At 53.1% G+C, this 57,084-nt stretch carries 53 protein-coding genes (2 of these 53 running past the window's edge); 17 read left to right on the forward strand and 36 right to left on the reverse strand.

Annotation, left to right across the window (positions count from 1 at the left end):
• Positions 1-223: the start of a DUF2238 domain-containing protein gene (locus C8N40_RS17730; RefSeq protein ID WP_108213146.1), read on the reverse strand. The gene continues 422 nt to the left of window position 1, outside the view; only the first 223 of its 645 coding nucleotides appear in the window; it begins with the start codon at positions 221-223; the stop codon falls past the left edge of the window.
• Positions 224-315: 92 nt separating this feature from the next.
• Complete coding sequence (locus C8N40_RS17735; protein ID WP_108213147.1) at positions 316-1,008, reverse strand: MBL fold metallo-hydrolase; 693 nt, start codon at positions 1,006-1,008, stop codon at positions 316-318.
• A 209-nt stretch (positions 1,009-1,217) separates the two neighbouring features.
• Here C8N40_RS17735 and C8N40_RS17740 point away from each other — a divergent pair, with 209 nt between their 5' ends.
• Positions 1,218-1,925 carry an endonuclease III domain-containing protein gene (locus C8N40_RS17740; protein ID WP_108213148.1) on the forward strand — a complete coding sequence of 236 codons (708 nt, stop codon included), beginning with the start codon at positions 1,218-1,220 and terminating at the stop codon, positions 1,923-1,925.
• Positions 1,926-1,962: 37 nt separating this feature from the next.
• On the opposite strand, the gene C8N40_RS17745 is transcribed toward C8N40_RS17740, so the two are convergent.
• From C8N40_RS17745 to C8N40_RS17755, 3 genes are all read right to left on the reverse strand, one after another.
• Positions 1,963-2,418 carry a GNAT family N-acetyltransferase gene (locus C8N40_RS17745; RefSeq protein ID WP_108213261.1) on the reverse strand — a complete coding sequence of 152 codons (456 nt, stop codon included), beginning with the start codon at positions 2,416-2,418 and terminating at the stop codon, positions 1,963-1,965.
• Between the two features lie 480 nt (positions 2,419-2,898).
• Positions 2,899-3,669 (reverse strand): arylamine N-acetyltransferase family protein, encoded by a 771-nt coding sequence (locus tag C8N40_RS17750; protein WP_108213149.1) that lies wholly within the window; start codon positions 3,667-3,669, stop codon positions 2,899-2,901.
• Positions 3,670-3,782: 113 nt separating this feature from the next.
• Positions 3,783-4,673: a S66 peptidase family protein gene (locus tag C8N40_RS17755; RefSeq protein ID WP_108213150.1), complete on the reverse strand. Its 891-nt coding sequence runs from the start codon at positions 4,671-4,673 to the stop codon at positions 3,783-3,785.
• A gap of 153 nt (positions 4,674-4,826) precedes the next feature.
• Between C8N40_RS17755 and C8N40_RS17760 the strand changes: the two genes are divergently transcribed.
• Positions 4,827-6,353 (forward strand): AbgT family transporter, encoded by a 1,527-nt coding sequence (locus C8N40_RS17760; protein ID WP_108213151.1) that lies wholly within the window; start codon positions 4,827-4,829, stop codon positions 6,351-6,353.
• A gap of 115 nt (positions 6,354-6,468) precedes the next feature.
• On the opposite strand, the gene C8N40_RS17765 is transcribed toward C8N40_RS17760, so the two are convergent.
• The gene (locus C8N40_RS17765) at positions 6,469-7,077 is read right to left on the reverse strand and encodes a porin family protein (protein WP_108213152.1); all 609 of its coding nucleotides are present in this window, start codon (positions 7,075-7,077) and stop codon (positions 6,469-6,471) included.
• A gap of 521 nt (positions 7,078-7,598) precedes the next feature.
• Here C8N40_RS17765 and C8N40_RS17770 point away from each other — a divergent pair.
• Complete coding sequence (locus C8N40_RS17770; protein ID WP_108213153.1) at positions 7,599-8,576, forward strand: radical SAM protein; 978 nt, start codon at positions 7,599-7,601, stop codon at positions 8,574-8,576.
• An 84-nt stretch (positions 8,577-8,660) separates the two neighbouring features.
• Positions 8,661-9,179 carry a gamma carbonic anhydrase family protein gene (locus C8N40_RS17775; RefSeq protein ID WP_108213154.1) on the forward strand — a complete coding sequence of 173 codons (519 nt, stop codon included), beginning with the start codon at positions 8,661-8,663 and terminating at the stop codon, positions 9,177-9,179.
• A gap of 796 nt (positions 9,180-9,975) precedes the next feature.
• Here the strand turns inward: C8N40_RS17775 and C8N40_RS17780 are convergent.
• Positions 9,976-10,434 carry a hemerythrin domain-containing protein gene (locus C8N40_RS17780; RefSeq protein ID WP_108213155.1) on the reverse strand — a complete coding sequence of 153 codons (459 nt, stop codon included), beginning with the start codon at positions 10,432-10,434 and terminating at the stop codon, positions 9,976-9,978.
• Positions 10,435-10,437: 3 nt separating this feature from the next.
• Entirely contained in the window at positions 10,438-11,754 is a 1,317-nt protein-coding gene (locus C8N40_RS17785) for a hemolysin family protein (protein ID WP_108213156.1), read from the reverse strand.
• A 426-nt stretch (positions 11,755-12,180) separates the two neighbouring features.
• Here C8N40_RS17785 and C8N40_RS17790 point away from each other — a divergent pair, with 426 nt between their 5' ends.
• Positions 12,181-14,382, forward strand: a complete 2,202-nt coding sequence (locus tag C8N40_RS17790; RefSeq protein WP_170114146.1) for a protein-disulfide reductase DsbD family protein — start codon at positions 12,181-12,183, stop codon at positions 14,380-14,382.
• Between the two features lie 242 nt (positions 14,383-14,624).
• Here C8N40_RS17790 and C8N40_RS17795 read toward each other — a convergent pair whose 3' ends face one another.
• A complete protein-coding gene (locus tag C8N40_RS17795; protein WP_108213157.1) occupies positions 14,625-15,233 on the reverse strand; it encodes a superoxide dismutase in 609 nt (202 codons plus the stop codon).
• Between the two features lie 78 nt (positions 15,234-15,311).
• On the reverse strand, positions 15,312-15,767 hold the full coding sequence (locus C8N40_RS17800) for a nucleoside deaminase (protein WP_245905177.1): 456 nt from the start codon (positions 15,765-15,767) through the stop codon (positions 15,312-15,314).
• A gap of 192 nt (positions 15,768-15,959) precedes the next feature.
• On the opposite strand from C8N40_RS17800, the gene C8N40_RS17805 reads away from it, so the two are divergent.
• Positions 15,960-16,622, forward strand: a complete 663-nt coding sequence (locus C8N40_RS17805; RefSeq protein ID WP_108213158.1) for a porin family protein — start codon at positions 15,960-15,962, stop codon at positions 16,620-16,622.
• 72 nt (positions 16,623-16,694) lie between these two features.
• On the opposite strand, the gene C8N40_RS17810 is transcribed toward C8N40_RS17805, so the two are convergent.
• Complete coding sequence (locus C8N40_RS17810; protein ID WP_245905178.1) at positions 16,695-17,243, reverse strand: hypothetical protein; 549 nt, start codon at positions 17,241-17,243, stop codon at positions 16,695-16,697.
• A 266-nt stretch (positions 17,244-17,509) separates the two neighbouring features.
• On the opposite strand from C8N40_RS17810, the gene C8N40_RS17815 reads away from it, so the two are divergent.
• Together C8N40_RS17815 and C8N40_RS17820 are read left to right on the forward strand one after the other, a co-directional pair.
• On the forward strand, positions 17,510-17,932 hold the full coding sequence (locus C8N40_RS17815; protein ID WP_108213160.1) for a hypothetical protein: 423 nt from the start codon (positions 17,510-17,512) through the stop codon (positions 17,930-17,932).
• 123 nt (positions 17,933-18,055) lie between these two features.
• Positions 18,056-18,451 carry a GtrA family protein gene (locus tag C8N40_RS17820; protein ID WP_108213161.1) on the forward strand — a complete coding sequence of 132 codons (396 nt, stop codon included), beginning with the start codon at positions 18,056-18,058 and terminating at the stop codon, positions 18,449-18,451.
• 630 nt (positions 18,452-19,081) lie between these two features.
• Here the strand turns inward: C8N40_RS17820 and C8N40_RS17825 are convergent.
• The gene (locus tag C8N40_RS17825; protein ID WP_108213162.1) at positions 19,082-20,713 is read right to left on the reverse strand and encodes a glycosyltransferase family 39 protein; all 1,632 of its coding nucleotides are present in this window, start codon (positions 20,711-20,713) and stop codon (positions 19,082-19,084) included.
• A gap of 102 nt (positions 20,714-20,815) precedes the next feature.
• Here C8N40_RS17825 and C8N40_RS17830 point away from each other — a divergent pair, with 102 nt between their 5' ends.
• Positions 20,816-21,679: a glycerophosphodiester phosphodiesterase gene (locus tag C8N40_RS17830; protein ID WP_108213163.1), complete on the forward strand. Its 864-nt coding sequence runs from the start codon at positions 20,816-20,818 to the stop codon at positions 21,677-21,679.
• 73 nt (positions 21,680-21,752) lie between these two features.
• Positions 21,753-23,513, forward strand: coding sequence for an aspartate--tRNA ligase (gene aspS, locus C8N40_RS17835; RefSeq protein WP_108213164.1), 1,761 nt, complete (start codon positions 21,753-21,755; stop codon positions 23,511-23,513).
• Positions 23,514-23,776: 263 nt separating this feature from the next.
• Here the strand turns inward: aspS and C8N40_RS17840 are convergent, their stop codons facing one another.
• The 5 genes from C8N40_RS17840 to nuoK form a co-directional block, all read right to left on the reverse strand.
• Entirely contained in the window at positions 23,777-24,301 is a 525-nt protein-coding gene (locus C8N40_RS17840) for a dioxygenase family protein (protein WP_170114142.1), read from the reverse strand.
• A gap of 284 nt (positions 24,302-24,585) precedes the next feature.
• On the reverse strand, positions 24,586-25,974 hold the full coding sequence (locus C8N40_RS17845) for an NADH-quinone oxidoreductase subunit N (protein WP_108213166.1): 1,389 nt from the start codon (positions 25,972-25,974) through the stop codon (positions 24,586-24,588).
• Positions 25,975-26,014: 40 nt separating this feature from the next.
• Positions 26,015-27,466, reverse strand: a complete 1,452-nt coding sequence (locus C8N40_RS17850; protein WP_108213167.1) for a complex I subunit 4 family protein — start codon at positions 27,464-27,466, stop codon at positions 26,015-26,017.
• Between the two features lie 12 nt (positions 27,467-27,478).
• Positions 27,479-29,443, reverse strand: a complete 1,965-nt coding sequence (nuoL, locus tag C8N40_RS17855; protein ID WP_108213168.1) for an NADH-quinone oxidoreductase subunit L — start codon at positions 29,441-29,443, stop codon at positions 27,479-27,481.
• Between the two features lie 42 nt (positions 29,444-29,485).
• Positions 29,486-29,815 (reverse strand): NADH-quinone oxidoreductase subunit NuoK, encoded by a 330-nt coding sequence (gene nuoK, locus C8N40_RS17860; protein WP_092100150.1) that lies wholly within the window; start codon positions 29,813-29,815, stop codon positions 29,486-29,488.
• Positions 29,816-30,218: 403 nt separating this feature from the next.
• Between nuoK and C8N40_RS17865 the strand changes: the two genes are divergently transcribed.
• Complete coding sequence (locus C8N40_RS17865; RefSeq protein ID WP_146173592.1) at positions 30,219-31,106, forward strand: DUF6929 family protein; 888 nt, start codon at positions 30,219-30,221, stop codon at positions 31,104-31,106.
• Between the two features lie 88 nt (positions 31,107-31,194).
• Here C8N40_RS17865 and C8N40_RS17870 read toward each other — a convergent pair whose 3' ends face one another.
• The 11 genes from C8N40_RS17870 to pruA all read right to left on the reverse strand — a co-directional run bounded on the left by C8N40_RS17870 (position 31,195) and on the right by pruA (position 41,242).
• Positions 31,195-31,707: an NADH-quinone oxidoreductase subunit J family protein gene (locus C8N40_RS17870; RefSeq protein ID WP_108213170.1), complete on the reverse strand. Its 513-nt coding sequence runs from the start codon at positions 31,705-31,707 to the stop codon at positions 31,195-31,197.
• Between the two features lie 5 nt (positions 31,708-31,712).
• Positions 31,713-32,222: a NuoI/complex I 23 kDa subunit family protein gene (locus C8N40_RS17875; RefSeq protein ID WP_170114143.1), complete on the reverse strand. Its 510-nt coding sequence runs from the start codon at positions 32,220-32,222 to the stop codon at positions 31,713-31,715.
• 84 nt (positions 32,223-32,306) lie between these two features.
• The gene (gene nuoH, locus C8N40_RS17880; RefSeq protein WP_108213171.1) at positions 32,307-33,362 is read right to left on the reverse strand and encodes an NADH-quinone oxidoreductase subunit NuoH; all 1,056 of its coding nucleotides are present in this window, start codon (positions 33,360-33,362) and stop codon (positions 32,307-32,309) included.
• A gap of 3 nt (positions 33,363-33,365) precedes the next feature.
• Entirely contained in the window at positions 33,366-34,346 is a 981-nt protein-coding gene (locus tag C8N40_RS17885) for an NADH-quinone oxidoreductase subunit G (protein WP_108213172.1), read from the reverse strand.
• Positions 34,347-34,463: 117 nt separating this feature from the next.
• Positions 34,464-35,810, reverse strand: coding sequence for an NADH-quinone oxidoreductase subunit NuoF (gene nuoF / locus C8N40_RS17890; RefSeq protein WP_108213173.1), 1,347 nt, complete (start codon positions 35,808-35,810; stop codon positions 34,464-34,466).
• A gap of 163 nt (positions 35,811-35,973) precedes the next feature.
• A complete protein-coding gene (gene nuoE / locus C8N40_RS17895; RefSeq protein ID WP_108213265.1) occupies positions 35,974-36,507 on the reverse strand; it encodes an NADH-quinone oxidoreductase subunit NuoE in 534 nt (177 codons plus the stop codon).
• A gap of 68 nt (positions 36,508-36,575) precedes the next feature.
• On the reverse strand, positions 36,576-37,820 hold the full coding sequence (nuoD, locus tag C8N40_RS17900; protein WP_108213174.1) for an NADH dehydrogenase (quinone) subunit D: 1,245 nt from the start codon (positions 37,818-37,820) through the stop codon (positions 36,576-36,578).
• Positions 37,821-37,871: 51 nt separating this feature from the next.
• Positions 37,872-38,378: an NADH-quinone oxidoreductase subunit C gene (locus C8N40_RS17905; RefSeq protein ID WP_108213175.1), complete on the reverse strand. Its 507-nt coding sequence runs from the start codon at positions 38,376-38,378 to the stop codon at positions 37,872-37,874.
• Positions 38,379-38,383: 5 nt separating this feature from the next.
• Positions 38,384-38,941: an NADH-quinone oxidoreductase subunit B gene (locus tag C8N40_RS17910; RefSeq protein ID WP_092100134.1), complete on the reverse strand. Its 558-nt coding sequence runs from the start codon at positions 38,939-38,941 to the stop codon at positions 38,384-38,386.
• Between the two features lie 86 nt (positions 38,942-39,027).
• Complete coding sequence (locus C8N40_RS17915; RefSeq protein WP_108213176.1) at positions 39,028-39,402, reverse strand: NADH-quinone oxidoreductase subunit A; 375 nt, start codon at positions 39,400-39,402, stop codon at positions 39,028-39,030.
• A 205-nt stretch (positions 39,403-39,607) separates the two neighbouring features.
• The gene (gene pruA, locus C8N40_RS17920) at positions 39,608-41,242 is read right to left on the reverse strand and encodes an L-glutamate gamma-semialdehyde dehydrogenase (protein WP_108213177.1); all 1,635 of its coding nucleotides are present in this window, start codon (positions 41,240-41,242) and stop codon (positions 39,608-39,610) included.
• Between the two features lie 309 nt (positions 41,243-41,551).
• Here pruA and C8N40_RS17925 point away from each other — a divergent pair, with 309 nt between their 5' ends.
• Complete coding sequence (locus C8N40_RS17925; protein WP_108213178.1) at positions 41,552-44,125, forward strand: family 20 glycosylhydrolase; 2,574 nt, start codon at positions 41,552-41,554, stop codon at positions 44,123-44,125.
• A 457-nt stretch (positions 44,126-44,582) separates the two neighbouring features.
• Positions 44,583-44,993: a hypothetical protein gene (locus C8N40_RS17930; RefSeq protein WP_108213179.1), complete on the forward strand. Its 411-nt coding sequence runs from the start codon at positions 44,583-44,585 to the stop codon at positions 44,991-44,993.
• A 58-nt stretch (positions 44,994-45,051) separates the two neighbouring features.
• On the opposite strand, the gene C8N40_RS17935 is transcribed toward C8N40_RS17930, so the two are convergent.
• Both C8N40_RS17935 and C8N40_RS17940 read right to left on the reverse strand, forming a co-directional pair.
• The gene (locus C8N40_RS17935; RefSeq protein ID WP_108213180.1) at positions 45,052-45,753 is read right to left on the reverse strand and encodes a YjjG family noncanonical pyrimidine nucleotidase; all 702 of its coding nucleotides are present in this window, start codon (positions 45,751-45,753) and stop codon (positions 45,052-45,054) included.
• A 137-nt stretch (positions 45,754-45,890) separates the two neighbouring features.
• Positions 45,891-46,277 carry an ArsR/SmtB family transcription factor gene (locus tag C8N40_RS17940; RefSeq protein ID WP_108213266.1) on the reverse strand — a complete coding sequence of 129 codons (387 nt, stop codon included), beginning with the start codon at positions 46,275-46,277 and terminating at the stop codon, positions 45,891-45,893.
• Between the two features lie 87 nt (positions 46,278-46,364).
• Here C8N40_RS17940 and C8N40_RS17945 point away from each other — a divergent pair, with 87 nt between their 5' ends.
• The 4 genes from C8N40_RS17945 (at position 46,365) to C8N40_RS17960 (ending at position 50,452) form a co-directional block, all read left to right on the forward strand.
• The gene (locus tag C8N40_RS17945; RefSeq protein WP_245905179.1) at positions 46,365-47,015 is read left to right on the forward strand and encodes a carboxypeptidase-like regulatory domain-containing protein; all 651 of its coding nucleotides are present in this window, start codon (positions 46,365-46,367) and stop codon (positions 47,013-47,015) included.
• A 180-nt stretch (positions 47,016-47,195) separates the two neighbouring features.
• On the forward strand, positions 47,196-48,542 hold the full coding sequence (locus tag C8N40_RS17950; RefSeq protein ID WP_108213182.1) for an NAD(P)/FAD-dependent oxidoreductase: 1,347 nt from the start codon (positions 47,196-47,198) through the stop codon (positions 48,540-48,542).
• An 89-nt stretch (positions 48,543-48,631) separates the two neighbouring features.
• Entirely contained in the window at positions 48,632-49,834 is a 1,203-nt protein-coding gene (locus C8N40_RS17955) for a lactonase family protein (RefSeq protein ID WP_108213183.1), read from the forward strand.
• A gap of 252 nt (positions 49,835-50,086) precedes the next feature.
• Positions 50,087-50,452: a SpoIIAA family protein gene (locus C8N40_RS17960; protein WP_108213184.1), complete on the forward strand. Its 366-nt coding sequence runs from the start codon at positions 50,087-50,089 to the stop codon at positions 50,450-50,452.
• 58 nt (positions 50,453-50,510) lie between these two features.
• Here the strand turns inward: C8N40_RS17960 and C8N40_RS17965 are convergent, their stop codons facing one another.
• The 6 genes from C8N40_RS17965 to C8N40_RS17990 form a co-directional block, all read right to left on the reverse strand.
• On the reverse strand, positions 50,511-51,359 hold the full coding sequence (locus C8N40_RS17965; RefSeq protein WP_108213185.1) for an alpha/beta hydrolase: 849 nt from the start codon (positions 51,357-51,359) through the stop codon (positions 50,511-50,513).
• 129 nt (positions 51,360-51,488) lie between these two features.
• Positions 51,489-52,037 carry an REP-associated tyrosine transposase gene (locus tag C8N40_RS17970; protein ID WP_108213186.1) on the reverse strand — a complete coding sequence of 183 codons (549 nt, stop codon included), beginning with the start codon at positions 52,035-52,037 and terminating at the stop codon, positions 51,489-51,491.
• A gap of 241 nt (positions 52,038-52,278) precedes the next feature.
• Entirely contained in the window at positions 52,279-53,004 is a 726-nt protein-coding gene (locus C8N40_RS17975) for a DUF4142 domain-containing protein (protein WP_108213187.1), read from the reverse strand.
• Positions 53,005-53,260: 256 nt separating this feature from the next.
• Positions 53,261-55,879 (reverse strand): ATP-dependent chaperone ClpB, encoded by a 2,619-nt coding sequence (gene clpB / locus C8N40_RS17980; protein ID WP_108213188.1) that lies wholly within the window; start codon positions 55,877-55,879, stop codon positions 53,261-53,263.
• A 235-nt stretch (positions 55,880-56,114) separates the two neighbouring features.
• Positions 56,115-56,678 (reverse strand): hypothetical protein, encoded by a 564-nt coding sequence (locus C8N40_RS17985; protein WP_146173593.1) that lies wholly within the window; start codon positions 56,676-56,678, stop codon positions 56,115-56,117.
• Between the two features lie 12 nt (positions 56,679-56,690).
• On the reverse strand, positions 56,691-57,084 hold the end of the coding sequence (locus tag C8N40_RS17990; protein WP_108213190.1) for a hypothetical protein. Its footprint extends 962 nt past the window's final position; 394 of the gene's 1,356 nt are visible here — the last part of the coding sequence; its start codon lies beyond the right edge, outside the window; its stop codon occupies positions 56,691-56,693.

Genomic DNA, 57,084 nt, shown 5'->3' on the forward strand with positions numbered 1-57,084 from the left:
AAAGGAAAATCAACGTATAGCTGGTGTCGGAAAAGCGGAAGATGTTGTAGAAGGCTATCAGAAAAATAAGAAGCGACAACGTGAGCGTGTTCTCCAGCAGCCAGTTCTCGAGGTCAGGGGTGGTGAGGCCGGTGTATGCCCAGAATATCAGAAACAGCACGCTGTAAAGTATGTGCAGCGGTTGTTGGCGGTAGGTTAGATGAGGCGAAGTAGTGGCTGGCATCAGGTTAAGTATAGTTCCGGTTCCGAGAACTGCTCATCTGCCATTTAACTGCATCGCCTATACTTTGTTTCGGCGCGGGTTCTGAAGGTTTGCTAGGCCATCATTTCTTGCTGGAAGAACACCAGCCGGATGGGGTTGTCAATCGGGCTTTGGGTGGGGTCGCAGTGGTAGCCGAACATATCCACGCCGTTGAGGTAGGGCAACAGCTTTTTATAGTACGTATGGCCGGTGTTCTCTGGGTTAAAGGTGATGTCATGGAAGACGCAGGTGCGCTTCTGGGCCATGCGCTCCAGCCGGTCAAAGAGGGCTTCGGGCTTGCCCAGGTCGCCGGAGTATACAAAACGCTCGTCGCCCTCCTCAAAAATGTACGCATACGTTTGCAGGCCCTCCGAATGTTTGCCGTAGGTATCCACGCAGGCAATGCCCTCGAAGTTCTCCAGCGGCACGAACTCCGCATACTTGTCCGGGTCCTTCACCTGTATTTCCAGAAACAAGTATAACTGCTGCTTAAACTGCTCCGAAGGGTAGAAAATAACCGGCTTGGGCGCCTTCTCCACGATGCTTTTGTAGAGGAGCAGGTTGGCCAGGCTGCCGCAGTGGTCGTTGTGCAGGTGGGTGATAATGATGTGGCTGACCTTCTGCACGAGATTTTTCTGCACCAGCGCCGGAAACACGGTAAAGCCGCAGTCTATCAGCAAGTGGATCCCCCGGAAGTTTAGTACAGCTGCAGAATTGAGGTATTCGGTGTCGAAGGCACCGCCCGTTCCTAAAAACTTAATATCCATATAAGTGCAGTGGCCGCAGGGGCATATACAGGTGAACAAGAAATATAGCGGCCGGAAGCAAAAATAGTTGTAAGAAAAGTGGGGCTATTTTCTCAGGCGCTATACAAGATACTACAGGGCAGGGAAATTATACTATGACACCCGGAAAAAACTTACCAACAGAACCGGTGTTGCGCCGTAAAAAAGAGCCGTAACCAGTGCAGCTGCCCATGGATGCTCATCAACTACCCCCAAACGAGAAAGCCCTGCTTACCCACGAACTGCTGAACCAGGAGTACAGGCACCGTATACTGGAGCCGCGCCGCAGCCACATGCACGAGCTAATCTCCACCATGCTCTCGCACCGCACCAACCACAAAGACGAGGAGAAAGCCTTTTATACCATGCTGGAGCGCTTCGGCGACTGGGAAGGTGTGATGAACGCGGATGTAGACGAGCTGGCCGATGCCATCCAGACGACCCGCTACCCGGGGCAGAAGGCGCCCCAGATACAGCAGACCCTGCAAATTATAAAGCAGGAGCGCGGGGAGTTCAACATCGATTTCCTGGAGGAGATGCCGGTGGAGGAGGCCATGGCCTGGCTGACCAAACTACCGGGCGTGGGGGTGAAGACAGCCACCTTGCTTTTGCTCTTCAACTTCAAAAAGCCGGTGATGCCCGTGGATACGCACGTGTTCCGGATAAGCCAGCGTGTGGGGCTGATTGGGGCCAAGGTAACAGCCAACAAGGCCCATACCATACTTCTGGAGATGCTGCCCCCGGAGCCGGAGGTACTCTACAACTTTCACATCCACATGCTGCGCCACGGCCAGCGCATCTGCACCTTCTTCAGCCCCAAATGCGAGCAGTGCGTGCTAAACGGCATCTGCAACTATTACCAGGACGTGCGGCAGAAGGGGATTGATAAGGCGGCGTGAAATGAGGGTAAGATAAGTATAGCTTTATACTTTGCGCTTACTTGCCAGGAACTGCAGTACTTGTTTTCAGCCAGTCTGCTTTGCTCATCTCGAGCCTTATCTCGTCACCGTGCAGGCCGGTTTCTGTCCAGCCCATTCTTCTGTAAAAACCCGCTGCCCTGGTGCCGGGAGAGGTGCCTAGCCATACGTTGTCTTTTCCGGTAGCGAAGTACCAATCGAGCATGAGCTTGTGCAGGTGCCGCCCTATTCCCTGTCCTTCAAATTCCGGCCTCAGAAACAGCGCCCAGATGCTATCATCCTCCAGGTCAGCAATCGCGAATCCTACTATCAGGCCAGCTACCTCGCACACCCAGCCTTTACCTCTTTTGGTCAGATACTCCTGGCAGTCATTGTCTGTCACACGGCTGGGGTCGGACAAGATATTCTCCTTTACCGAGTGCCGCACGGCTTGTATCTGGGCTATGTCATCAATCGTGGCTTCCCGGTATTTCATGGTTTTAAAGTTACTCATGCAGCTGAAGTCCAAAGTATAGCGAGAGATATGGCTGAACTTTGTAAGCCGAAGTTGTTCTTTTTTTATAAGAGTTAATGTAAATGAATCTAAAAAGAAGCTTCTATTCTCAATATTAGCCACACAACTGCAAGCGTGAAGGCCATACCTATGATTTTATTTCCAACATCATAAGCTAAACTATCGGCAGTTATACCACTATACTTGTTTTTTATAGCCTTAAAAGATTTTGGTTGTCTTCCCTTTGCAGTATCAACTACAAAAAGAGTCACCCATCGAACCCAAAGGCCAATGTACTCGAAGAAAAGTCCGCCAAAAATTGCTTGGAACGTACTTATGCGATTTCTATAATGGGCCGATTTTACTTTTCATACTTTACAAATTTGTTAAAATTGCCTGTGCAGCCGACGGGTGGTGCGTAGGTGGGGATAAAGGCTGAATTTTACAGAGCGATTGCTATGCTTAGTTATTCCTACCAGTCGGCTTTACCCCAAAATATTCCCACAAATAGGCTTCGTACTCAGTTGCGTCTTTCAGTGGTATTTCCTTAATAAGATCTCCTTCCTTTATCTTGAGCTTGTTCTCTGTGAGCGTGATCCGGCCTTGTTCGGTGGGAAGCGTGATCATGCTTCGCTGCCTGAAGTGGGAGCTAGGATCAGTCTGGTGGAAGTGGCACATGCCGCCGAATTCATCGAACGCCCTGGCTGTTTTCCGGAAGATGTATTCGGGCCGGAGCTCGCCGTTTTCCATGCGGCTCACCCGGTAATAGCGCTCATCATACTTATCGAAGACGTAATTGCCCCGCGCATCAGCCTGTACCTGGTTCAGTTCTATCTTCAGTGGCGCAAAACTGAATTCCCCGAACCCAACATCTGTCAGATATTCTTCTCCCTTGATAGTTACAAGCAGCGCCAGGTGGTCGTACTCCGGCGAGTAGGTTCCTTTGCTGGCCGAGTATACTTTGGCAGAAATCCGTTTTACATCAAAGCCAAAAGCAGAGAGTAGCTCAAAGTATAAACCGTTCAGCTCGTAGCAGAACCCGCCCCGCTTTTGAAGCACCACCTTGTCGAAGATCTTTTCCACGTCCAGTTCGACCGGGATGCCGTTGTGAATATCAAGATTTTCGAAGGGTATGGTTAACAGGTGACGTTTCTGTAGTTGCTGCAGCACTTCCAGGGTCGGCTGTCGTTCCCCGGAATAACCAATGCGGGCCAGGTAGGCTTCGTAATTCATGTGCTTGGATGTTATGCTTTTACAACTGGGGTGAATTGAGTACCCATCAATATAATACGTACTGCCATACCCTTATACTTGCCCTGCCTCATTTTTAAGTATAAGCAACCGAACTATACATATTCCAACGAAACACCTCGCTCACTAACCTCCAGCCTAGCCTCGCGGCCGCACACCAGCGCCAGGTTGTCTGGCTCATGGCCGGTCGGGAAGCCATAGCAGACAGGGTAATCATACTTGGCTGTGTGCTCGGCTATAATCTCGTAGGCGGTTTTGCCGAAAGGATCGGCGTTGTCTTTCATGTCGCTGAAATGACCTATGATCAGACCGGAAAGGTCACGCAACTTACCGGCGCGGTCCAGGTGCACCATCATGCGGTCGATGCTGTAGAGGTACTCGTCCACGTCCTCCAGGAACAGGATTTTGCCTTGCGTGCCGAAGTCGGAGGGGGTGCCGGAAACGTTGTGCAGCAGCGCCAGGTTGCCGCCAATCAGCTGGCCCTGGCCGGTGCCGGAGCGGTTAAACGGATGCGGCGCCACCTCGTAGGCTAACTCCTCGCCAAAGAGCACCCGCCGCAGGCTGTCCAGCGCGGCCTCGGTACCGGTAGGGAAGAGCAGGGGCATAATGCCATGTATACTTTCGATGCCCAGGCTATGGATGTGGCAGAGCAGCGAGGTGATGTCGCTGAAGCCCACCACCCACTTCGGTTGCTCCTGAAACCGGCTGAAGTCTGCCTGATCGAGGATGCGGGTGGTGCCGTAGCCGCCACGGGCGCAGATAATGGCTTTAATATCAGGACGGTCCAGGGCCTGTTGCAGGTCCTGCAGGCGCAGGGCATCGTCGCCGGCAAACACGCCATACGTGGCGCCCACGGTGGGGCCAACCTCCACCTCCAGCCCCCACGCCTGCAGCACCTGGATGGCCTGCTCTACGGCTTTGCGGTCTATTTTTCGGGCAGTGGCAATGATGGCAACCTTATCGCCGGGCTGAAGAGGAGTAATCATATTTTATACTTTGTTTGGCTTAGGGCTAAGTTATAGGTTTTAAGCAAGATTTGCGAACAAGGCATTTTTTAACCATCTTCGAAAACTTTTTTTTACAGCCGAACACCTCACGCAGCCAGCCTGTGCGAGAAACTAATCAACCTCAACCCTTATATGACACAAGTACAGAAGAAAAAATCAGGCGTGGACAAGTTCCTGTCGGTAGTGGAGCGCATTGGCAATGCCCTGCCGCACCCGGCCACGCTCTTTGCAGGCTTTGCGCTGCTGGTGGTGATTCTGTCGTGGGTGGCGAGCCAGTTTGACATGGCCGTGGTGCACCCCGGCACAGGCCAGACGGTAACACCTGTTAACCTGCTCTCCGCAGAGGGGCTCCATATGATCCTGACCCGCATGGTGACCAACTTCACCGATTTTGCCCCACTGGGTACGGTACTGGTGTCGTTGCTGGGTATTGGTATTGCCGAGGGAACGGGCCTGATTGGCACGGTGCTGCGGCTGGTGGTGCTGTCGTCGCCGAAGCGCCTGCTTACGTTTGTAATTGTTTTCTCGGGCGTGATTTCTAACACAGCCTCCGAGGTGGGTTATGTGCTGCTGGTGCCGCTGGCGGCCGTTATCTTTTTGGCTGCCGGGCGTCATCCACTGGCTGGTTTGGCGGCGGCTTTTGCCGGTGTATCAGGGGGGTATAGTGCCAACCTGCTGCTGGGTACCATCGATCCGCTGTTGGCAGGACTTTCCACGGAGGCTGCCCGTATCATCGACCCGAACTATATGGTGAACCCTGCCGCCAACTATTACTTCATGTTCGTATCCACGTTTGTGGTGGCGGGACTTGGTACCTGGGTGACGGAGAAAATCGTGATACCGAGGCTTGGCGAGTATGACGGCGATGAGAAGCCGGAAAGTATAGACCGCCTGAACACACAGGAGAAGCGCGGCCTGCTTTATGCCACCATCTCCATCCTACTGATGATCGCTTTTATACTTGGCGGCCTGATTCCGGAGAACGGTTACCTGCGCAACCCGGAAACCGGTGACATTCTTAACTCGCCGTTTATGTCGGGTATTGTGGCCTTTATCTTTATACTTTCCGGGGTGGCTGGTATTGCCTACGGCATCGGGGCCAAAACTATCAAAAACGACAGCGACGTGATGCGTGGCATGTCCAAGTCGATGGAAACGCTGGGCTCTTACATTGTGCTGGTGTTCTTCGCTGCGCAGTTCGTAGCCTATTTCAACTGGACCAACCTGGGCCTTATCCTGGCTATTAATGGCGCCGACACGCTGAAAACAATGGGATTGAGCGGCATTCCGCTGATGATCATGTTTATACTTGTGGCGGCCTCTATTAACATGGTTATGGGATCGGCCTCGGCCAAGTGGGCTATTATGGCGCCTGTGTTCATCCCGATGTTTATGCTGCTGGGCTACACGCCGGAGTTTACGCAGGTGGCTTACCGCATCGGCGATAGCGTGACCAACATCATCTCCCCGATGATGTCGTACTTCGCCCTGATTGTGGCCTTTATCCAGCGCTACGATAAGAAAGCCGGTATCGGCACGGTTATTTCCACCATGCTGCCATACTCTATTGTGTTCCTGATTGGCTGGGTTATCCTGTTCATCATCTGGATTTTGCTGGATCTGCCTATCGGTCCGGGCGCGAACCTGTACATGCCTTAGTTTTAGACAAAGGACTTTTTGACAAAAGACAAAGGAGTTCTTTCAAAGTATAAAAATTGAAACAGCCGCAGGAACTGATGCTCCTGCGGCTGTTTTGCTTTCAGTGTGCTGGTTTCTACTTTACCAGTTTCAGGCCTAAACTCACCAGAAACTGCTCGTTGCGTACTTTGCCGTCGGTTAGCTGGCTGGTGTTGGTAAAGTCGCGGTTGATGCGCTCGTAACGCGCGTCCAGGGTGATGGAACCGATGTCAACGCCCAAACCAACCTGGTAGCCCCAGTCGGAGTTGTCGTAGTAATCTTTAATGGAGCGGCCTTCCTGCCTGGCCGTCAGGAGCATGGAGGCCACGGGGCCAGCCTGCACGCGCGCCACCCGCAGAAAGTTAAAGCCCACCAGCAGCGGCACATCCAGCCGGTCGAATTTAAACTTCTCCACCCGCACCAGGGTGCTGTTGGGGTCGTCCTTTACCTCTACCTTACCGCCCGAGGTGGCAAGTATGGCTTCGGGCTGCAGCAGCAGGCCCAGCAGCTGCAGCCGCACAAAGGCCCCGGCGTGGTAGCCGGTAATGTTATCGGCCGTAGCGTATTGCTGCGGAGAGTTCTGCACATCGCTTAGCTTTACCTTGGAGGAGCTTACCCCGCCTTTTACACCTGCCTGAAAGAGCTGTGCCTGGGCCGTTATACTTATCGCCAGCACAGCTATCATCGTCAAAATAGTCTTTCTCATAGCTTTCAAAATTTATTGGTCGGAAGGCTGACGTTGTTCTAACGAACTAAAGTATACGATAATACATAAAAAAAGCCGCCCCCGGGGAGGGGGCGGCTGTATGCCAAATTCCTTTTTAGGTAGTAGAAAACAGGAATGGGATTCTTTTTATTTACATCTCACCTTAAACAAAACTTCCCCTTTTGGCTTATGCCACAAAGATAGCCTTTTAAATTTACACGCAGCTGCGGATTTATACGAACAGCCTGTTTTATGGCTTTACTTTCAGCTTTTCTTAGACAAACATCCTGATTCGGCCTACAAAAAACATTTAGGAGTTAAAGAGTTAGAAAGTTAAAGAGTTAGGGAGTTAGAAAGTTGGGGGTGACAGATTTGCTATGCACTACTCCTAAAGAGATTTTCTACTAATCCAGGCGCAGCCATTTGGCAGGAGCTAAAACAGGGCTGGCAGATTCATTTAGGCGTTGATGCCGTATACTTCAAGCATAATTTATACTTTTGAGCCCACCATACTTCCAAACATGCGCCTGAGATCGAAGCCGGTACTTTGCAATTACTACGTTACCTACCGCTGTAACGCAAAGTGCTCGTTTTGTGATATCTGGGAGCGGCCCTCTCCTTACATCACGCTGGAGGATGTGGCGCAGAACCTGCGCGACCTGAAGCGGCTGGGGGTGCAGGTGATCGATTTTACCGGCGGCGAGCCTTTGCTGCACCGCCAGATAGACCAGATGCTGGGCATGGCACACGAGATGGGCTTTATCACCACGCTCACCACCAACGCCATGCTCTACCCCAAGCTGGCCCAGCGCCTGAAGGGCAAGGTAGACATGCTGCACTTCTCCCTCGACTCAGCCGACAAGGAAGAGCATGACCGTGGGCGCGGCGTGGCCTGCTACGATTTTGTGATGGAGTCGATTAAGGTGGCGCGGGAGCTGGGCGAGCGGCCGGATATTCTGTTCACCGTGTTCCGCCACAACCTGCACCAACTGGAGGAGGTGTACCAGAAGATTATACTTCCGAACAAGCTGGTGCTGATACTTAACCCGGCCTTTGAGTACAACCAGGTGGAGACCGGCGAGCAGCTGACACCCGAAGAACTCCACTACCTGAGCGAGTTTGGCAAGCGCAGGCAAGTATACCTGAACGAGGGCTTTGTGCAGCTGCGCCTGGACGGGGGCAACAAAACAGCCAAGCCCGTGTGCCGGGCCGCCAGCACCACGCTGGTGATTTCTCCGGAGAACGAACTTATACTTCCCTGCTACCACCTGGGCACCCAGAGCTTCCCCATTAGCGGCAACCTCTACGCTTTATACTTAAGCCAGGAGGTGGAGGCGCTGAAGCGGCAGGAGGGAAGGCTGCCGGCCTGCGAGGGCTGCACCATCAACTGCTACATGCAGCCCAGCTTCGCCACAGAACTGAGCACCTACTTCTGGAAAGCCCTCCCCAGCACCCTGAAGTATAACTACCTCAAAGGTACCTGGAAGAGGCTGATTTGATATTTAACTCTTACTTTTGCTGTATCAGGAGCTTAGTGGCTTCACTTTCTAACTCCTAAACTCTCTAACTTTTTAACTTAAACTATGCCAGTTATACTTCCGGTTAAGGGTGTGCGGCCGCAGATGGGCGAAGGCTGCTGGATTGCCGAAAACGCAACCATTGTGGGCGATGTGGTGATGGGCGATGAGTGCTCTGTGTGGTTCAACGCCGTTATCCGCGGCGACGTGAACAGCATCCGGATCGGCAACAAGACCAACATTCAGGATGGGGCCGTGATCCACTGCACCTACGAGCGGGCTGCGACCACCATCGGCAATAATGTTTCCATTGGCCACAACGCCATCGTGCATGGCTGTACGGTGCATGACAACGCGCTGGTGGGCATGGGCTCAATTGTGATGGATAACGCCGTGGTGGAGCAGAACTGCATTGTAGCGGCAGGTGCCATCGTGCTGGAAAACACCGTCTGCGAGTCAGGGTGGATTTATGCAGGCATACCAGCCCGCAAGGTAAAGCAGCTGAGCCAGGAGCAAATCGAAGGCCTCGCCAGAACAGCGAATAATTATGTAATGTACAGCAGCTGGTTCAGCGGGAAGGGGTGATTCTCTTTTAAGAACTAGAGAAAGGTTTTGTAGTGCCGGGTCCAACCACCCCTAGCCCCTCCTTAGCCAAGGAGGGGAGCCTGTAGTTACTCTGGCTGAAGTATAAGTTTTATAGCGACAGTTCTCGCGCGGACAGGTCGCGACCTGTCCCTACAAAGTATGGGACTCAGCAAATGATTACACCCCTATTGAGCTTTGCTCGCAAGTTTCGAACTCCCGTTCTCACTTGTCCTCAAGGGGACAGTTTATACTTGCTACTCTCTCTGTCATCTCGAGCAGGGCGAGAGATCTATCTGGAATTCTGTATAGATCTCTCCCAAAGGTCGAGATGACAGCAGTAGCAGTGGCTATCGAACCTGTTCCCAGCCTTTGGGTTGAGCGCCTCGAGAGGTTCCGGTGCCTGAAAGGCAGCCCGAGGTACGAGGGCAGGAAGCGAAAGCAGCGCGATGCCCTTATCGAGGGCCCCTTCCCCCAAGGCGAGCCCCCTCGGGCTTGAGAGTTCCAAAGCCAGAGGTGCAACGTTAGGTTTATGTGAACTAGAGGATGAACGGTGGCTAGAGAGGATAGCTTGTGTCCAATTACAGGAAGCGACGGCTATGGAAGTATAAACTGACAAGTATAAAAGTATAGCCAAAGTATAAAGTATGGACAAAGTACAGAGTATGGCTTTTCAAGCCAGTCAAGTTGCAAACTTGACACCATAGTAGGACACAAGTCTGAAGACTTGCGCCAGAAGGAGGGAAAGGCACAAGCGGACGCTTGCGCCAGAAAAGAATGACAGAAGATAAAGTATAAATCAACCCTCCAAATGCTGCAGCACCCGCTGTTGCAGCAGCGCCAGCTTCTCATCCGGCAGCTGCTCTTGCACAATCTCGAAGAAAACGCGCTCTTCCTGGCGGATGTGCTGCTCCAGCAGTTCCCCTACCTCATGCAACTTATCGGGCAGTTCACCTTCGGCCACACCGGGCAGGGCAAGTATAAGCCGCTCCAGTTGGCGATGCTCCGACTGCAGCGCCTCCGCCTGCTCTTTTAGTGCTTGCGAGTAGTCCGCGGCAAGTATAAATACTGTGTCCTCCTCCAGCTTGAAATGCGGCAACAGGTGCTCCTGCAGGAAGGTAAGCACATAAGCACGCTTTGTAGTGGGAGTGGTGGGCATTCCTTTGTAGGCAGGCGCGCCATGCTGCAGCAACCTGGCCGTTAGCAGGCCCGCGTGGTGCTGGCGCGAGATCGGTATAAGGCTCTCGTGGCGTTTCATTCGTTAACCGCGTATTTCCTCCCGATCCTCCTCACGCACCGTCAGCAGCACCCACTCCACGCGGCGGTCCGATTTCTCCAGGATGCGCACCAGGTACTGGTTAAAGGTGGTGGTCTCGTTCAGGTTCTCCGGAATCTGCCCGTAAATCACGTTCAGCAGGCCGCCAATCGTTTCATAATCCTCGCCCTCCGGCAAGGGGTAAGGCAAGTAATCGTTGGCGTCGGACACGGCAGCCGAGCCATTTACCTTATACTCAAAGTCGCTCAGGCGCTCTACAATCGGAGCTTCCTCATCGTACTCATCCTGAATCTCGCCCACCAGTTCCTCGATAATATCCTCAATGGTGACGATACCCGACACCCCGCCAAACTCATCGGTGGCAATGGCCATGTGCAGGTGGCGGCGCTGGAACTGCTTCAGCAGGCGGTTGATTTTCTTGGTTTCCGGCACAAAGTAGGCAGGGCGCATCAGATCCTCTATTACAATAGCCTTGCCTTGGCGTGAAATGCTCAGGATGTCCTTCACGTAAAGTATACCTACAATATTATCGATGTTGCCGCTGTACACGGGCAGGCGGGAGTAGCCTTCGTTAAAGATAATCTCCATCAACTCCTGCTCCGGAATGTTTACATCCACGGCCACCATGCGGGTGCGGGGCACCATGATCTGCTTCACCATACGCTCACTGAACAGGAACACGTTCTCGATGAGCTCGTGGTGGGAGTCCTGTATGGCGCCGCCCTCCACGCTCTGCTCAAAGAGCAGGCGCAGCTCCTCAGCAGTATGCACCTCAGACCCGTGCATGGGTTGTATGCCCATGGCCCGAAGCACCATGTTGGCCAGTCCGTTCAGGAGCCAGATAAACGGGCTGAAAAGGATGTAGAAGAAACGCAGCGGATACGCAATGGCCAGGGTGGTAGGCTCAGAGCGCTGTATGGCCAGGGATTTTGGGGCCAGCTCGCCAAACACAATGTGCAGCACGGTGATAATGGCAAAGGAAATGGGCAGCGCGATGGTGTGCGCCAGCGCCTCGCTCCCCTGAAAGCCAAAGGTGTGCATCACGTTGATCACGAGCTTCGCCACCACGCTCTCGCCAATCCAGCCCAGGCCCAGCGAGGCCAAAGTAATACCCAACTGCGTGGCCGAAAGGTAAGCGTCAAGGTGGGTGAGCATGTGCTGCGCTAGCTTGGCCGCGGCGCTTCCGGTTTGCGCCCGGAGCTCTATCTGCGAGGCGCGCACCTTTACAATGGCAAACTCTGCCGCCACGAAAAAGCCGTTGAGCAGTACAAGAAATATCGTCAGGAGTATATCGAAGACCATGTTGTATGTTTTTCGCCGTGTTGTATCAGCAAAGCCGTAAAATTAGTAAAATACGTGCTCGTTTTACATGTGTATATGCTGAGGGTACTATATTTTACGACCAACGGCACCAGCAGGGCTGTAAGAGGCGCTTCTCTACTCATTAAATTTTAAGGGAGTACCGGTGCAAAACCTGCGGCCCGGCCAGGTGTTTATACTTCGCGGGGACAGAAAACCGGTTTAAAGTGTTACGCTCATAGCGCAGCCGAATTATGGCCGGTTATTTGTGGCAGAAGAGCCAACGTTAGGGCCGCCAAAGCGGTTGTTTAGCAAACATCTCCCGGGTGCGATAGAGCCGCAAGTATAAATTGCATACTTTTGTATTGCCAAATTAAGCTCAAGACAGCAAAGCAGGCGGCTATGGTTGCCCTGTAAAGTATACATATGATGACTAGACGTATCACCCCGAAGCAGCTGCTGACCACGTGGCTGTTTTTTATGATGGCCTTTGTGGTGCAGGCGCAGGTACTCAAACCTGCTACCTGGAGCTATGACGTTTCTAAAAAGGAAATGGCCGTGGGCGAAGAGGTGGAACTGATCTTTAATGTGAAAATCGACAAAGACTGGTACCTCTACTCCTCTGACTTTGACCCGGACCTGGGCCCGATGGTCACGACGTTCTCTTTCGCCAAGCACCCTTCTTACGAGTTGGTGGGCAAGATAAAGCCCGTTAACCCCAAGAAGAAGTATGATGAGCTGTGGGAGGGGGAGTATACCTACTTTGTGGGCACTGCCCAGTTCCGCCAGAAAATCAGGGTGCTGCAGCCCGATCTGCAGGTAAAAGGCGAATATGAGTACCAGGTTTGTACCGACCTTACCGGCCAGTGCATCCCGTTTGACGATACGTTCACGTTCTCCAATAGCCAGATAAAGGTAAGCGGCACGGCCGCAAAACCAACCACGCAGCCTGAGGCAAAAGCTGCTACCCAACAACCACAGGAGCCTACTAAACAGCAGGATGCTGCACCTGCGCAAGTGCCGGACCTGGCCACTGCCGCCGCCGCTTCTGCCGATACCGATACGGCTGCAGCTCCGGCAATTGCAGCGACTACAAATGATAACGATACACCCGAGACCATTTCGGCCATACCCGATGCAGCTGAAGGCACCGCTGACGAAGGCCTGTGGGCATTTTTGCTGATTGCCTTTGGATCAGGGCTGCTAGCGTTGCTGACGCCCTGCGTGTTCCCGATGGTACCCATGACGGTGAGCTTTTTTACCAACAGCAGCGGCAGCCGGGCGCAGGGAATTCTGAAAGCGCTGGTGTACGGCCTGTCTATCATCGCCATTTACACGTTGGTGGGTACCATTGTGGCCCGGCTTTTCGGTGCCGACGGAGCCAATTTCCTGAGCACACACTGGCTACCCAACGTGCTGTTCTTCCTCATTTTCATAGTGTTTGCCATGTCGTTTTTCGGCATGTTCGAGATTACGCTGCCTAGCTCGTGGCTGACTAAAATCGACGCCAAGGCAGATCAGGGCGGTTGGATTGGCGTGTTCTTCATGGCTTTCACGTTGGTGCTGGTTTCCTTCTCCTGCACCGGCCCGATTGTGGGAAGTATACTGGTGGCCTCTGCCGGCGGCGAGACCATCCGCCCGATTGTGGGCATGTTCGGCTTCTCGCTGGCCTTTGCCCTGCCTTTCTCCCTGTTTGCCGTGTTCCCGTCGTGGCTGAGCAGCCTGCCGAAATCCGGTGGGTGGCTGAATTCGGTGAAGGTGGTGCTGGGCTTTATAGAGCTGGCCCTGGCGCTCAAGTTCCTGAGCGTGGCCGACCAGGTATACCACTGGGGGCTGCTGGACCGCGAAGTATACCTGGCCCTTTGGATTGTGATTTTCACGCTGATGGGCTTCTACCTGCTGGGCAAACTCAAGTTCTCCCACGACTCGGAGGTGAAGTATATCAGCGTACCGCGCCTGTTCTTCGCCATCATCACCTTTGGTTTTGTAGTGTACCTGATCCCGGGCCTGTTTGGTGCCCCGCTGAAGGCGCTCTCCGGCTACCTGCCGCCACAAACCACGCAGGATTTCGATATCAACAAGATTGTAAGGCAGAACGCAGGAGGCAGTACAGCTGTGGTTGCCGCCAGCAACGAACTCTGCGAGACGCCAAAGTATGGCGATTTCCTGCAGCTGCCCCACGGGCTACAGGGCTACTTCGACCTGGAGCAGGCCAAAAAATGCGCTGCCGAGCAAGGCAAACCCATCTTTATCGACTTTACCGGCCACGGCTGCGTGAACTGCCGCGAGATGGAGCAGAACGTATGGTCAGACCCGGCCGTGCTGAAGCGCCTGCGGGAGAACTACGTAATTGCCGCCCTGTATGTAGATGACCGCACCGAACTGCCTGAAAGCGAGCAGTATGTGAGCCCGTACGATGGCAAGTTGAAGAAAACGATAGGCCGGAAGTATGCCGATTATCAGATCACCAAGTTTAACGTAAACGCCCAGCCATACTATGTACTGATGGACGAGAACGAGAACGTGCTGGTAAAGCCCACTGCCTATGATCTGAATGTCAATAACTTCGTGAAGTTCCTCGACGCCGGCGTGGAGGCTTACAATAACAAGCACCAGATGGCCGGAAAGTAGATAGAAAGTATAAAGTATAAAGTATAAATCCCTGTTGCAGCACATGGCTGCAACAGGGATTTATACTTTAAGGACTAACTCGGTGAAGGCAAATGAGCCTCGGTAGGGTTAGCTATACTTTGCCAGACGCTTGCGGGAACTGCGCACTCCGCGAGGTCTAAAAACAAAAATCCTGACCAGTTCTGGTCAGGATTTTTGCATATAGTCTTGATACTTGATACGAGTATCGGGATACGCCGAAATTACTTCGCTTCGTTGTAACGGCGGGTTACTTCCTCCCAGTTCACCACGTTCCAGAAAGCGTTGATGTAATCCGGACGGCGGTTCTGGTAGTTCAGGTAGTAAGCGTGCTCCCATACGTCCAGGCCCAGGATAGGCTGGCCACCGCATCCTTCTGCAAACGGCATCAGGGTGTTGTCCTGGTTAGGGGTTGAGCATATTTCCAGCTTGCCATCTTTTACGCACAGCCAGGCCCAGCCAGAGCCAAAACGGGTAGCCGCAGCCGCGTTGAATTTTTCCTTAAACTGGTCGAAAGAACCAAAAGCCGAGTTGATAGCCTCTGCCAGTTCGCCGGATGGCTGGCCGCCACCGTTCGGAGAAAGGATGGTCCAGAACAGGTTGTGGTTGTAGTAACCGCCACCGTTGTTGCGAACCGCTTTGTTATCGGCATCAATGCTCGTCATGATTTCCTCGATAGACTTACCTTCCAGCTCCGTTCCGGCAATTGCCTTGTTCAGGTTATCGGTGTATGCCTGGTGGTGTTTTGTATGGTGGATTTCCATTGTGCGCGCATCGATGTGCGGCTCCAGTGCATCGTAAGCATAAGGTAGTTTCGGAAGTTCGAAAGCCATAGTTTTATATAATTTTATGGTTAAAAAATTTGATTGACATACATGCAAATGAGATGTACGGCGTCCCTTCAAAGTTAGTTAATTTCTTTTAGCCGCAAAGAAGGAGGCCATCAGGTCGGCGCACTCCTGCGCCATAATGCCGCTTACCATCTCTGTTTTAGGGTGCAGTAGATTCCCTACTCTTCTATAACCGCGTTTGGGCTCAGATGTTCCGAACACCACCCGTTTTAGCTGTGCCCAGTAACTCGCGCCGGCGCACATCACGCAGGGCTCCACGGTTACGTAAAGCGTGCAGTCGTGCAGGTACTTGTTGCCCAGGTACTCGGCGGCGGACGTCAGGGCCAGCATCTCGGCGTGGGCCGTCACGTCGTTGAGCTTCTCGGTTTGGTTATAGGCTTTGGCAATAATGCGGTTGTTGGCCACCACCACAGCCCCAATCGGAATCTCGCCCTCCTCGTAGGCATACTGTGCCTGGCGGTATGCCTGCTGCATGTAATACTCATCGCTGTGGATGGATAAAAAATCTGTTGCCATAGGGTAAAGATGAGCACATCAGGTATAAAATACAAGTATACTATACTAGCCTACGGAGTTGCTACGCGCAGGACTTGTAGGATTTAAGGCTTTTTATGAGAGCTTTAGGCATAAATTATTATTTTGCCTGAAGGGATTGTGTTTTTACCAGTGCGTGTGTGCCGATTGAGTAACCTGAAACAAGCTTAAAGTATGAAAAAGGCGATAGTTATACTTTTACTGACAGTGGCTGCCTTTCCTGCCTATGCACAGAAAGACTTCACACCAGAACTGAGTGTAGGGATCAAAGGCGGTGTTTCCTATTCGCGCTTCAACTTCGAACCCGCCAAAGACCAGGAGTTCCTGCAGGGATATACCGGTGGAATCATTATAAAGCATGTCGCCCAGCGCAGGGTAGGCGTTCAGATGGAGGTGAATTACGTGCAGAAAGGGTGGACCGAAAGGTTGAGGCCTGGAGTTTCCTACTCCCGCTCCTTGGATTATGTGGAGGTGCCCCTCCTGACGCACGTAACCATCGGCAACAGAAACACGCGCTTGATTGTAAACCTTGGCCCTTATGCCGCTTATCTTATTTCGGGCGAAAAGGCCAGCGGCAAACCCGAGGTAGTGGAAGGGGAGGAGGAACCGGATACCGGGTATCAGTTCCGGAGCGTTGACAACTCCTTCGAGTATGGGTTGGCAGTGGGGCTGGGCATGGTGCAGAAGACATCGTTTGGCAGTTTTCAGCTGGAGGCCAGGGGGCAACACAGCCTGCACGACATCTTTAGCAGAGCATCAGATGCTTTGTCCTCTAAAAACCAGAACGCCAGCCTCACGCTTGGCTACCTGATAGACTTTGACCTGAAGGAAAAATAATTAAGCTCTTGATGCATAAAAAAGCCCTTCCTGTTTGAGGAAGGGCTTTGTGTTATACTTTGGTCAGTAGCCCTATTTTATGGTGATGGAGTTCATCATTTCGCGCGCTGTAGGCTGCCAGCTGTTCTTCTGGCTGAACGGCACATGCAGGGTAAAGATGTAGAGTTGGTCGTTTTTGATGGTGTACTGGATGATGCTATACTTCTGCACGGGTGCCAGGTTAGACGCCCCGCGCTCATCGGCCAGGGTGCTCACAAACTCAAAAACCAGAAAGTCGTTCCCCTTCACATTCGTTACGTCCTCCCGGATAAAATCCACCTTGGTGAAGCGCTCCAGCAGGTTTGCCTTGTAAAACTCGCGCAGCATGTTCAGGTCCCCGGCCTTAAACTGCGAAGGCCTTTGCGTCACGCTGAAGTCTATCTGACCATTAGGGCTGGTATAAACGGCAAGCGGACGCGTGGTGGCAGGGTATTTACGGGCAATGCCATCGTCGGGCATCGGCATAAAGTCCTGGGGCAGCAGCACACTTACCTCTTTGCTGATCTGGGTTTTCTTCAGTTTGGTTTGGGCAAAGGTAGCACCGGCTATCAGAATAATGGCTAAAAAGGCTAGGTAACGCATGTTCATTGGTATATACAGAGCAAAGCTATCAAATATTAAGGAAAAGGGATGTATACTTTCAGGTGCAATAACTTTGCCAATTCGGCCGCTTTTATACTTTAAATATGGCTGCAGCTGCAAACATCTTTATCCGGTCGTTGCCGTTATACTTTTAAGATACATCCCGGTGCTATAGCTGCATGACTAACAGCAGTTTCCGCAGGATAGTTTGGGAGGGGCGTATCTTTAAAGTATAATTCTGTTTAGCAGCGATAAAGTATAAAACGATGATTGAAAACCTGATTAACAACCTGAAAGGCCAGCTTACCGGAGAGCTGCAAAGCAAGTTTAACTTGGAGCCTGAAAAGGCGAACCAGTCCGCTGACCTGGCTAAGGAAAGCGTGGTGAATGAGCTGAAGCAACGTGCCGGAAGTGGGGACACAGGAGGCCTGCTGGACGTGCTGAAAGGCAACAAGGCTCCCGCCGACAGCAGCGCCACCAACAACATCATCAACAAGTATGTGGGTGATCTGACCTCGAAATTGGGTATTCCTCAGAACATTGCCAACCAGATTGCCCCCTTCGCCATTAACTTTATCATGCAAAAGGTAGCAGGCCAGGCCGGTGCCGGTAACCTGAAGGACAGCGACCTGCTGGGCGGCTTGATGGGCGGCGGCCTGAAAGATAAGCTGGGCGGTCTGTTCAAGTAAGCGGCTATGCTGACGAAGCGGTAAAGGCCCGGCTTTGGATTTAAGGGTTGGTAGCTTGCCCTAAGTCTGTTACTTTTGCAATTCCGCCCTGTAGCCGGTGCGGAGTTGCAAAGTATAAACCGCATGTCAGACAGTATACAGAGCCTCTTTTTCAAGTTCCTTAAATTTGGCCTGGTTGGCTTCTCTGGCCTGCTGCTGGACTTCGGGGTAACCTATCTGGCAAAGGAGAAGCTGCGCTGGAACAAGTATGTGGCCAACAGCCTGGGTTTCTTGCTGGCTACCTGCAGCAACTATTACCTCAACCGCATCTGGACCTTCCACAGCCACGACCCTGAGATCGGCTGGCAATACTCCAAGTTCCTGGCCGCTGCCGTGGTGGGCCTGCTGCTCAACAACTTCATCATTTACCTGCTCACTGAGCGCGCCCGGCTCAATTTCTACGTTTCTAAATTTATCGCCATCGTACTCGTCTTCTTCTGGAATTTCTTTATTAATTACCTGTATACTTTTACCAGGTAGGTAGTTGTGTCTGTATTCAGGATTGAGAAGAAGTGGTAATGGTTACCGGGTCCAACCACCCCTAGCCCCTCCTTATCTAAGGCGGGGAATTCAGTAGCTTCTTTGGCTGAAGTATAGATTTTGTAGCCTCATCTCGCGCGGACAGGTCGCGTCTGTCCCTACAAGTATAAACCCAGCAGGCGATTACACCCCTAAAGTCCCCTCGAGGGGACAGTCAGTACTTGTTGCATAGCAAGGGCTGTGGCTATTGGAAACTGATTCCCAGTTTTTCTGGGAGGCGCCTATGCGAGTTTTTCCGGTGCCGAGCGATAGCGAGGCAGCCCGAGGCACGAGGGCAGGAAAAGCTCCCAGCGCCGAGCGGGAAAACGAGGCCTCCCGGCCTAGGAGGGCAGAAAGGAGGAGATGAAACGTTAGGTTGGTGGGAACTAGAGGATGAACGGCATCTAGTAAGGATAGCTTGGTTCACGCTGCAGAAAGCAGGGGCGATGGAAGTATAAACTAGCAAGTATGGAAGTATAATCTACGCGGACTAGCAAGTCCGCAGCAGCATTCGTTCCGGACAAGGATGTCCGGAACAGCTATTCATTTAAAAGTATAACCCAAGTATAAGTATGGCTTTTCATACTACCACTACCTCACCTGATAAATCTGCACATGCTCATCCTTATGCACCCGTGGGTTCAGCAGGTGCAGCAGCCGGTCGTAGAGGGATGGGTTGATGGTGTGCTCCAGTTCCAGGCTCGGGAAAACCTGGTGGAGGCGGGCCATGCGCTCTTCCATATCTTTGGTACCTACTACCACTACATAATCCGGCTTATAGGGCGAGGCATTGATTTCCTTCTGCAACTCCTCTGGCGTCTTGTCCTTGTTCAGCGTATAGGCCATCACGAAGTCCTCCGGCATTGTTTTCTGCCCTTGCAGATACTCCTCCCACACGTAGTCATCATCAATGATGTACTTGTCGTAGACGGCACTGGTGCGGCCCAGGTAGAAGAGTGGCGGCTTCTTGACGCTGTGGTTGCCAAACTCCAGCACCACGCCGTCCATATCCTGCTTTTCAGAAAGGTATACCAGGGGCGCCACGCGGCTCTTCTTGGTGTAGGTGAAAGCCATGCCGATGCCAGCCAACAGGTTGAGTACCCAAAAAAAGATCCAGGCGGAGGCCAGTAATTTGCGGCGGTTTTGCCAGAACGTAGATTGCCGTACATACTCCTGCCAGCCAATCACGCCCAAAATCATAATAAGCGGCAGCAGCGGAAGTATAAAGCGTTCCTGCTTGTTGGGGAACAGCGAGTGGGCTACAAAAAAAATCAGGCCGCCCCAGAACAGTGCCGGCGCCAGCTTTGCCGTGCGGGCGTACCCCACTACCAGAAACGCACTTACCGGCGGTACCAAAAAGCCAAGTATGGTCAGGGCAAAGCGGTATACCGGGCCGGAGCTAAAGTCATGGGCATGCGCGGAGTTATACTGGTAGTAAGCCACAATGGAGTGGAACGGATAATCAAAAAAGATAATATCGATGACGCCCTGCACGAGGAAAGCCGCCACCAGAAAGCCGAGCAAGACGGCAATGGCTTCGCGCCACTTGCGCTGGTAGAGCAGCACCAGGCCGGCCCCTGCCCCGAAGAGCACCGTGTGGTAGCGGAATACAAAGGCTAAGGCAAACAACACACCCGCCCAGAAGTAGGGCATAGTGCGCTTGCGGTCCTCCTGCCCGGCTTTCACCATCAGGTAAAAGGCCGCCAGGTAAGGCGGAATACAGACCATCTCCACCAGGTTGCGCACGCTCATGAAAGGCATAAACCACACCAGCGCCAGCATCAGGCCCACCATGCGCGCATTGGCTTTGTTAGAAAGGCGCTCCGTTAGCTTGTAGCCAAAGTATACCACCAGCAGCGAGTACAGCGCATGCACCAGGCGCACCACCGTCATCTTCACCTCCGGGCTAAAAACACCCAGTGCCTCTAAAATATAAAAAATGCCGTAGTGGATGAGCACGTAAAACATGCTGTGGCGCGGCGGCATCGGCTCGTTCAGCCATAGCGGGAAACCGTCCAGCCAGCCCTGCGCAATTGTGATCACGTCGAAATGGTCGTCGCTGAAAGCAAAGCCCTTTGAGAAGAAAGCAGCCACCAGCCGGATTCCCAATGCGATAATCAGGATAGTCGAAAGCGGGATAAGGTAGCGCTCTTGTGGCTGGCCCAGTGTCTCCGCGTCAGCAGTAAAGGCCTTGGCAACAGTTGTTTTGGTGGTACTCTGCATGTAGCTAGCTTTATGGGCCTGCAAATTTAGCGGTATTTCTTACGAATCTGTAGTACCTTCGCTTTATAATCTGAGAATTAAGGGTGAGCCTGCACATAGCCTATGTTAAAGCGTAAAATCTGGCTGTTTATACTTGCGTTTGTGCTGCTGGCACTGGGCATCACCTTCTGGCTCATGCGCCGCCACGACGAGGTAAAGTATAAGGAGGTGCTGGTGCTGGGGCACGCAGGCTCCGGCTTCCTTTCTCCGCTTAATCCCTTCAACCCCTTGCCCTCTAACAGTATGGCCTCCCTTGTGAAGGCGATGGAGGAAAACGGTGCCGACGGCGTGGAGGTGGACGTGCAGATGAGCCAGGACGGCGTGCTTATACTTTATCACGATGTGTCGCTGGAAAGTATGACCAAAGCCCAGGGCATTATCGATAACCTGCAGGCAGCGGAAGTGGTGGGCCTGAAGTATACAGGCGGTTTCTTCTACGACCTTTTCCACGAGGAGGAGATTATTACCCTGGAGGCCATGCTGCAGCGCTTCGCCACCTACCCGGAGCTGCCTTACCTGCACATCGATTTACGCAACCACGTGGCCAGCCGCCATTTATACTATGCTCAGACGCTCCTGGATATGCTGCGTAAGTATAACTATCCCCTCGAAAAACTGGTATTTATCTCTCCGAACGTACAGTTCCTGCTGGCCTTCCGGGAGGTGGAGCCCGCGGCCCAACTTATGATAGATACGGCCGGCGACTACGAGCAGGCGCTGGTGGAGGCGAAGAACAACGCGCTGCAGGGCATTTGCGCCAACGGCCGGGATGTGTCGGCAGCGCAGGTGCAGCGGGCAAAGGAGCAGGGGCTGCAGGTAGCCTTGTTCGGAGGCAAGTCGCGTTCCCGCATCGCCCGCATGATCAACATGCAGCCCGACGCCATACAGGTGGATAACGTGGCCGCCGCGCGCCAGATGCTGGAGTAACATTTGCGACAGATAAAGCAAACCACAGCTAAGATTATTACATTTGCAGAAAAGTATACAAGCTAACCATACTATGTTTCGAACTCATACTTGCGGCGAGCTTCGCCTGGATAACGTTGGAGAAGAGGTAATTTTAACAGGTTGGGTGCAGCGCCTCCGCGATAAGGGCGGCATGCTGTGGGTTGACCTGCGCGACCGCTACGGCATCACACAGCTCACCATGGAGGAAGGCATAACGCCTGCCAGCATCATGGAGCAGGCCCGCGCCCTGGGCCGCGAGTATGTGGTGAAGGTGATTGGCAAGGTAGTGGAGCGCTACTCCAAGAACGAGAAAATCCCGACCGGCGATATTGAGATCCATGTGGACAAGATTGTGGTGCTGAACCCGTCCAAGCTGCCGCCTTTCCTCATTGAGGACGAAACCGACGGAGGCGACGACCTGCGCATGAAGTATCGCTACCTGGATTTGCGCCGCACGCCTGTCCGCCGTAACCTGGAGCTGCGCCACCGCATGATGCGCGCCACCCGCGACTACCTGAACGGTATTGACTTTATCGAGGTGGAAACCCCTGTACTGATTAAGTCCACACCGGAAGGGGCCCGCGACTTTGTGGTGCCGAGCCGCATGAACCCGGGCGAGTTTTACGCCCTGCCGCAGTCGCCGCAGACGTTTAAGCAGCTGCTGATGGTGTCCGGCTTCGACAAGTATTTCCAGATCGTGAAGTGTTTCCGCGACGAGGATTTACGCGCCGACCGCCAGCCGGAGTTCACCCAGATCGACTGTGAAATGTCCTTTGTGAGCCAGGAGGATATCCTCAACACCTTCGAGGGCTTCATCAAATACATGTTTGAGAAGGTGAAGGGGGTGAAGATCGGAAAGCTGCCGCGCATGACTTATGCCGACGCCATGAAGTACTATGGCTCCGATAAGCCGGACATCCGTTTCGACATGCGCTTTGTGGAGTTGAACCCGCTGGTGAAGAACAAAGGCTTTAAAGTGTTTGACGATGCCGAGCTGGTGGTGGGTATCTGCGCCTCCGGTGCCGCCAGCTACACCCGCAAGCAACTCGACGAGCTGACCGACTTTGTGAAGCGCCCGCAGATTGGCGCTACCGGCCTGGTATACGCCCGCGTGAACGAGGATGGCAGCGTGAAATCATCGGTGGATAAATTCTACGCTCCGGAAGACCTGCAGGCCTGGGCCGCCGCCTTCCACGCCAAGCCCGGTGATTTGATACTTGTACTTGCCGGCGAGCAAGACAAGACCCGTAAGGCCCTGAACGAGCTGCGTCTGGAGATGGGTACCCGCCTCGGCCTGCGCGACAAGAACGTGTTCGCACCGCTGTGGGTGGTGGATTTCCCGCTGCTGGAGTGGGACGAGGATACGAAGCGCTACCACGCCATGCACCACCCGTTCACCTCGCCTAAGCTGGAGGACGTGGAGCTGATCGACGACCGTCCGGGTGATATCCGCGCCAACGCCTACGACATGGTGATTAACGGGGTAGAAGTAGGAGGAGGCTCTATCCGTATCCACGACCGCCGCTTGCAGGAGCAAATGTTCCGATTGCTGGGTTTCACTAAAGCTGAGGCTGAGGCGCAGTTTGGCTTCCTGATGAGCGCCTTCGAGTATGGCGCGCCGCCGCACGGGGGCATTGCCTTCGGCTTCGACCGCCTGTGCTCGCTCTTCGGTGGCTCCGACTCTATCCGCGACTACATCGCCTTCCCGAAGAACAACTCCGGCCGCGATGTGATGATCGATGCCCCGGCTCCGATTGCGGATGTCCAGCTCGACGAGTTACACATATACATGAAACCGGTGCAGAACAAGTAACAGCGGTTTATCAACAACAAAGATAGGCCTGCCCCTGGAAATCAGCGGCAGGCCTTTTGTTTTATCCCCATTTTATACTTTTAGCGGTGGGCAATGTGGATAACTGTGTGGATTGAAGCATAAAGTCGGCCTTTATCCACGATCTAAAGTATAAATTGCTATAGGAGTGTGGATATGTGGATAAGCGCTGTTGATGGATGCGTGTGTATCCGCAGGGGGTGGGTGTACATGTTTTATACTTTTGGTGTGTAGCTACTGGGTAGTTATTCCGATGTTGGGTAATCAGGAATGTTCAGCCCAAGTATAATGTTCCGCTCTGCTACCTGCACTCCGTTCTCCAGCTTCGTCTGCACAATACCGCTGCCACCTCTGTTTTCAAGGTTACGCCGCCAATCACTTGTCAGGCGCGGGTCTCCTTCAAAAAGAATGTCGTCTATGTAATATTCGTTCGGGAGGTTTGGTTCTTTCACCAGGATATGGATGTGCTGCGGATCTTTTCTGCCAGGATAAGCGCCTGGGCGGGTTGTATAAATATTGAATTCTCCTTCCTCGCCTGACTTTACCCAGCCCCGGATATGACCGTGTGGTTCTATTTTCTGATCCAACTCGTCGCTGGTTTTGTAAACTCCCTCACTGTTGGTTTGCCAATAGTAAAGTATAACACCTGAGGCAGGTGTTATGCCATCAGGCATGTATACAGTGCCACTTATCAGCAGTTTTTGTCCTGGCTCCTTCCAGGCAGCGCTGGTATCTGTGGCGTTGATGCTCTCTGGAATACCGATATACATAAGTTCACAGGTGTCGCAGTTACCGCCTACCCTGGAGGAGCCTTGCGGTGTGGCAGAAGCTGCCTCTTTTCCTAGATTCCCATTGACTTGCCCGTTGCAACCAGCGCCCAGTAAAAGTATAAGCAGCGCTGGTAGGCATCTGTTAGGATGTATAAGCATAGTTGGAAGTGGTTAATATATACCACTTTATACTTTGTACAGCCATACTTGTTTAGAGTCATTTACTTTAAAACAAGAAAGGCTGCCCTTTTTAGGCAGCCTTTCTTATAAAGTATAAACCTTAACTAGAGCAGCTCGCTTACCAGTGCCGGCGCGATACCCAGCAGGATAGTCAGCACTGTCAGAACAATCAGCGTGAAGCTGGAAAAGCTATTCACACGGATAGTATCGTAGTTTGCGGCCGGCTGCATGTACATGGCAATTACCACGCGCAGGTAGTAGTAGATACCCACAGCGGCAAGTACCACCGCCAGCACCACCAGCCACAGCATGTCCGGGTTAGCCAGCACTGCAGAGAAAACGAAGAACTTACCGAAGAAACCTGCTGTAAGCGGAATACCGCCCAGCGACAACATCGAAACCGTCATGGTGAAGGCAAGCAGCGGGTTAGTTTTACCCAAGCCGTTGAAGGCTTCATACAGATGGCTTCTGCGCTGATCCTGCACCAGCTTCAGTACGCCAAATGCCGCGATGCTGGCAGAAGAGTAGGCAGCGGAATAAAACAGGATGGCAGTGTCAGACGACTCGTTGAAGGCAATCAGGGCCATCAGCATGTAACCTGCATGCGAGATACTGGAGTAGGCCATCATGCGCTTAAAGCTCGTCTGGATAACGGCACCTATGTTACCAATCACAAGGGTAAGCACCGTAATAGCTACCAGCGTAGGGAACCAGGCGGCATAAGAGGCGGCAAAGGCTGCTACCATCAGCTTGTAAAAAGCGGCCACACCTGCAGTTTTTACCACCGTAGACATGAAGGCCGTAAACAAAGTAGGCGTGCCTTCATACACATCCGGAGCCCAGAAATGGAAAGGCGCTGCAGAAATCTTGAAGGAGATACCGATAACAAGTATCAGGATGCCCATTACAAAGATAGAGTCTGGCAGCCCCTCGCTTAAAGCGCTGGCCTGTGCGGCACTAATCTCGGTGATATTGAAGGTTCCGGTGGCGGCATAGATCAGCACGATACCAAATAGCATGATACCGGTGAAGAAGGAGCCCATCAGGAAATACTTCAGAGCTGCTTCATTGGAGCGGAGGCTCGTCTTGTCGGAACCTGCCAGTACGTACATCGCAATCGACATAATCTCCACACCGATAAAGAGCATGATCAGGTTCTCATAGCCCACCATCATCACGGCTCCCACCAGCGCGAACAGCAGCAGGGAGTAATACTCGCCCAGGTTGGCGTCGTTGTTGGAAATGTACTTCTGCGAGAAAGGCAAAAGCAGCAGGGTGGTCAGTGTCATGATGCCCGTAAAAGCCACCGCATAGTTGTCGATGGTGAGCATGTTGCTAAAATATGTCTGGGTATTGTTCCAGTCGAGCAGGTTAACACCGAAAACAATGGCCAGGAAAACCAGCACAAGCGGCAGAAGCACCTGTTTGTTCTTTGCAAAGCCTGCAAAGAGGTTCACAATACCAAAGACAGATAGAAGTATGATCGAGGTCATGTCGTCGTAATTCTCTAAAACTCTTTATTCTTTTATCCGCTTAGCGGTTAATAATGCTCAGCAGGGTGTTCACAGCAGGCTCTGAGATGCTCAGGAACGTGTTAGGGAACAAACCGATCCAGAATACCATCACTACCAGCGGAATCAGCACGGCTTTCTCGTTGAAGGTAAGGTCTGTGAAGTTCTCCGTCGCTTCAGACTTCGTTCCGAACATCACCCCCTGGAACATGCGCAGCATGTACACGGCAGCAAGTATAATCGTCAGGCCGGCCACGGCGCCGAAACCTGCCTGGTACTGGAACACGCCGGAAAGCAGCAGGAATTCACCCACAAAACCGTTGGTCAGCGGCAGCCCCACAGAGCCCAGTAGCAGCACCATAAAGAAGATGGACAGCATCTTGGCGTTCTGCGTGATACCACCCAGGCTGGTGATTTCCCTTGTATTGGTGCGGCTGAAGATGATATCGATGATGAAGAACAGACCCACTACGTTAATACCGTGGCTCAGCATCTGGATAACGCCGCCCTGCAGGCCCTGCTCGTTCAGGGTAAAGATACCCGCGGCAATCAGGCCAACGTGCGCAATGGAGGAGTAGGCCACCAGGCGCTTCAGGTCACGCTGGCGAATGGCAATGATAGAGGCGTACACGATACCGATGATGGCTAGTACCAGCACCAGCTCATCCCACTGGCTAACACCGTAAGGCACTACGGGTAGTAACCAACGCAGCACACCATAAATACCCATTTTCAGCATGATACCCGAAAGCAGCATCGTCGCCTGTGCAGGCGACTCGGTATAAGTATCCGGCTGCCAGGTATGGAAGGGGAACACCGGCATCTTGATAGCAAAGGCGATAAACAGGAACCAGAAGATCCAGCTCTGCGACTCGGCAGACAGGGTCAGTTGGTAGAAAGCATTTACATCGGAAGAGTGTGTGCCGGGCGTTTGCAGGTATAAGTATACGAAAGCGGCCAGCATGAACAGTGAGCCAAAGATGGTGTATACAAAGAACTTAAACGTAACGCGGATTCTGTTGGCACCACCCCAAACGGCAGCGATAAAGTAAATCGGAATAAGGGCCACCTCCCACATAAAGTAGAAGAGGAACGCATCCATGGCCACAAACACGCCAATCAGGCCCGTCTGCATAAACAGCACAAGCGCGTAGAAAACATGCGGGTTCTTATACTCGTGTTTGTAAGACGAAAGTATGATAAGCGGCACCAGGAACGTCGTCAGGAGTACCATCAGCAGGCTGATGCCATCCATTCCGATGCTGAAGCTGATACCTGCGCTTTCAATCCATGGCAGGCTTAGCTTATGCTGCAACGCACCACTCTGCGTGTCGAAGGCCGAGAGGGCGAAAAGTGACAGCGCAAATTCAACGAGCGCTGCTACAAAGGCCACTTTCTTGGCACCCTGTCCTTTAATAAGCAACACCAGCAGTGCGGCAAGGGCAGGCCAGAAAAGTAATAGAGCTGTAATCATCTTCTAAGAACCTTATCCGATAAAGAAGTTTAAAAATATAATCAGGACGATGCTCAGCACCATCACCATCAAATAGAAGCCGATGGCACCGCTCTGCACATGGCGCAGCGTACGGCTGAAGTGGGTGACAAGCTTTCCGAGTCCGTTCACGATACCGTCTACCACCAGCAGGTCCACCACGCGGTGGAATGTGGCTGACATCCACATTACCGGCTTTACAACCACGGTGTCGTAGATTTCGTCGATGTAGTATTTGTTGTAAACCAGGTTGTGCAGCGGGGAAAGCTTTGTGCCCTCAGGAGCTGGAACCGTGTTCTTGCTCACATAAGTTACATAGGCAATGCCGGCAGCTACAAGGGCTACCGCTACTGAAATTCCCATCAGCAGCCATTCAGTGGAATGGTCGAGGTGCATCGGCTCCACTGCGGCCGGGTTAGCTACGCTGGCAAACTGGTAGATAGGAGCCAGGTAGTTCTGCAGCACGTGCATGTTCTCCCCGAAAATAGGCGGGATGCCTAGGAAACCACCCACCGTGGAAAGTATAGCCAGCACGATCAAAGGCAACGTCATGGACATTGGAGACTCGTGCAGGTGTGATTTCTGTGCCTCCGTGCCACGGAATGTTCCAAAGAAAGTCAGGAACAGCAGGCGGAACATGTAGAACGAGGTCATAAACGAAACCAGCACTCCCAGGCCCCATAGCAGCTTGCTATGCACCCATACGTGCGCCAGCAGCTCATCCTTAGAGAAGAAACCGGCAAACGGCGGGATACCGGAAATGGCTAGCGTGCCAATCAGGAAAGTGACAAAGGTGATAGGCAGGTACTTGCGCAGCCCACCCATGTGGCGGATATCCTGCTCGTTGCTCATAGCGTGGATAACCGAACCGGCAGCCAGGAACAGCAGCGCCTTGAAGAATGCGTGCGTGAGTACGTGGAAAATAGACGAGGTGAAGGCCATCACACCCAGCGCCAGGAACATATAACCCAGCTGCGATACGGTAGAGTAAGCCAGAACCTTCTTGATATCATTTTGCGCCAGGCCAATGGTGGCAGCCACCAGTGCCGTGGCTACACCCACAATAGCGATAATCTCCATCGTGGTAGGGGCCAGCGCATACAGTACGTTAGAGCGGAGCACCATGTAGATACCAGCCGTCACCATGGTAGCGGCGTGAATCAGAGCTGAAACCGGTGTAGGTCCTGCCATCGCGTCCGGAAGCCAGGTGAAGAGCGGAATCTGCGCACTCTTACCCATAGCACCCACGAACAACAGCAGCGTAATGGCGATCATCACGCCAGAGTCGATACCGCCGGTGTACTGTGCCGCCTCGGAGAATACCTGCGGGAAAGAAACGGAACCGAAGGTTATGAATATGAGGAAGATGGCCAGCAGGAAGCCCAGGTCACCGATACGGTTCATCACGAAGGCCTTCTTGGCGGCGTTGTTATAGTTGGTGTTCTTGTTCCAGAAGCCGATGAGCAGGTAAGAGCAAAGGCCCACGCCTTCCCAGCCCACGAACATCATCACGTAGTTGGAGCCCATCACCAGTAGCAGCATCGAGAACATGAACAGGTTGATGAAGGCGAAGAACTTCCCGAAGTTCTCGTCGTGGCTCATGTAGCCGGCAGAGTACAGGTGAATCAGGAAACCGATACCGGTTACCATCAGCATCATCAGCAGCGTCAGCTGGTCGATCAGGAACGAGAACCCGATTTGCATGGTGCCCACCGAAATCCAGTCGTAGAAGTCAACAGTATAGGCGCGGCTTCCGTTAGAGGTGAAATCCAGGAACAGGTAAACCGTGATCAGGAAAGAAGCCAGCACTGTGCCGCTACCAATAAAGCTTACCAGGCCCTTGGCAATACTGCGGTTGCCCAGTCCGTTTATAATGAAGCCGGCCAGCGGCAGCAACGGAACCAGCAGACAAAGCAGTGCCATACCCTGGTTGTTAATCGGCATTACAATCTCTTGCATCTGTGTTAAAAGTTTAAGCTATTCGGCGTATGGTTAGGGCTGTTACCACTTCAGGTAGTTCAGCAGTTGTACATCGGTAGAGCGGATGTTACGGTAGGTCATCACGATAATGGCCAGACCCACGGTTACTTCGGCGGCGGCAACAGCCATGATGAAGAACACGAACACCTGCGCGCTGGAGTCTCCCCTGTAAGAGGCGATGGCCGTCAGCAGCAGGTTCACCGAGTTCAGCATCAGCTCCACACACATAAAAATCACGATGGCGTTGCGACGCGTCAGTACGCCGATAACACCGATTACAAAAAGAGCCGCGCTGAAATACAGGTAGTAGTCTAACGGGATGGTTCTGATGACCTCAGGAATGTTGTTCATTTTTCTGTGACTGAGAACGTATACTCAAAAATTACGATCCAAAAATCAAGTCGCAAAGTTATCCCCATTTTTGTAAAAACCATAACATATTTCCCTATTCTTCTTGCCCTACTGCGGGCTTCCGTGCAATGTTTAGGCGTTCGCAAATCCGGCTTTTGATATTTCCGTGAAAGGATGATACAAAGCCGGTTTATACTTTTGGAACCTGTTTCCGTAGCTATGGGAATTACTGTTTATACTTATGAGGAAATGCTATTTTTTATGCTTTTTGCTAACCCCGCTGCTCCTGCTGGCCTGTAAATCAAAGCCACCTGCAGGCAGCAGTTCTACTACTCGATTTACTGAACAACCCGGGCCCGTACAGCTGTCTGCCACCACCACCCGGCAGGTGTTTTACCAAGACTTGCCCTCTGCCTCAGGGCTGGAGTATACCCAGGGCTCGTTTTTTGTACTTGGCGATGATTCCCCGTTTCTCTACCGGCTGAATGAAAAGTATGAACTGGCACAGCGCTATCCCATCTTCGACACCACCAGTTTCAAGGGCGGCCGCATTCCGAAAGACCTTAAGCCGGACCTGGAAAGTATGGCGCTGCTCACCTATGGCCGTGATGAGATGCTCATCCTGCTTGGGTCCGGATCTGCCAGAAATCGGGAGGTAGGCTATCTCGTTAACCTGACCAAGAAAATGGAGGTGAAGGAGTTGGATCTGGCCCGGTTTTATACTTTCCTGAGGCAGGTGCTGCGGCTGGAGGCTAACGAGCAGCTGAACCTGGAGGGCTTGGCGATGGACAAAGCCTATACGTACCTGTTGCAGCGTACCTTGAGTAAAGGGCAAAATGTGCTTTTCCGTTTCGAGGCGGATGCTTTTGAGGATTTTATTCTTGGTCGTGGTGGTATCCCGGCGGTCGCGGTTTATTACTTCAGTCTGCCACAGCTAGGGGAGCTGCATGCCGGCTTCTCCGGAGCCTTTGCCTTGGATGGCGAGCTGTTTTTCACGGCCTCGGTAGAGGAAACTCCCAACGCTATTGATGATGGCATGGTGCACGGCAGTTTCCTGGGACGGATAGACTTACGGGCGTTGCCGTATGCCTCCGATGAGGCGAACCCTTTGACGGTGCCGGTGGTGCAGCTAACGAACGAAGATGGTAACCCTTACCTGGGCAAAGCCGAGTCGGTGGTGGTGCGAAAAGGGGAGGAGGGGAAGTATAAAGTCGTGGTGGTGTCTGATGATGACAAAGGGCACTCGGAATTGCTGGAGCTGGACTTGACGATTGCGCAGGGGCAGCTGTAACGTATAGAAGTGCCTAAGTATAAAAAGCAAAAGGCCGGAATCCATACTTCCGGCCTTTTGCTTTTTATACTTGTAAAGAAAGCGAGTTCTAAAAATGACTTTCGCCTTGCTCTTTCTTGCCAATCATCACGGCACCCACCATGGCTACCAGGAACAAGATAGAAGCCAGCTCAAAAGGCAGCAGGTATTCGGTGAACAGCACATAGCCCAGGTTCTCCACCATACCCGCCTGCGAGTTGTAAGTCTCCGGGTTAAGGCCTGCAATGGTTGCATCTTTCAGAGCGGCAACGAATACTACGAACATCATACCGCCGGCTATGGCCCCTGCAAACTTGCTGATCGTGGAGGTTTTGATCTTGTCTCCCGCTTTACTCATGTTCAGGAACATGATCACGAAGAGGAAGAGCACCATGATGGCACCCGCGTATACGATGATGTTCACCACGGCCAGGAACTGCGCGTTCAGCAGCACATAGTGGCCGGAGATAGTGAAGAATGTAATGATCAGGAACAGTACGCTATGCACCGGGTTCTTAGACAGAACTACCATCAGGGCACACAGTAGCGTTAGTGAAGCAAGGAAAAAGAAAAGGCTGTCCATTATGGCTATTTCGTTTCAGTGGTTTTCAGTGGCTCAACCAGGCGGTCTTTGCCATAGATAAATTCGTCGCGCTCAAAGCGGGCAGGGGCAATCTTGTCGTCCTGCAGGAAGATGGCCGCTTTCGGGCAAGCCTCCTCGCAAAGTCCGCAGAAAATGCAGCGCAGCATGTTCACCTCGTAGGTTACGGCATACTTTTCTTCACGGTATAGGTGCTCCTCCCCGGCTTTGCGCTCCCCGGCCGTCATGGTGATAGCCTCGGCTGGGCAAGCCACGGCGCACAAGCCACAGGCGGTGCAGCGCTCACGCCCCTGCTCGTCACGCTTCAGGATGTGCAGGCCTCTCCAGTGCTCGCTACGCTCGCGCGTCTGCTCCGGGTATTGTACCGTTGCTTTCTTTTTGAAGAAGTGCTTCAGCGTGATACCAAGCCCCTGCGCGATAGCAGGAAGGTAGGCGCGTTCTGCGAACGTCATCTCCTTCTGCGTCACTTCCTTTCTTCTATTTGATAGTGGTTCCATCTCTATGTCTTTTTGATGCCAGTGCGGGCAGTTTATACTTTAACAGACTGCCGGCCGCTGGCATTCAAAGTTCGATACTATAGTTTAAAATAAATAGTCTTTCAGCAGAATTCCGGCCGCTGTCAGCAGGATGTTCAGGATCGACAGTGGAATCAGGAGGTTCCATCCGAGTTTCATCAGTTGGTCATAGCGGAAGCGCGGCAGTGTCCAGCGTACCCACATGAAGAAGAAGATGAACAGGAAGATCTTGATAAACATCGCCACCACGCCTACAATCGTTACCACGTTATTGGCCAGCACCGGATCGCTGATCGCCTGGCGCAGGTTCTCCATGAACGGGAAGTTGTAGGCACCGAAGTATAGCGTAGACATAACAGCCGATACTACGAATATGTTGATATACTCGGCAAACAGGTACATGCCCAGCTTCATGGAGCCATACTCGGTGTGGTAACCACCAATCAACTCGGCCTCAGACTCGGGCAAGTCAAACGGTGTTCTGTTTGTCTCTGCAAAGGCACACACCAGGAAGATCAGGAAGCCCAGCGGCTGGTACCAGATGTTCCAGTTAAAACCGGCCTGCTGCTCGGCAATCTCGCGCAGCGACAGGGAGCCTGTCATCATCAGCACCGCAATCAGCGAAAGGCCCATGGCCAGCTCGTAGCTGATGTTCTGCGAGGCTGCACGGATGGCGCCCAGGAGCGAGTACTTGTTGTTGGAGGCCCAGCCACCGATCATCAGACCATATACACCCAGCGACACCACACCAAAGATGTACAGCACCCCGATGTTTACTTCTATTGCCTGCAGGTATACTTCGCGGCCACCGATAATCAGCATGTCTCCGAACGGTATTACCGCACTCGACATGGTAGCCACCAGCATGGCCACGCCCGGGCCAAGGATAAACAGCGCCTTGTTGGCTTTCGTCGGGATGAAATCCTCCTTGAAAAACAGCTTGCCGGCGTCGGCCAGTGGCTGCAGCAAACCAGCCGGACCGGCACGGTTCGGGCCTACACGGTCCTGGATAAAGGCGGCTATCTTACGCTCAAAGTAAGTCGAGTAGGTGGCTATCAGCAGGGTGATACCGAAGATAACCAGAATGTAAATCGCTTTGTATAGTAGGTCTACAGACTCCATTTCTTATTCCTGTGGCAGGTTTTTCTTAGTGGATGTTGGCAGGTTTGGAACGATCGGAACATTTACCACCGGCAGCTCATAATGGTTGGCAGAGATAACAGAGTTTCTGTCGATATGGCGCGGTCCTTCGATCGTCCAGTCTTTCACCTCTTTCTTATCAAAGCGGCAGGTGTTACAGATAAACTCCTCCACCTCGTTGTACTGGTCCTTACGGGCCGTTACGCGCAGCACCTCTTCGCCACGTGTCCAGAGCGTTACCTTGCCGGAGCAGGTAGGGCAGTCGCGGTGGGCATCCATTGGTTTGGTAAACCACACACGGTTCTTAAAGCGCCATGTCTTGTCTGTCAGGGCTCCCACCGGGCACACGTCGATCACGTTACCGGAGAAATCGTTGTCGATCACGTTCTCGATGTAGGTACCAATCTCGGCAGCATCGCCACGGCCCAGTACGCCATGCACACGCTTCTCGGTGATCTGGTCGGCTGTATACACACAGCGGTAGCACAGGATGCAGCGCGTCATGTGCAGCTGGATGTATGGGCCCAGGTCTACTTTGTTGAAGGTGCGGCGCTCTTCTTCGAAGCGCTGTCCGCTAATGCCGTGCTCGTAAGAAAGATCCTGCAGGCTGCACTCACCGGCCTGGTCGCAGATAGGGCAATCCAGCGGGTGGTTGATGAGCAGCATCTCCACGATGCCCTTGCGGGCGTTCAGTACATCCTCGTTGGTCGTGTTTTCCACCACCATGCCATCCTGTACCTGCGTGATGCACGAGGCAACGAGCTTCGGCATCGGGCGTGGGTCTCTGGTAGAGCCCTGCGTTACCTTTACCAGGCACACACGGCACTTGCCACCGCTGCCCTTTAGCGAGGTATAGAAGCACATGGCAGGTGGCACCACATCGCCCCCGATTTTTCTTGCAGCCTGAAGTATGGTAGTTCCGTCTTCTACCTCTATCTCAATGCCGTCTATCGTTACTTTAGCCATTTTAATTATCGTTGTCCGTTTTTCGGTATTCGTTGATCGCGAACACGTTAAACGATTTTAGCTATACTGTTTTAGGTATTCCTGCCCTTTAAGTATGCAGGAAGTATAATTTTATACTTAAGCTGTTACCGTGTCAAGCTGGCCTCTGTACACCGCACCCGGGGCTGTTGCTTCCTTCGGGTGCCTGATGTGCCACTCAAACTCGTCGCGGAAGTGACGGATAGCAGCTGCTACCGGCCATGCCGCCGCATCGCCCAGCGGGCAAATGGTGTTGCCTTCTATCTGCTTGGCTACGCTTACCAGCAGGTCGATGTCCTGCTGATGGCCGTGGCCGTACTCGATGCGGTGCAGCACTTTCTCCATCCAGCCTGTACCCTCACGGCATGGGCTGCATTGGCCGCAAGACTCGTGGTGGTAGAAGCGGGCATAGTTCCACGTGTTACGCACAATGCACTGGTCCTCGTCAAACACGATAAAGGCACCGGAACCCATCATCGAGCCACTTACAAAGCCGCCGTCAGCCAGCGACTCGTAGGTCATCAGGCGATCTTCGCCGGCGGCTGTTTTAAGTATAAGGTTGGCTGGCAGAATCGGCACGGAAGAACCGCCCGGCACCACGGCCTTCAGCTGTTTTCCTTTCCAGATGCCGCCCAGGTACTCATCCGAGTAGATAAACTCCTCTACCGGCACGCCCAGCTCGATTTCGTAAACGCCCGGGTTGTTGATGTTGCCACTGGCAGAGATGAGCTTGGTGCCGGTGCTTCGGCCAATACCAACCTTGGCATACTCTGCGCCGCCGTTGTTCACGATCCATGGCACAGAAGAAATTGTCTCCACGTTGTTTACCACAGTAGGGCAGGCAAAAAGGCCTTTCACCGCCGGGAACGGAGGCTTGTTACGCGGATTGCCGCGCTTGCCTTCCAGCGATTCCAGCAATGCTGTTTCCTCGCCGCAGATATAGGCACCGCCACCGGGTGCCACGTGCAGGTCCAGGTCGTAGCCGGAGCCAAGTATGTTTTTGCCAAGCAAACCAGCAGCATACGCTTCCGCAATGGCTTTCTCCAGTATGCGCAGCACAAACAACAACTCACCGCGAATGTAGATGTAAGAGGTGTTGGCACCCAGCGCGTAGCTCGATGTGATCATGCCCTCAATCAGCGCGTGCGGGTTTTTCTCCATGAACCAGCGGTCCTTGAAAGTGCCCGGCTCTGACTCGTCGGCGTTGCACACCAGGTAGCGCGGAACACCCTCCGGCTTAGCCAAAAAGCTCCATTTCATACCCGTCGGGAAGCCGGCGCCACCACGCCCGCGCAGGCCGGATGTCTTTACCTCTTCCACCACCTCATCCGGAGACATCGTTTTCAGGGCTTTCTCTACCGAGCGGTAGCCGCCGTGCTTACGGTATACTTCCAGCGTTTCGATGCCGGGAACGTTGATATGCTCAGTTAATATTTTAAGTCCCATTTTAGCAGGATATATGGCTTGACAGTTGCTTTACCGGCAGCCTGCCTGATTACACTTTATTATTTACTGACAAAGGAGTTTTTGACAAAGGACAAATGACTTTTTAATGGTTTGTGTCCATCTCCTCTTTTGTCTTTTGTCAATCAGTCTTTTGTCAAAATTACTACTTCAGGTGATGTGGCTTTTCCACTTCGCTCTGGCGCATCTTTTCCAGGAACTCGTCCAGCTTTTCTTCGCTGTCGAGGTTCTCGTAGAACTTCTCGCGCACCTGCAGCATCGGTCCTGAGCCGCAAGAGGCCAGGCACTCCACCGGCTTCAGCGTGAACATCCCGTCGGCAGTGGTCTCGCCTTCCTCAATGCCCAGCTTCTGCTTGATCAGGTCGATGATCTGGTCAGCGCCACGCAGGCAGCAAGGTCCGGTGCGGCATACTTCCAGCACGTGCTTACCAACCGGCTTGAGGTTGAACATGGTATAGAACGTGGCTACCTCGTATACTTCGATCGGCTGTATGTTCAGGATCTCGGCAACCTTGTCCATTACCTCCGGGCTCACCCAACCGCCAAACTCTGCTTGCGCAATGTGCAGGATCGGAAGTATAGCAGACTTCTGGCGTCCTTCCGGATAGTGGCTGATGTAGCGCTGGATCTCGGCCATTGCCTCATCAGAAAACTTCACTTCGTTTATTGTCTCTGCCATTTTATTCATTTATCATCTATCATTTAGCAATGATCAATGATCAATGGGAAATGATAATTGTTCTAAGTTTATGCGTCCAGTTCCCCGGCGATTACGTTCAGGCTGCTCAGCGTCAGGATAGCGTCGGCCAGCTGCCCACCTTTAATCAGCTCGGTGTAAGACTGATAGTAGATGAAGCATGGGCGACGGAAGTGCAGGCGGTACGGTGTGCGGCCGCCATCGCTGATCAGGTAGAAGCCAAGCTCTCCGTTGCCTCCCTCCACACTGTGGTATACTTCGCCTACCGGAGCATCAATCTCACCCATCACAATCTTGAAGTGGTAGATGAGCGCCTCCATGCTGGTGTATACTTTCTGCTTTGGCGGCAGGTAATAATGCGGGGCATCGGCGTGATAAGAGCCTTCGGGCAGGTTTTTGTAGGCCTGCTCAATGATCTTCAGGCTTTGCCATACTTCCTCGTTGCGCACCAGGTAGCGGTCGTAGGTGTCGCCTTTGGAGCCTACCGGGATTTCGAACTCGAAGTCGTCGTAAGAGGAGTATGGGTTCATCACGCGCACGTCGTAATCAACGCCGGTGGCACGCAGGTTCGGGCCGGTAAAGCCGTAGCTCAGGGCACGCTCAGCGGAGATGGCGCCCACGCCCACAGTTCGGTCGATGAAGATACGGTTGCGGGTCAGCATTTTCTCAAACTCCGCCCATACTTTCGGGAAGCGCTTGAGGAACTCGCCGATAAGGTGCAGGGCCTTCGGAGAAAGGTCGCGCTCCATGCCACCGATGCGCCCCATGTTGGTCGTCAGACGGGCGCCGCATACCTCCTCATAGATATCGTAAATGTGCTCACGCTCCTGCATCACGTACAGGAAGCCGGTAAAGGCACCGGAGTCCACCCCCAGGATCGAGTTACAGATCAGGTGGTCGGAGATACGGGCCAGCTCCATCATGATCACGCGGATGTACTGCGCGCGCTTCGGCACCGTGATGCCCAGCAGCTTCTCTACCGTCATGTGATACCCCATGTTATTGATAGGGGAGGAACAGTAGTTCATGCGGTCGGTCAGCGGCGTGATCTGGTAAAAAGGCCTGCGCTCTGCTATCTTCTCGAAGGCACGGTGGATGTAGCCAATCGTTGGCACCGCATCCACAATCACTTCCCCATCCATTTGCAGGATGTTCTGGAAAATACCATGCGTGGCCGGGTGGGTTGGACCCAGGTTGAGCGTGGTAAGCGGCCGCTCTTCTTTGATGGAGAGTCCGTGGTCTTTGCGGAACTGCTCTATCTCGGTAAGCTCGGCGGTTTTATTTTCAGTAGCCATTATGGTCTCCTTTTCTGTCAGTTATAGTATGGGTAACTATAAAAAACTGGCTTAACGTCCGAAAAATGTGTTAATCTTATCTTCCCTGGTCTGGTCTTCCAGCGGGTACTGCTTCAGCATCGGGTGGTACTCCATCTCCTCGATGTTGAGGATGCGCGTCAGGTTCGGGTGTCCGGTAAAGATAAAGCCGTAAAAATCAAAAGCCTCACGCTCCATCCAGTTGGCGGTGGCGTAGAGGTCGGTCATGGTAGGCAATACCGGGTCCGAAGCTGGCCTGTACACTTTTATGCGGATGCGGTAGTTGTGGCGCAGGCTGTGCAGCTGGTACATCACGCACATCTCCTTATCACCCTGGCCCGGGTAGTGGATACCGCACATGGTGGTCAGGAAGCTGATCTGCAGCTCCTTGTCGTCGCGCAGGTACTTTATCAGGTCATGAATCGTTTCACGGTTTGTTGTGATCGTCATGATACCATCCGGGTTGTATGGCTCCAGGATGTTTTCTTCCCCAAACTCGCTGATGATCTTGCCGAGTACGTTTTCGTTTGTAAGCTCCATGCTGCTTATTTAATGTTGTATGAGGCTAACAGTGCCTGATATTCCGGAGAGTCGCGGCGGCGAAGCGATTCGCTTTCAGCCAGCTCCTGCACGCGCATCAGGCCGTCCAGGATTTGCTCAGGGCGTGGCGGGCAGCCCGGCACGTACACGTCCACCGGCACAATGCGGTCGATGCCCTGCAGTACAGAGTAGGTATCGAAGATACCGCCGGAAGAGGCGCAGGCACCTACGGCAACCACCCAGCGCGGCTCCGCCATCTGCTCGTACACCTGCTTTACCACCGGGCCCATTTTCTTGGCAATGGTACCCATCACCAGCAGAATGTCGGCCTGGCGCGGCGAGAAGCTTGGGCGCTCCGAGCCGAAGCGGGAGATATCGTAGTTGGCACCCATGGTGGCCATGTACTCAATACCGCAGCAGGAAGTGGCAAAAGGCAGTGGCCAAAGCGAGTGCTTACGGGCAAGGCCAATTACTTTCTCCAGGGAGGTGGCAAAGAAACCTGCGCCGGAATAGCCCTCAGGGGCCTCTGCCATGGTAATATCTTTATTGTTTGTATCGCTCATGTCAAGATTATTTTGTTGCTCTTAAAGTATGGTTTAAGCCGGCTTTTAGAACAACGGTTAATCCTCAAAAGTTTAATGTTCAGGTCCTACTTAAGTATACCTTTCTTGATCTCGTATAAGAAGCCTGCCATCAATACGGTCAGGAAAACCAGCATCGGGGTGAAGAACGCCATGCCATACTCCCGGAAGTTCACCGCCCAGGGGTACATGAAAATGATCTCCACGTCGAAGAGCACGAACAGGATAGCCGTGATGAAGTATTTGTAGGAGATCGGGGTACGGGCATCCCCCACGGACTCGATACCACTCTCAAAGGCGGCACCCTTTACCTCACTTGTTCGCTTGGGGCCAAGGATGTGGGTAAGCACCAGTGCAAAAACCACAAACCCGAGCGCGGCCGCAAACTGAATCAGGATAGGGAGAAAGTCCGATGGTAGATACTGATTTACAGATGGTTCCATTACGTTGTGTCGCTTGCTTGAAATTTGGGAGCAAAATTAGGTATAAATAGCCATTAATCAAAAGTATACCTGCACTGCAAAATAGGTTAAAAGCGTTAGGATAGGTAGGTTCTGAGAAAAATAAAGTTAAAACAATATTAAATATACAAAGGCCACGCCCCGTTATAGGGCGTGGCCTTTGTGGTGGCTGCCGTTTGGCCGGCGATTACTTGTTTTCTCCCAGGAACGGGTAGCGGTAATCCACTGGCGGAACGAACGTTTCTTTAATAGAACGGGCCGATACCCAGCGCAGCAGGTTCAGCATGGAACCAGCCTTGTCGTTGGTGCCGGAAGCGCGGGCGCCGCCGAATGGCTGCTGGCCCACCACCGCGCCCGTAGGCTTGTCGTTGATGTAGAAGTTGCCGGCCGCCTGGTCCAGTTTCTTGGTGGCATACTCCACGGCATAGCGGTCCTGCGAGAAGATAGCGCCGGTCAGGGCGTAAGGCGACGTGGAATTCACCAGCTCTACGGTATCCTCGAAGTTGTTCTCGTCATACACGTAAATGGTGATCACCGGGCCGAAGATTTCCTCGCACATGGTTACGTACTGCGGGTTGTGCGCAAGAAGCACCGTTGGCTCCACGAAATAACCCTTCGACTTGTCATAGTTGCCGCCTGCAATTACCTCTACCTCGTTGCTTTCCTTGGCGTTGTCGATGTAGCGGGCAATCTTGTCAAACGACTTCTCGTCGATAACGGCGTTGATGAAGTTGCCGAAATCCTCCGGCGCGCCCATCTTGAAGGATTTCAGGTCTTCCTGTACGTAGCCTTTCACCTCGTCCCACAGGTTGCTTGGGATGTAAGCGCGCGAGGCGGCAGAGCACTTCTGGCCCTGGTACTCGAAGGCGCCGCGGGAGATGGCTGTGGCCAGCGCCTTGGCATCGGCCGACTTATGGGCAAGTATAAAGTCCTTGCCGCCGGTCTCGCCCACAATGCGCGGGTATGATTTATACTTGTGGATGTTGGTGCCAATGGTTTTCCAGATGTTCTGGAACACGCCGGTGCTGCCTGTAAAGTGGATGCCGGCAAAATCAGCGTGGTTGAAGATAACGTCTCCGGCCGTAGGGCCGTCCACATACACCAGGTTGATCACACCGTCCGGAAGGCCGGCCTCACGGAACAGCTCCATGATCATCTGAGCGGCATAGATTTGGGTGTTGGCTGGCTTCCAAACCACCACGTTGCCCATCATGGCCACGCAGGAAGGCAGGTTACCGGCAATAGCCGTGAAGTTGAACGGCGTCAGGGCAAACACGAACCCTTCTAGCGGGCGGTGCTCCATGCGGTTCCACACGCCCGGCGAAGACTCAGGCTGCATCTGGTATACTTCGGTGGCATACTGCGCGTTGAAGCGTAGGAAGTCGATCAGCTCGCAGGCAGAGTCAATCTCGGCCTGATACGCGTTCTTCGACTGGCCCAGCATAGTGGCCGCGTTCAGACGCGCTCTCCAGGGGCCGGCCAATAGCTCGGCAGCCTTAAGGAAAATGCTGATGCGGTGCTCCCAGCCCATGGCGGCCCAGGCTTCGCGGGCGGCAAGCGCGGCGTTAATGGCTTGTTCCACGTGTGACGCGTCGCCCTCGCTGAAGTGGCCGAGGATGTGCTGGTGGTCGTGCGGCTGCACGACCGGCTTCTTGGTATCGGTGTATACTTTGTCGCCGCCGATGTACATCGGGATGTCCAGCTGCTTCGACTTGAGTTCTTTATAGGTGCGCTGCAGTTCCTCGCGCTCCGGGGAGCCCGGCGCATACGATTTTACAGGCTCGTTTACTGGGGTTGGTACTCTGAAAAATCCGGTTGCCATTATGTATATAGTTACAGATTTGAGAATTAGGTTATATAATGTATACGTAGCCGCCAGGGGCTACCTACACAAAGGTAAGGCATATTATTTGATTTTCCGGCATCAGCAGGCAGCAGGGATTATGCCTTGAGCAGCCGCAAGTATGGGAGTCGCAGGCGCAGGAGGAGATTTCGGAGCCATACTTTCTGCCTTGTGCTGCTAAATCAATTCATGCCTATTTTATTATATTTCTAAATTATTTATAACTTGATAGCGAGAAAGTAGGGAATTGCCCACTTTATCATAGACAGAAAGTTACAGACAGACAACATGAGAAAACTAACCATTGGGGTATGGGTGCTTGCCCAGGCCATGCTGATGAGCTGCTCCCAAGTTTCCACCGATACTGCTGCCGTATCGTCCGCCAACGAGGCGAGTGCAGCAGCGCAGGGCCTGGAGCTGAAGTTAGAGTTGGCAGATAATTATCACGAGGGCAAGGCACAGTCCCGGTCGGTTTTGACGATAACCAACAATGGGGCGGAGGCGCTTCCTGCCAAAGGGTGGAAGCTCTATTTTAACGGAGGTGCCGTCAGGTCGGCCGACACTACGCTGGCGGTTGTAAAGCACTTCAACGGCGATCTGCACTACCTGGCTCCGGGGCCGGAGTTTAAGGAAGTGGCGCCTGGTGCGTCGGCTACGGTAGAGGTGCTGGGCCGCGCCGTCCGGAATGTTTCCAACTTCCCTGTCGGGTTCTACATCGTTTATGACGCGGAGCCTGGAAAAGGTATCCCTGTTTCGCTAAAAGTTGAGCCGGGAACCCACTTCGATGAGGCCACGCAGCAATTCGCTGCCAAGACCTACGAGGCGAACGCTGCGATACAGGATGTGCCGGTGACAGCACTGACCAAAGTCTTCCCGACCCCGGTTTCTTACCAGGAAAAAGGAGCCCCTTTTGTGTTAGATGCCAAGGTAAGCCTGGTAGCTGACGCAGACTTCAGAAAAGAAGCAGAGCACCTGGCAGCGGTATTGGCTACAGCCACAGGGCAACAGCCTGCTGTACAAAGCAGTGCTACCGGCAAGGCGATTTTCCTTAAGAAAAAGCCCGGCATGGGAGCAGAGGAGTATACGCTGAGTGTAAACCCCGAGCGGATTGAGATAACCGCTTCCTCAGCTGCAGGTGCCTTCTACGGCGTGCAGTCGCTGAAAACGCTGCTGCCGGCCACGGCCTACGCGGGTAAGGCGGCTACGGTAGAAGTGCCCGGCGTAGAGGTGAAGGACGCGCCACGCTTTGGCTACAGAGGCTTTATGATGGACATGGCTCGTAACTTCCAGCCGAAGGCGGAGGTGCTGAAGGTGCTGGACGTGATGGCCCTGTACAAGATGAACAAGCTGCACTTCCACTTCAGCGAGGATGAGGGCTGGCGCCTGGAAATCCGTCCATTGCCGGAGCTTACCGCTGTGGGCGGCACGCGTGCTCACACCACCGATGGCAGTAGCATTGTACCTTCGTATGGCTCCGGGCCAGATGCAGCAAATAAAGCAGGTACGGGCTTTTACAGCCGGGAAGACTTTATTGAAATCCTGAAATATGCGCGCGACCGCCACATCGAGGTAATCCCGGAGATAGAGTCGCCGGGCCACGCCAGGGCGGCCATTAAGGCCATGGATGCCCGCTACATGAAGTTGATGGACGAGGGCAAAAAGGAGGAAGCAGAGCGCTACCTGCTGCGCGACCTGAACGATAAGTCGGTTTACCGCTCGGTGCAGGGCTGGAACGACAACATCATGGACGTGTCGCTGCCATCTACCTATACTTTCCTGGAGACTGTGGTGGATGAGCTTATGGCCATGTATAAAGAGGCCGATGCCCCGCTGCACACCATACATTTTGGTGGGGATGAGGTGCCAACAGGTGTTTGGGAGAAATCACCCTCCGTGCAGCGCCTCATCAGCCAGAATGCAGAGGTGAAAAATACAGACGACCTGTGGTACTATTACTTCGGCAAGGTAAACCAGCTGCTCAAGAAGCGCGGCCTGTACCTGTCGGGTTGGGAGGAAATAGGACTGCGAAAGGAAGTTAAGAACGGAAAAGTGAACTGGGTACCGAACCAGCAGTTTGCCAATGAAAACTTCCATGTGAATGTATGGAAGAACGACCCTGGCTCAGGAGCCGAGGACCTGGCCTATCGCATGGCGAATGCCGGGTATAAAGTCATCCTGACGGGCGTGACCCACTTTTACCTGGACTTGGCCTACAATCCTTCCTATGGCGAGCCGGGCCTCTACTGGGGTGGTTATGTTGACATCGACAAACCGTTTTACTTCATCCCTTACGATTACCTACGCAACCTGAAAGAGGATAACAAGGGTAATCCGCTGGACCGCTCCATCATCAAGAGCAAAGAGCCGCTAACGGAGAAAGGAAAGTCCAATATTGTGGGCATCGAAGCGCCGCTCTGGTCGGAGACAAACCTGACTACCGCAGACTTTGAGTATAAATTGCTGCCTAAGCTGCTGGGTGTGGCCGAGCGTGCCTGGTCAAAGGACCCGAACTGGGCCAAAGAAAAAGACGCGGCAAAAAGCGAGAAACTCTACAGCCAGGCCTGGTCTGAGTTCATCAACGTGGTGGGCAAGCGAGAACTGCCACGGCTGGATGCCTACGCAGGCGGGTATGGGTACCGAATCCCTACACCTGGTGCAAAGGTGGTAGACGGAAAAGTAGCGGCCAATGTGCAGTTCCCTGGCTTTACCATCCGCTACACGACAGACGGCACAGAGCCAACAGCAAATAGCCAGAAGTATACGGCGCCTATTGAGGCAACCGGAGCCGTGAAGCTGCGGGTGTTTAACGCTGCAGGGCGTGGAGGGCAAACCATCACCATCCAAAATCAAACCTCTATGTAAGCAGCCTCGGCTGTAGGGGGGCATAAAAAGTATGGCCACAGGTTGCAGTACGCAGCTTGTGGCCATACTTTTTTAACTACAGCTTACCTGCTTCTTTCCGGCTGATGTACCAGCTATACTTTTCTACTGTTCAAGCAGCCTTTCTCTCCTTATACAAGTATGATTTTCTGATTTATACTTCCCTTTATACTTTGAAGTATACTTTGTTTGCTCTTAGACTCTCAGCTCTTTCGGGTTTGCAATCCAAAAGTATAACAGCCGCGATTCGCCATACTTTGAGGAAGTAAATTGCACAAATTTATACTTTATACTTGTTGAGAATCAGGTAAAAGTATAACTGTGCGAACAGAAGCCAAGTTTATGAAGTAGCGGAGGGTAACCCAAATTGTATTGTTTTGCGTATAAGGTTCCGGCCACTGCCAGTAGGCGGTGGGAATAATTAAAAATTTTAAGTACTATGAAAAAGACAACGAAGACCTACGCAAAAGTAATGCTGGCTGCGGCCCTGGGCTTTTCTTTTGCTGCCGAGGCCGCAAACTATACTTTTGCCGAAGCTAATGCTGCGGTTGTAACGATACAGGATGATAAACTGCCGATGCAGCAGGAACTGCTGGGCGAGCATGCCGACATAAACGCCATCACGGCCGCCAACATGCGCCAGGCCTACATCACGTTTATGGAGAACGTGCGCGAGCAGAAAGCCAACTGGGGCGATACGGAGTGGCAGAACGCCAAAAACGTGCTGGAGCGCCTGAACGCCCACAAGGAGACAGTGGAGAAGGAACTTGGCACCGACGACAAAGGCAAGATCAAGATGCTGCAGGCCGAGTTCAGAACGCTGGAGACAGGCGGCGACATAAAGGACTAAGTATATAGCCAAGTATAAACGAAAAGGGCGGTGGAGTTTCCATCGCCCTTTTTTTGATTTATAGTATCTGCTTCAGCTCGCTCAGGCAGCTTATCTCGTAGGTCGGTTTTGGCCGTTGGCGCGTCTTTATCCTCTCGGGGTTAAAGTATACCTGGTCTATGCCGGCGTTGCGGGCACCCTCAACATCGCACTCGAAGTTATCGCCAATCATAAGGCAGTGCTCGGGGTTCACGTCTATCCTGTCGAGCAGGTGGCGGAACATGCGCTGGTCCGGTTTTTTATACCCGCAGCACTCCGAGGTAACTACTTCTTTAAAGTAATCGTGCAGCATGGCCGAGCTCATTTTTACCTGCTGCACCTCCTTAAAGCCATTGGTGATGATGTGGAGGCCATACTTCGGCTGCAGGTACTCCAGCACCTCATAGGTATAAGGAAACACGGCTTTCTTGGTGGGGCAGAGCGAAGTGTAGGCTTCCGAAATGCCCTCCGGCACCTCGTGCTCCTCCAGGCCCAGGCCGGTCAGGGTTTTCACGAAGCGGCTCCGGCGCAGCTCCTGCTGGTCTATCTTGCCTTTGTTGTAGAGGTCCCAGAGGCGCACGTTCACAAATCTATACTTGCGGTAAAACGAGTCGCAGGTGAATTTGCCATACTTTGCCAGCTCAAACTGCTCGTACAAAGTATACAGGGTCTCTTCAGAGTTCTTCTCAAAATCCCACAGCGTATGGTCCAGGTCGAAGAGAATGTGTTTGTATGCTTTCATGTTAAGGTATAACAGGGTCAGGTAGAAGTAAAACGCCTTTGTGGGGCGGATGTTTCGGGAGCAGTGCAGAAAGAGATGGCGCCGTTTTGGAACTGCTATACTAAAACGATGGTTCGGGAGTTATACTTTGCCGGGATCTAAGATGCTATCCAGCGGCGGTTCTGCAGCTTCGTGACGGCCAGCTCGCGGTTCGAGTACAAAATCTGGTATACTTCCAGGTCCTTCTGCAGGATGGTGTCGCGCTCCATGTAGGAAAAGATCTGGTTTACGAAGTCGGCCCCCTCATCCTTTATGGAATAGTACACCCACTGGTCCAGCTTGCGGGGGGCCACCAAACCGGCATTGCGCAGGTAAGCCAGGTGGCGCGAGGTCTTCGTTTGGGTGAAGTCGAGCACCTGCTCCAGGTCGGAGGTGCACATCTCGCGGTTGCGCAGGATCAGGTGAAGTATACGCAGCCTGGACTCGTCGGCAAGAGCTTTCAATATCTGCTGCCCGAAGGCCAGGCTAAAGTGTTTCAGTCTCATAAGGGTTGTGATAGTAGCTGGGGAGGCCTGAACAAAATTAGCCAAAAGTGGCTATTATAAAAGAATTAATAAGTATAATTGTAGCCTATGACCTTTCCTGCCATACTTCGTGCTTCTCTTCCGAATGCCCTAAAGTGGATGTGGCTACCGCTGTTTTTGCTGCTGCTGGCGCCTGATAAGGCCGAGGCGCAAGTCAGGCAGCGCGTGGTGCAGCTCTCCGGCTTTGTGGCCACCGGCGACAGCCTGTACGGTGTGGCGGGGGCAGGCGTTTTTGTGCCGGGCACTAACCGCGGCACCTACACCAACGACTACGGCTACTTCTCTATGCCCGTGCTGGCCGGCGACAGCGTGCTTTTTGCGGCGCTGGGTTTTAAGACGCAGTACCTCATCATCCCCAAAAACTACGAGAGCCAGAGCTACTCCATCATCATGCAGATGCAGGAAGACCCCATGGAACTGCCCACCGTGGAGGTGTTCCCCTGGCCCACCGAACGCGACTTTAAGGAGGCTGTGGCCAACGTAAGGCTCCCCGACAAGGGCACGGCCATCATTACCCGCGATTTGGACCCGCGCCGCCTGGAGGAAATGTCCCGCATCACCCCGATGAGCGACGCGCAGAACTTCCGCTTCTGGCAACAACAGCAGATACAACAGCAGCAAAACCGGCACATGTACCCCACGGTTAACATGATGGCCATCCCGCAGTTGCTCCGCGGCCTGTTAAACGGCAATAAATAGTAATACAACACTCCTTCCCGGAAGTATAAGTATGGTATAAGCCCCGGCCTGTGGCGGCGGCAAAATTGTATGCGGCAACTAACAAACCGGCGTTTCGTTTGTTGCCTATATAGTGCTTTGTGCATTTATATAGCAAAACAACAATGTTTTTGACCGCTACAAGCTTTAACAGACCATATTATGCTTGAACCTGAAGAACTTTCCCTTAACATCCCTGACACGACAAAACCCCGGGTCGTGATTATTGGCGGGGGCTTTGGAGGTATAAATCTTGCCAAACAGCTCCCGAATAAAGATTTTCAGGTGGTGATGTTTGACAGGCAGAATTACCACGGCTTCTGGCCGCTGCTCTACCAGGTGGCCTCTGCCGGCCTGGAGCCTGATTCGATTGCCGAGCCGCTGCGCAAGATGTTTAGCTCCGACAAGTACCCGGACTTCCACTTCCGTCTGGTAAAAGTAACCGGCATTAACCCCGAAGCCCGTACCGTGCACACCGTCATCGGCGACGTGGCCTACGACTACCTGGTGATAGCCACCGGCACCAAGCCCAACTACTTCGGCAACGACCAGATAAAGAAATTCGCCTTTCCGCTCAAGCAAATACCTGAGGCCCTGAACCTGCGCAGCCAGATTTTGCAGTGCTTTGAGCAGGCAAGCATGACCAAGGACCCCGAAAGGCGCCAGGAGCTCATGAACTTCGTGATTGTGGGCGGCGGCCCTACCGGCGTGGAGCTGGCCGGCGCCCTGGCCGAGATGCGCGCCCACGTGCTGCCTACCGACTACCCCGGCCTGGACTTCAGCCAGATGAACATCATCCTGGTGGAGGGCATGGACCGTCTGCTGCCGCCCATGTCGCCGGAGGCAAGCGAGAAAACCTATAAGTACCTGCATGAGCTTGGGGTAGATATCCGGCTTGGCACGCTCGTGAGCTCTTACGATGGCGTATTGGCCATGCTCAAGAACGGAGAACAGATTAGAACCAACACACTTATCTGGGCGGCAGGCGTATCGGGGGCCTTGATAGATGGCTTGCCGGAAACCTCCGTGGAGCGCGGCCGCATTCTGGTGAACGAGTATAACCAGGTGCTGGGCTATGATAACATGTTTGCCATTGGCGATATCGCTTTCATGAAGCTGCCGGACTTTCCGAAGGGGCACCCGGGCGTGGCACAGCCTGCCATCCAGCAGGGCAAACTCTTGGGCAAGAACCTGCCACGCCTGCTGCGCAAAGAGCCGCTGGAGCCCTTCAAGTATAAAGACAAGGGTTCGCTGGCCATCATTGGGCGCAACCGTGCCGTAGCCGACCTGCCGGGCAATTTGCACTTTGGGGGCTTCCTGGCCTGGGTGGTGTGGCTGTTCGTGCACGTGATGGCGCTGGTGGGCTTCCGCAACAAGCTGGTGGTGCTCAGCAACTGGGCTTACCGGTTCTTCACTTACGAAAACGGCACCCGTCTTATCATCCGTCCTTTTGTGCGGCGCGGCGACAGAATAGGGCGCAAGTTTATCGATAAGTATCAGGCGGATTGATGGGAAGATAGATTAGAAATTGGAGCGAAGCCCTAGAGAATTGCTATTAAAGTATAACTTCACGGGCACAACCTTCTAACCCATCGCCCATGCAAATGAACGCCTTCTTTACCCGCTTTAAGCTGCCAGCCACGCCAGTGTTGGGGCTGGCAGCTCTTTTGTTTTCTGTAACGGCTTGTAACAATGCCGTCGAGCAGCAAGACGCAGCTACTACAACTGAACCAGAACCTATGGAAACGAGCATGTTTTACGTGGGCACTTATGCCAAGCCTGAGGAGGAGAGCATCTTCCTCTACAGCCTGAATTCGGAGACAGGTGAACTGAAGCGCGTGGCCGGCTTTAAGGCCGGAGGGAATCCCTCGTACCTTACATTGGACACTGCCGGGGAGCACCTGTACGCGGTAAACGAGACCACCAATTTTGAAGGCAAGGAAAGTGGCGCCGTCAGCGCGTTTGCCGTGGGGGCAGAGGGAAAGGAACTGACATTGCTGAACCAGACCTCATCGGGAGGCGGCGCGCCTTGCCATATCTGGCTTGCCGGGGAAAACACGGTATTGGTAGCTAATTATGTGGGTGGCAATGTGTCCGCTCTGCCGGTGCAGGAAGATGGACAGTTGGGGCAGCCGCAGGTGCTGCAGCACAAGGGCACCGGCCCGAACGCGCAGCGGCAGGAAAAGCCGCATGCCCACTACATCGCCCCATCGCCTGATGGTGAGTATAGCTTTGCCGTGGACCTGGGGGCTGATAAAGTATTTGGGTACAGGCTCGAGGCCGGAAAGCTAACTCCGAACAATCCTGCCGTGGCCTATACTTCGGCGCCCGGCTCGGGGCCGCGCCACATGGCCTTCCACCCAAGCGGCAAGTATGCCTACCTGCTGCACGAGCTCAACTCCACGGTAACCGTTCTGGAGTACGATGCCGCGAAAGGCACTTTCACAGAGGCTCAAACCCTGACTACGCTGCCGGAAGATGCCAAGGATGACAATTATCCGGCGGCCATTAAAGTATCGGCAGACGGAAAATTCCTGTATACTTCCAACCGCGGGCACAACAGCATTGCCGTGTTCGTCGTGGAACAAGAAGGTAGCCAACTGAAAACAGTACAACACATCAGCACCGGCGGTGACTGGCCCCGTGATTTCTCCCTCGACCCATCCGGGAGTATACTTTTGGTGGCCAACGAGCGCTCCAACAACATCACCGCGTTTAAGGTAGACAAAGCCACAGGCAAGCTCTCCGCCACCGGCCAGGAGGCGCAGGTACAGAAACCGGTGAATCTGGTGTTCCGGTAAGTAAGTAACAGGACAAAAGAACTTTAGACAAAGTACAAAAGACACTTCAAGTATAAAGTGTAACAATTCAGGTAGATACCTAAAGTTGTTCCAGGGTTTATACTTCAAGCTAACTTGGTGCTCATACTTATCATATTATACTTTGAAGTATACCCAAAGCTCCAGACAAGTATAAATAGCCAGTTTACTTGTCTCCTTCGTCCTTTGTCAAATGGTCTTTTGTCTAACTACCCTTTGTCTATACTTTAAAAGATGATTGAAATACTTGCAGAGACTCAGGAAGACATGCTGGCCGTGCGGGTGAGCGGTCAGCTGACCAACGACGACTTTGACCTGTACCGCGAGCAGATCCGGGACAGGATGAAGCGCTACGGATCGGCGCGGCTATACTACGAGATGGTAAACCTGAGTTGGGTAAAGCCCGGTGCCGCACTGGAAAATGCCCTGTTCGACCTGGTGCACGGCCGTGAGTATGACCGCGTGGCGATGGTAGGTGAGAAAGTATGGCAGGAGTGGGCCGCCAAGATCATCAGCCCGGTAAAAAAGAAGGGGGTGCGCTACTTTAACCTGGCAGACCGCGAAAAGGCCCTCCGGTGGGTACAAACGGGAGAGGAATAAAAAACGCCCGCAGAACCAGCTGGTTCTGCGGGCGTTTTATTTTTAAAGTATACGGTTGCTACTGTGCCAGCGCCTCCGCGCGCACCTTCTGGAAGAATAGCAGGTGGTACTCCAACGCATTGCCCCAGTAAGCCCAGGTATGGGCACCCGGGCGCTCGATGTACTCATGCGGCACCTTCTCATACACCAGGCGGCGGTGCAGCTCGCGGTTATCTTCAATCAGGAAGTCATCCACGCCACAGTCAATCATCAACTTAACGCCACTGGCCTTTAGCTGCGGCACCATGTGCACCACAGAGCGCTGGCGGAACAGCTCCTGGTTTTCCTGCTTTGGCCCCAGCAAGGCCTCTATACTTTCAAGCAGTTTATCCGATTCAATTCTGGACACATTCAGGGCCCCGCTCATACTTCCGGCGGCCAGGTACAGCTGCGGGTGGCGCGCCGACAAGTATAAGGCTCCGTGCCCGCCCATACTTAAGCCCGAGATAAACCGGCCGCTGCGGTCGCTGATGGTGCTATACTTGCGCTCCACCTCTTGCCGCAGCTCCTGCGTGATATACGTCTCGTATTGGCTGGATTTGTCCAAGGGGCTGTCGTAGTACCAGCCGCTGAAGCCGCCCTCCGGCGTGACGATAATGAGCTGGTATTTGTCGGCCATACTTTGCAGCAGATCTTTTTGCGGGGGTGTTTTCAGCCAGTTGCTGAAGTTGCCGCTGTAGCCGTGCAGCAAGTATAAAACCGGGTAAGGCCCGTTCTTTTTCTTGCCGTGGCCCTCAGGCGTCACCACGCCGGCTTTCAGCGTTTTCTGCATCGAAGGGCTTTGGATAACAAGGGTGTCGACTTTGGCTGCCTCAGCGGTAAGTATACAAAGGAACAGCAGGAGGAAAGTATAAATTCTCTTTTGCATAGCGGTTAAGTATAGGTTATGCAAAATATAGATAAAGCGGTAATTTTTAAAGTATAAATCTGCTTTTAAGTATAGCGGGTGTCTCTAGCATCAGCGGCTTTGTGGCAAGTATAAATCGGTGTGAAAAGGTTATTCGATCAGCGTGACATCTATCAGACCTTTTTCGCCGGTATAATCTATGGCGCTGCTGTAGCGGTATTCCTGCGGAGCTTCTACAAAGCCTGCTTCAACGGGGTTTTGGTGCAGGTAGTCGAGCCGCTGCTGCATCATCTGGTTGTTGAATAGTTCAATTGGGTGGTTGTGGTGCTGCCAGAACTGAAACGTCTCAATGCTGGGGTTTCGGCTGCCGGCCCTCCTGAACATCCACAGCATCCATTCTTTGCGGCTTTCCTGGTTATGCTCTTCTATCATCTGAAGTATGGCCTTGGCAGTATGCCGTTTCAAATCCCGAAGTATGCCTTCCATTGGTTCCTTATTGCTACCGATGATGAGATGAATATGGCTCGTCATGATGCACCAGGCGTATACTTCCAACCCTTTGTATTTGATGCAATACTGTAAACTCTCTACCACTACATCCTTATACTCCCGCCGCACAAACACATCAATCCAGTTCACCACTGCAAACGATACAAAGTATAGCTTTGACTGGTCCCGGATTTTATAGTTTCGGCTCATACAGAGGCTTTACACAGGTTCAGTTTCTATAGTTGCCATAAGCCTGAATCTGCCGCGAGCTTTCAGCTCGTGGTGGTGCATGAGGCAAGCTTTCAGCTTGCGAAAATATAGTGTAAGGATTACACCAGCTGAAAGCTGGCAGCAATGGAAGCCACGAGCTGAAAGCTCGCGGTAGGCTACAACACAAAAGCCATCAGGTAATTACCCGATGGCTTTTGCCTTTATGTGTAGGAGCCGTTGCTTAATCTACAGTGTCTTCAATCTCGTTTGCCATTTTCTCGTGAGACTCCAGCTTTGGCAAAGTCTTAGCCGCCAGGGTTTTTACCTGTTCATTCTTTGCGTTTCTGGTCTTGGCCTCAAACATGGCGATATCCATTTTATGGGCGCGCTCCATGGTGTCCATATAGTCCTCATCAAAGCCGGCGCCGGTTTTGTTGGCAAGCTTATCTACCATGGTTTGGTGCATCGGCATCATGGTGGTTGGCAATTCTACACCCATTTCAGAAGCGATAGACTCCATTTCCTGCTTTGCTTCTGTATGGTGATCTATCATCATCTGGGCATACTCCTTCACCTTAGGGTCTGTGGCCTTCTCAAGCGCCATCTCACCTAGCTCTATCTCCAGTAGGTTGCTGCTGGCGGCTGTCATCATAAAAGTGGCGTCATCCAGGTTAGTCAGGCTGGTCATGTCCATGGTGGCATCCATGCCGGAGGTGGCTGTAGCTGCCCCGGTTGCCCCAATAGTTCCGGGTCTGTCAGTGTTGGTGCCTGTCGTGGTCGTGGTGCCGGTGTTTCCTGTGTTCGTATTAGTGTTGGTGGTAGTTGTTTCATCGGTGGCTCTGCCAGGAGCGGTCACAGTCTCAGACCTTTCCATCGAGGTAGAGTCGGCAGTAGCAGAGCCTGTGCTGCTGCACGCAGTTGCGGCCATCATCGATCCCGCAACAAAGTATAACATGACTTTTTTCATAGCTTTCAAAGTTTTTAAATCCAACTTTTTATACGCCAGCGTTTTAGGGGAGTTGAATTCTGTGCAAAAACAATTTTCATAAACCCATTTAAAACTTTGTTTCAATATGATTAAGTATAGATAAGTGCAATTTTACAAGATGGCATAAGCTACCCGGGTACCACCTGCATCCAAAAGCACTGGCCCGGAAAAAGAAAAAGCGGCACCTCATCAGAAGTACCGCTTTTTTGTAGCTAAACTTTAAACTAATCTAATCTTACTCGTTCGTCGGAATCTGCACATCCACGTTGTTGAAGCGGATGCGGCCATTCTCCAGCACGGCCTCCACCACCGAGTCTTTGTTGATAGTGCCGGCCAAAATCTCCTTCGACAGCTCGTTGAGCACCTGGCGCTGCAGCACACGCTTCAGCGGACGGGCACCAAACTGCGGGTCGTAGCCCTGCTCGCCCAGGTAATCCAGCACCTCTTCGGTAGCGATTAGGCGTATACCGGCTTCGTCCAGTCGGTCCTGGATGTGGCCAAACTGGATGGTCACGATCTTGCGGATATCCTCGCGGCTCAGCGGACGGAACATCACCAGCTCGTCGATTCGGTTGAGGAACTCCGGCCTAACCGACTTCTTCAGTAGCTCGAACACCTCGTCCTTGGTGCGCTCGATCACCTCGTCGTGGTTAAACTCATCCATCGTCTCAAAATTGCTCTGGATGATGTGCGAACCGATGTTAGAGGTCATGATGATAATGGTGTTCTTGAAGTTCACCACGCGGCCCTTACTGTCGGTCAGGCGACCGTCGTCGAGCACCTGCAGCAGGATGTTGAACACGTCCGGGTGCGCCTTCTCAATCTCATCCAGCAGCACAACTGAGTAGGGCTTGCGGCGCACGGCCTCTGTCAGCTGGCCGCCTTCATCGTAACCGATGTATCCCGGAGGCGCACCAATCATACGGCTCACGGCGTGGCGCTCCTGGTACTCACTCATATCGATGCGCACCATAGCGTTCTCGTCGTTGAACAGGTAATCGGCCAGCGCCTTGGCCAGCTCGGTTTTTCCCACACCTGTCGTGCCCAGGAAGATGAAGGAGCCGATAGGACGTTTCGGGTCCTGCATACCGGCGCGGCTGCGGCGCACGGCGTCGGAGATGGCCTCGATGGCTTCCTCCTGGCCCGCGACACGTTTGCCCAGCTCTTCTTCCAGGTGCAGCAGCTTCTCACGGTCGCTCTGCAGCATTTTGCTTACCGGAATCCCGGTCCACTTGGCAACCACTTCGGCAATGTCCTCGGAGTTCACTTCCTCTTTCAGCATCGGGTTTTCGCCCTGCATCTGGCGTACTTGCTCCTGTAGTTCTTTCAGGTGTGCTTCAGCTTCCTGAATCTTGCCGTAGCGCAATTCAGCCACGCGTCCGTAATCGCCGCTGCGTTCGGCCTGCTCTGCCTCGAGCTTATAGTTCTCGATGTTCTCTTTCTCTTTCTGGATGCCCTCGATGATCTGCTTTTCGTTCTGCCACTTGGCTTTCAGGTCATCGCGCTTGGTGGACAGTTCGGCGATCTCTTTCGAAAGTATGGCTTCCTTGTCGCGGTCGTTTTCGCGGCGGATGGCCTCCCGCTCGATCTCCAGCTGCATGATGCGGCGCTGGATCTCATCGAGCTCCACCGGCAGCGAGTCAATTTCGATGCGCAGCTTGGCCGCCGCTTCGTCCATCAGGTCAATGGCCTTGTCGGGTAGGAAGCGGTCGGTGATGTAGCGGTTGGAAAGCTCCACGGCCGCAATAATGGCGTCATCCTTAATGCGCACCCCATGGTGTACTTCATACTTATCCTTGATGCCGCGAAGTATGGAAATGGCATCCTGCACGCTTGGCTCATCCACCATCACCGCCTGGAAACGGCGCTCCAGGGCCTTGTCCTTCTCGATATATTTCTGGTACTCCTTGAGCGTAGTGGCCCCGATGGCGTGCAGTTCGCCGCGGGCCAGGGCCGGCTTCAGCAGGTTGGCCGCGTCCATGGCGCTGTCGCCACCGGCTCCGGCGCCAATCAACGTATGGATCTCGTCGATGAAAAGGACAATCTCGCCTTCGGCATCCACCACCTCTTTAATCACCGCCTTCAGGCGCTCCTCGAACTCACCTTTATACTTGGCACCTGCCACCAGCAGACCCATGTCCAGGCTCATGAGCGTTTTGTTTTTCAGGTTCTCCGGCACGTCGCCACTCACAATGCGCTGTGCCAGGCCTTCCACAATGGCGGTTTTACCCACGCCAGGCTCACCCAGCAGTACCGGGTTGTTCTTGGTGCGGCGGCTCAGGATCTGCAGCACGCGGCGAATCTCCTCGTCGCGGCCAATCACCGGGTCGATTTTGCCGCTGCGGGCCATCTCATTCAGGTTGCGGGCATAGCGCTTGAGCGAGTTATACTTGGCCTCGGCATTCTGGTCGGTTACCTTGGCGCCGCCACGCAGTTCCTTTATTGCTTTCTTGAGGTCTTTCTCGTTAAAGCCCACGTCCTTCATCAGGCTGGCTACCCGGTCGCGCCCGGCCAGAATGCCCAGCAGCATGTGCTCAATGGCCACATACTCGTCGCCAAACTCTTTTAAGTAGGAGGTCGCTTTTTGCAAAGCCGCTGCCGCGTCGTTGGCCAAGTATGGACTGCCGCCGCTCACTTTCGGGTAGGCTGCCACTATCTCGTCCAGCTTGCTGTGCAGGATATTGCCGTTGATGTTGAGTTTCTGGAGCAGGAAGTTGGTTACGTTCTCGTCTGTCTCCAGTATTGCTTTTAAAATATGCCCGGTTTCGATAGCCTGCTGCTGGTTGCCGCCTGCTATCTCGGTGGCCTTCTGAATGGCCTCCTGGGCTTTGATGGTATAGTTATTAAAGTTCATATCGTTTTACCTGTTTTCCCCTGATCTTCATTCTACGAGCTTAGCAGCAAAGGATACACCAATGGTATTATGGTATGATTTTACTGAAATTATGGCAGGTTGATTTCGTGTAAAATGGATTTTTAAGGACATAATGGCATAAAGGTATCTGTATTACGAGTATAAAACGGCAAAAGGCAGCTCTAGTGGCTGCCTCCTGCTGCTATTCAACTTAATCTAACCTTATCTTGCTTATTTATTCTGCCATATGCAGTTCCACTGTTACCTGTAGCTCATCTTCCACTTTAAACAGTCCGCCCATTTTTTTGGGGGTGGCCAGGCCCAACTCGGAGAAGTTCAGACAGATGTTGCCTCTCAGGTTACTGGCGCCTTTACCGGCACAAGGGTAGAAGCTCACGTTCTGCAGCGGAATGCTTTTGCCTGCCACTAACAGGTTCAGCTCGCCTTTGTAGTTTTTGCCCTCCTGCCGCAGGTACACCACCTCAATTTTGGTGTAAGGGTGCTGGCTGGCGTTCAGCGTCTTCTCGAAATCCTTGTTGAGGAGAATATTGCCGCAGTTGAAATCCTTTACAGGTATGGCCAGCTTTAGCCTTTCTCCCCGGGGAATCTGCCTGTTGAGCAAAAGTGTATCCTTCTGGCTGCTGCTACTGGTGTAGGCGCAGTTGATGGTGCCCAGGGAGGTGCCTGCTGCTACGGTTACTTTGTTTCCCGTAATCACGACAAACTCTTTTTTCTCGGGCAGTACTGCTGCGCTCATCAGCATAGAGGCAGCAACCAGAAAGATACGAACAGGTAACATGGTTATTTATCTTTAGAAAGATATGGCACCTTCAATCATGAAGCCTTCGAACTCACCGCCGTGGCGGATGTCTGTCGGAGCAAAGCCTTTGTACTGCTGCTTCACATACTCGGCCTTGGCAAGTATATTCTTCGTCACGAACCAGCCGCCGCCTACCTGGATTCTGTTCAGGTTCACTTTGTTGTTCAGTACATCCGGAGTAGCGGCCAGTGGGGCCAGGCGTCCTTCTACGGTATTGTAGCGGCCTGCCACGTACAGGTTCTCGTTGCTGCCGAAGCGGTACACCACGTCAGTGCCTACTTGTGTCCAGGTGCGGTCTTTTGGCTCGTCGGCTGCGCCTAGTCTGCCTTTGCCTTTGGCCTGCTCAAAGTTGCCGAAGAGCTCCAGGCCACGGTACTTCACGAAC

It is taken from the genome of Pontibacter mucosus, assembly GCF_003054055.1.
In the GTDB taxonomy this organism is placed as follows: Bacteria; Bacteroidota; Bacteroidia; order Cytophagales; family Hymenobacteraceae; genus Pontibacter; species Pontibacter mucosus.

Excerpts from the sequence above, each read along its gene's own strand:
- C8N40_RS17735 (WP_108213147.1), bottom strand. The coding sequence starts at position 1,008 with ATGGATATTAAGTTTTTAGGAACGGGCGGTGCCTTCGACACCGAATAC.
- C8N40_RS17740 (WP_108213148.1), top strand. The coding sequence starts at position 1,218 with ATGGATGCTCATCAACTACCCCCAAACGAGAAAGCCCTGCTTACCCAC.
- C8N40_RS17745 (WP_108213261.1), bottom strand. The coding sequence starts at position 2,418 with ATGAAATACCGGGAAGCCACGATTGATGACATAGCCCAGATACAAGCC.
- C8N40_RS17750 (WP_108213149.1), bottom strand. The coding sequence starts at position 3,669 with ATGAATTACGAAGCCTACCTGGCCCGCATTGGTTATTCCGGGGAACGA.
- C8N40_RS17755 (WP_108213150.1), bottom strand. The coding sequence starts at position 4,673 with ATGATTACTCCTCTTCAGCCCGGCGATAAGGTTGCCATCATTGCCACT.
- C8N40_RS17760 (WP_108213151.1), top strand. The coding sequence starts at position 4,827 with ATGACACAAGTACAGAAGAAAAAATCAGGCGTGGACAAGTTCCTGTCG.
- C8N40_RS17765 (WP_108213152.1), bottom strand. The coding sequence starts at position 7,077 with ATGAGAAAGACTATTTTGACGATGATAGCTGTGCTGGCGATAAGTATA.
- C8N40_RS17770 (WP_108213153.1), top strand. The coding sequence starts at position 7,599 with ATGCGCCTGAGATCGAAGCCGGTACTTTGCAATTACTACGTTACCTAC.
- C8N40_RS17775 (WP_108213154.1), top strand. The coding sequence starts at position 8,661 with ATGCCAGTTATACTTCCGGTTAAGGGTGTGCGGCCGCAGATGGGCGAA.
- C8N40_RS17780 (WP_108213155.1), bottom strand. The coding sequence starts at position 10,434 with ATGAAACGCCACGAGAGCCTTATACCGATCTCGCGCCAGCACCACGCG.
- C8N40_RS17785 (WP_108213156.1), bottom strand. The coding sequence starts at position 11,754 with ATGGTCTTCGATATACTCCTGACGATATTTCTTGTACTGCTCAACGGC.
- C8N40_RS17790 (WP_170114146.1), top strand. The coding sequence starts at position 12,181 with ATGACTAGACGTATCACCCCGAAGCAGCTGCTGACCACGTGGCTGTTT.
- C8N40_RS17795 (WP_108213157.1), bottom strand. The coding sequence starts at position 15,233 with ATGGCTTTCGAACTTCCGAAACTACCTTATGCTTACGATGCACTGGAG.
- C8N40_RS17800 (WP_245905177.1), bottom strand. The coding sequence starts at position 15,767 with ATGGCAACAGATTTTTTATCCATCCACAGCGATGAGTATTACATGCAG.
- C8N40_RS17805 (WP_108213158.1), top strand. The coding sequence starts at position 15,960 with ATGAAAAAGGCGATAGTTATACTTTTACTGACAGTGGCTGCCTTTCCT.
- C8N40_RS17810 (WP_245905178.1), bottom strand. The coding sequence starts at position 17,243 with ATGCGTTACCTAGCCTTTTTAGCCATTATTCTGATAGCCGGTGCTACC.
- C8N40_RS17815 (WP_108213160.1), top strand. The coding sequence starts at position 17,510 with ATGATTGAAAACCTGATTAACAACCTGAAAGGCCAGCTTACCGGAGAG.
- C8N40_RS17820 (WP_108213161.1), top strand. The coding sequence starts at position 18,056 with ATGTCAGACAGTATACAGAGCCTCTTTTTCAAGTTCCTTAAATTTGGC.
- C8N40_RS17825 (WP_108213162.1), bottom strand. The coding sequence starts at position 20,713 with ATGCAGAGTACCACCAAAACAACTGTTGCCAAGGCCTTTACTGCTGAC.
- C8N40_RS17830 (WP_108213163.1), top strand. The coding sequence starts at position 20,816 with ATGTTAAAGCGTAAAATCTGGCTGTTTATACTTGCGTTTGTGCTGCTG.
- aspS (WP_108213164.1), top strand. The coding sequence starts at position 21,753 with ATGTTTCGAACTCATACTTGCGGCGAGCTTCGCCTGGATAACGTTGGA.
- C8N40_RS17840 (WP_170114142.1), bottom strand. The coding sequence starts at position 24,301 with ATGTATATCGGTATTCCAGAGAGCATCAACGCCACAGATACCAGCGCT.
- C8N40_RS17845 (WP_108213166.1), bottom strand. The coding sequence starts at position 25,974 with ATGACCTCGATCATACTTCTATCTGTCTTTGGTATTGTGAACCTCTTT.
- C8N40_RS17850 (WP_108213167.1), bottom strand. The coding sequence starts at position 27,466 with ATGATTACAGCTCTATTACTTTTCTGGCCTGCCCTTGCCGCACTGCTG.
- nuoL (WP_108213168.1), bottom strand. The coding sequence starts at position 29,443 with ATGCAAGAGATTGTAATGCCGATTAACAACCAGGGTATGGCACTGCTT.
- nuoK (WP_092100150.1), bottom strand. The coding sequence starts at position 29,815 with ATGAACAACATTCCTGAGGTCATCAGAACCATCCCGTTAGACTACTAC.
- C8N40_RS17870 (WP_108213170.1), bottom strand. The coding sequence starts at position 31,707 with ATGGACAGCCTTTTCTTTTTCCTTGCTTCACTAACGCTACTGTGTGCC.
- C8N40_RS17875 (WP_170114143.1), bottom strand. The coding sequence starts at position 32,222 with ATGGAACCACTATCAAATAGAAGAAAGGAAGTGACGCAGAAGGAGATG.
- nuoH (WP_108213171.1), bottom strand. The coding sequence starts at position 33,362 with ATGGAGTCTGTAGACCTACTATACAAAGCGATTTACATTCTGGTTATC.
- C8N40_RS17885 (WP_108213172.1), bottom strand. The coding sequence starts at position 34,346 with ATGGCTAAAGTAACGATAGACGGCATTGAGATAGAGGTAGAAGACGGA.
- nuoF (WP_108213173.1), bottom strand. The coding sequence starts at position 35,810 with ATGGGACTTAAAATATTAACTGAGCATATCAACGTTCCCGGCATCGAA.
- nuoE (WP_108213265.1), bottom strand. The coding sequence starts at position 36,507 with ATGGCAGAGACAATAAACGAAGTGAAGTTTTCTGATGAGGCAATGGCC.
- nuoD (WP_108213174.1), bottom strand. The coding sequence starts at position 37,820 with ATGGCTACTGAAAATAAAACCGCCGAGCTTACCGAGATAGAGCAGTTC.
- C8N40_RS17905 (WP_108213175.1), bottom strand. The coding sequence starts at position 38,378 with ATGGAGCTTACAAACGAAAACGTACTCGGCAAGATCATCAGCGAGTTT.
- C8N40_RS17910 (WP_092100134.1), bottom strand. The coding sequence starts at position 38,941 with ATGAGCGATACAAACAATAAAGATATTACCATGGCAGAGGCCCCTGAG.
- C8N40_RS17915 (WP_108213176.1), bottom strand. The coding sequence starts at position 39,402 with ATGGAACCATCTGTAAATCAGTATCTACCATCGGACTTTCTCCCTATC.
- pruA (WP_108213177.1), bottom strand. The coding sequence starts at position 41,242 with ATGGCAACCGGATTTTTCAGAGTACCAACCCCAGTAAACGAGCCTGTA.
- C8N40_RS17925 (WP_108213178.1), top strand. The coding sequence starts at position 41,552 with ATGAGAAAACTAACCATTGGGGTATGGGTGCTTGCCCAGGCCATGCTG.
- C8N40_RS17930 (WP_108213179.1), top strand. The coding sequence starts at position 44,583 with ATGAAAAAGACAACGAAGACCTACGCAAAAGTAATGCTGGCTGCGGCC.
- C8N40_RS17935 (WP_108213180.1), bottom strand. The coding sequence starts at position 45,753 with ATGAAAGCATACAAACACATTCTCTTCGACCTGGACCATACGCTGTGG.
- C8N40_RS17940 (WP_108213266.1), bottom strand. The coding sequence starts at position 46,277 with ATGAGACTGAAACACTTTAGCCTGGCCTTCGGGCAGCAGATATTGAAA.
- C8N40_RS17945 (WP_245905179.1), top strand. The coding sequence starts at position 46,365 with ATGACCTTTCCTGCCATACTTCGTGCTTCTCTTCCGAATGCCCTAAAG.
- C8N40_RS17950 (WP_108213182.1), top strand. The coding sequence starts at position 47,196 with ATGCTTGAACCTGAAGAACTTTCCCTTAACATCCCTGACACGACAAAA.
- C8N40_RS17955 (WP_108213183.1), top strand. The coding sequence starts at position 48,632 with ATGCAAATGAACGCCTTCTTTACCCGCTTTAAGCTGCCAGCCACGCCA.
- C8N40_RS17960 (WP_108213184.1), top strand. The coding sequence starts at position 50,087 with ATGATTGAAATACTTGCAGAGACTCAGGAAGACATGCTGGCCGTGCGG.
- C8N40_RS17965 (WP_108213185.1), bottom strand. The coding sequence starts at position 51,359 with ATGCAAAAGAGAATTTATACTTTCCTCCTGCTGTTCCTTTGTATACTT.
- C8N40_RS17970 (WP_108213186.1), bottom strand. The coding sequence starts at position 52,037 with ATGAGCCGAAACTATAAAATCCGGGACCAGTCAAAGCTATACTTTGTA.
- C8N40_RS17975 (WP_108213187.1), bottom strand. The coding sequence starts at position 53,004 with ATGAAAAAAGTCATGTTATACTTTGTTGCGGGATCGATGATGGCCGCA.
- clpB (WP_108213188.1), bottom strand. The coding sequence starts at position 55,879 with ATGAACTTTAATAACTATACCATCAAAGCCCAGGAGGCCATTCAGAAG.
- C8N40_RS17985 (WP_146173593.1), bottom strand. The coding sequence starts at position 56,678 with ATGTTACCTGTTCGTATCTTTCTGGTTGCTGCCTCTATGCTGATGAGC.